Origin of the sequence: Halopseudomonas sp. (assembly GCF_036960865.1) — a bacterium.
Taxonomy (GTDB): Bacteria; Pseudomonadota; Gammaproteobacteria; order Pseudomonadales; family Pseudomonadaceae; genus Halopseudomonas.
The window spans coordinates 115,343-173,013 of the sequence record NZ_JBALWE010000007.1 but is presented as its reverse complement, the minus strand read 5'-3'; the positions used below and the strand labels follow the sequence as shown (position 1 = coordinate 173,013).

The following is a 57,671-nucleotide window of genomic DNA, read 5'->3' as shown; positions in this document are numbered from 1 at the left end:
CAGGTGAATGGAAGGTGTCGGGCTATGCCGTAGCGGCCGTTCATTATAGAGAAGTGACTGCAGAACTCCAATCGGGTTTCCCGGCCGCGCGATTGGGCAATAGCTGGATGGACGCCAGCACAGCCCAAGCAGTCACCATCTGCGTTATCATGATCTTTTGCCGCAGAACCACGGAGTACGTCCGTCGATGACTGAATTCAATCTGCAAACCCGCTTTGAGCCGGCCGGTGATCAACCGGTGGCCATCAAGCAACTGGTCGAGGGGCTCGAGGCCGGCCTGTCGCACCAGACCCTCCTTGGGGTAACCGGCTCGGGCAAGACCTTTACCATTGCCAACGTGATTCAGCAGGTGCAGCGCCCGGCCATCATCATGGCGCCCAACAAGACCTTGGCCGCCCAGCTGTACGGTGAGTTTCGCGAGTTCTTTCCGCACAACTCGGTCGAGTATTTCGTCTCGTATTACGATTACTACCAGCCAGAAGCCTATGTGCCGTCCTCGGATACCTATATAGAGAAGGACGCCTCGATCAACGACCATATCGAGCAAATGCGGCTGTCGGCGACCAAGGCATTGCTGGAACGGCCGGATGCGATCATCGTTGCGACTGTTTCGGCCATCTATGGCTTGGGTGATCCCAAATCGTACCTGCGCATGGTCTTGCACGTGGATCGCGGCGATCATCTGGATCAACGCACCCTATTGCGTCGCCTGGCCGAGCTGCAGTACACCCGCAACGACATGGAGCTGGCGCGCGCCAATTATCGCGTGCGTGGTGATGTTATCGATGTGTTTCCCGCAGAATCCGATCTGGAGGCTATTCGTATCGAGCTGTTCGACGATACCGTCGAAACCATCAGCTTCTTTGATCCGCTTACGGGTGAGGTTTTACGCAAGGTTCCGCGCGTAACTATTTATCCTAAAAGCCATTATGTGACGCCGCGTGAGACTCTGCTTGAGGCCGTAGAGAAGATCAAGGTCGAGCTGGGCGAGCGCCTGGAAGTGCTCAAGGCTGAGAATAAACTGGTCGAGCTTCAGCGCCTGGAGCAGCGCACCCGCTTTGATCTGGAAATGATCATGGAGTTGGGCTACTGCAACGGCATCGAAAACTACTCGCGCTATCTGTCCGGCAGAACGCCAGGCGAGGCGCCGCCCACCCTGTTTGATTATCTGCCGCAGAACGCGCTGCTGATCATCGATGAGTCTCACGTTTCGGTGCCGCAGGTAGGCGCAATGTACAAGGGGGACCGCTCACGCAAGGAGACGCTGGTCAACTACGGCTTCCGGCTGCCGTCTGCGCTGGATAATCGTCCGATGCGGTTTGACGAGTGGGAGGCGGTTTCACCGCAGGCCATTTTCGTTTCCGCTACACCCGGTCCCTACGAGGCAGAGCATGCCGGCCGTGTGGTCGAGCAAGTGGTGCGGCCGACCGGTCTGGTCGATCCCGAGATCGAAGTGCGTCCGGCCACCACTCAGGTGGATGATCTGTTGTCGGAAATTAGCTTGCGGGTGGAGCAGGGCGAGCGTGTGTTGGTCACCACACTGACCAAGCGCATGGCCGAAGACCTGACCGATTACCTCGGCGATCACGGTGTGCGGGTGCGTTACCTGCACTCCGATATTGATACCGTCGAGCGGGTGGAGATCATCAGGGATCTGCGGATAGGTGTTTTTGATGTGCTAGTCGGCATTAACTTATTACGAGAAGGCCTTGATATGCCTGAGGTTTCTCTCGTCGCCATTCTGGATGCCGACAAGGAAGGCTTCCTGCGCTCCGAGCGCTCGCTGATCCAGACCATCGGCCGGGCGGCGCGTAACCTCAATGGTAAGGCCATTCTCTATGCCGACCGCATTACCGGCTCGATGGAGCGCGCCATCGGTGAAACCGAGCGCCGCCGCGAGAAGCAGATTGCCTTCAACCTGGAGCATGGCATTACGCCGAAGGGGGTAACCAAGAGCGTCGCAGATATTCTCGAAGGCGCTGTGGTGCCCGGGAGCCGTTCGAACAAGCGCAAGAAGCAGAAAGCGGCAGAAGACGCTGCCGACTACAAGGCAAGCGAGTTGCGTACGCCGGCTGAGATCGGCAAGCGGATCAAGCAGCTGGAGGAGAAAATGTATCAGTATGCTCGGGATCTTGAGTTTGAATCGGCCGGGCAGCTGCGTGACGAGATACAGCAGTTGCGTGATCAACTGGTCAAGCTTGGTTAACCAGGTGGGCGAGAAATAAGCAGGTGCTGGAAAGGGTTGCCTGTTTATTGAACAGAATCGGGTTTAATCGTATTTTTCAGTCACTTATGCTTGACAAGGTTTTACAGGCTGCGTAAAGTTCGCGGCCATTGCAGGCACATAGCTCAGTTGGTTAGAGCACCACCTTGACATGGTGGGGGTCGTTGGTTCGAATCCAATTGTGCCTACCAAATTTGAACCCGGTCCCTGTGACCGGGTTTTTTATTTATGCGCTGTTCGGGGCGCTTCTGCAGTAGCCTGACGAGGGCTGCCGGCGATCGTGAGTCGGTATGAACTGTGGCGGGCAGTCCGGGCGGCATTTCCATCATGTGGCCTTGCGTAGGGGTCACCACTGAGCAGGAGTGGCACCATGCCTACTATTACTCTCCCTGACGGCAGTCAGCGTTCCTTCGATCATTCCGTTTCCGTTGCAGATGTAGCCCAATCGATTGGCGCTGGCCTGGCGAAAGCCACCATTGCCGGCAAGGTGGACGGCCGTCTGGTTGACGCCAGCGACCTTATCGAGCAGGACGCTTCGCTGCAGATCATCACCGCCAAGGATGAAGAAGGGCTGGAAATCATCCGCCACTCCTGTGCGCATCTGATTGGTCACGCCGTCAAACAGCTGTACCCCACCGCCAAGATGGTGATCGGCCCGGTTATTGACGAAGGCTTCTACTACGACATCTCCTACGAGCGTCCCTTTACGCCGGAGGACATGGCGGCCATCGAGGCACGCATGCGTGAGCTGATCGCCACCGATTACGACGTCATCAAGAAGATGACGCCGCGTGACGAGGTGATCAAGGTGTTCGCCGAGCGTGGCGAGGAATACAAGCTGCGTCTGGTGGAAGACATGCCCGACGAAAAAGCCATGGGCCTGTACTACCACGAAGAATACGTCGACATGTGCCGCGGTCCGCACGTGCCCAATACCCGCTTCCTGAAAGCCTTCAAGCTGACTCGCATTTCCGGCGCCTACTGGCGCGGCGATGCCAAGAACGAGCAGCTGCAGCGTATCTACGGTACTGCCTGGGCCGACAAGAAACAGCTGGCTGCCTATATTCAGCGTATGGAAGAGGCAGAGAAGCGCGATCATCGCAAGATCGGCAAGCGCCTCGATCTGTTCCATACCCAGGAAGAAGCGCCTGGCATGGTGTTCTGGCATCCCAATGGCTGGTCCATTTATCAGGTGCTTGAGCAGTACATGCGCCAGATTCAGCGTGACGCCGGCTATAAAGAGATCAAGACCCCGCAGGTCGTCGATCGGGTACTCTGGGAGCGCTCCGGCCACTGGGAGCATTACTCAGCTGCGATGTTCACTACCGAGTCGGAAAGCCGCGACTACGCCATCAAGCCGATGAACTGCCCCTGTCACATCCAGGTGTTCAATCAGGGCCTGAAGAGCTACCGCGAACTGCCGCTGCGCTTGGCCGAGTTTGGCTCCTGCCACCGCAATGAGCCGTCCGGCTCGCTGCACGGCCTGATGCGCGTGCGTGGCTTTACCCAAGACGACGCGCACATCTTCTGTACCGACGAGCAGGTAAAGAAAGAAGCTGCCGAGTTCATCGCGCTGACCTTGCAGGTATATAAGGACTTTGGTTTTGATGACGTTGAGCTGAAGCTGTCCACTCGTCCGGAAAGTCGCGTTGGTGACGATGCGCTCTGGGACCAGGCCGAGCAGGGGCTCGAAGCGGCGCTGAATGAAGCCGGTCTGAAGTGGGACTTGCAGCCTGGCGAGGGCGCGTTCTACGGCCCCAAGATCGAATTTTCGCTGCGTGACTGCATTGGTCGGGTCTGGCAGTGCGGCACCTTGCAGCTCGATTTCATGCTGCCGGGCCGTCTGGGCGCGCAATACGTAGCTGAAGATGGCGCGCGTAAAACACCGGTCATGCTGCACCGCGCAATTCTGGGTTCGTTTGAACGATTCATCGGAATTCTGATCGAACACTACGCCGGCGACTTCCCGGCTTGGTTGGCACCGACACAGGCTGCCATCCTGAATATTACCGATAATCAGGCGGAATATTGTGCAAATGTTGAGAAAACCCTGAATGAATTGGGTTATCGCGCCGTTGCGGACTTGAGAAACGAGAAGATCGGCTTTAAAATCCGCGAGCATACTTTGCACAAGACCCCCTATCTGCTGGTAATCGGCGATAGAGAAGTTGAATCGCACACAGTGGCCGTGCGTACGCGGGAGGGTAAAGATCTGGGTTCAATGACTGTAACCGAGTTTTCTGAATTCCTGTCCCGCTCTGTATCACTAAGAGGCCGCCCGAATTCGGAGTTATAACGATTAAACGCGAGATGAGACAAGACAAAAGAGCCGCACAGCGCCCGCCGATCAACGAGAACATCACGGCGCGCGAAGTGCGCCTGATTGGCGCCGATGGTGAACAAATCGGTATCGTGTCCATTCAGGAAGCATTGGCTAACGCTGAGGAGGCCAAGCTCGACCTGGTTGAAATCTCCCCTGATGCAGAGCCGCCCGTATGTCGCGTGATGGACTACGGCAAGCACATCTTCGAAAAGAAGAAACAGCAGGCCGCTGCACGCAAGAATCAAAAACAGATTCAAATCAAAGAAATCAAGTTTCGTCCAGGGACGGAAGAAGGGGACTATAAGGTCAAGCTTCGCAACCTTATTCGTTTCCTGTCTGACGGGGACAAGGCCAAGGTATCCTTGCGATTCCGTGGCCGCGAGATGGCTCATCAGGAGCTGGGGATGGAGTTGTTGAAGCGGGTCGAAGCCGACCTCGCCGAATACGGCACTGTCGAACAGCATCCGAAGATGGAAGGTCGTCAGCTGATGATGGTCCTCGCCCCCAAAAAGAAAAAGTAATCTCCAGGGCAACGCCAGGCCTTGCGATTATCTGATGCACTTCACTGTGGAGTAACTGAACATGGCAAAGATGAAGACCAAAAGCGCAGCAGCCAAGCGCTTCAAGAAAACCGGGAACGGCATTAAGCACAAGCATGCTTTCAAGAGCCACATCCTGACCAAGATGAGCACCAAGCGTAAGCGTCAACTGCGTGGCACTCAGCAGCTCAACGCTGCCGATGTTCAAAAAGTTGAACGCATGTTGCGTCTCCGTTAAGTCTAAGGTCGAGGATTAAAGAATGGCTCGTGTTAAGCGTGGTGTAACGGCGCGTAAGCGTCACAAGAAAGTTCTCAAACTGGCTAAAGGCTACTACGGTGCGCGTTCACGCGTATTCCGCGTTGCCAAACAGGCCGTTATCAAAGCTGGTCAGTATGCGTATCGTGACCGCAAGCAGCGCAAGCGTCAGTTCCGCGCGCTGTGGATTGCTCGTATCAACGCTGGCGCTCGTCAGAACGGCATGTCTTACAGCCGTCTGATTGCCGGCCTGAAAAAGTCGTCCATCGAGATCGATCGCAAGGTTCTGGCTGATCTGGCTGTGAACGAAAAAGCGGCGTTTACCGCGATTGTCGAAAAAGCAAAGGCTAGCCTGGCTTAAGCCCTCGTTACGACAATCACCGCGCCGTAAGGCGCGGATGGCAACGTCAATGATAGGGGAAGAGCCTCAACGCTCTTCCCCTATTTTTGTTTCTGGAGTTTGTAAATGGAAAACCTTGACGCCCTGGTCTCCCAAGCCCTTGACGCTATCGAGCAGGCAGCTGATGTCAATGCGCTGGAGCAGATCCGCGTGCAGTATCTAGGCAAGAAGGGCGAGCTGACTCAGGTGATGAAGACCCTGGGCAACATCCCGGCAGAAGAGCGGCCCAAAGTCGGCGCCATGGTCAATGAGGCCAAGGAGCGTGTCTCCAGCGTGCTGAACAGCCGCAAGAGCGAGATGGAATCCGCCGCGCTGAATGCCAAACTGGCAGCCGAGCGGGTAGACGTCACCCTGCCAGGCCGCGGCCAGGTGAGCGGTGGCCTGCATCCGGTCACGCGCACCATGGAACGCATCGAACAGATTTTTGCCCACGTCGGTTATACCGTCGAGGAAGGTCCTGAGGTAGAGGACGATTACCATAACTTTGAAGCCCTCAACATTCCCGGCCATCACCCGGCGCGGGCAATGCATGACACCTTCTATTTCAATGCCAACACTCTGCTGCGCACCCACACCTCTCCAGTTCAGGTGCGTACCATGGAAAGCTCGCAGCCGCCGATCCGGATCATTTGTCCGGGCCGGGTATACCGCTGTGATTCGGATCAGACCCACTCGCCGATGTTCCATCAGGTCGAAGGCCTGCTGATCGACGAAGGTGTGAGCTTTGCCGACCTGAAGGGGACTATCGAGCAGTTTCTGCGCGAGTTCTTCGAGGCTGACCTGGAAGTGCGCTTCCGTCCCTCGTTCTTCCCCTTTACCGAGCCCTCCGCTGAGGTGGATATCCGTCGTACCGTGGTCAAGAACGGTGAAGAGAAGGCCGATTGGCTGGAAGTGCTCGGCTGCGGCATGGTTCACCCGGATGTGCTGCGCATGTCCGGCATTGATCCGGAAAAATACCAGGGGTTTGCGTTTGGTATGGGCGTCGAGCGCCTGACCATGCTGCGCTACGGCGTGGGCGACTTGCGCATTTTCTTCGACAACGATCTGCGTTTTCTTGAGCAGTTTCGCTGAGCGCCGCACCCGCAACCCTTTTGATAGCAGGAATCCATAATGAAATTCAGTGAACAGTGGCTGCGCACCTGGGTGAATCCCGCCGTCTCCCGTGACGAGCTGGTAGCGCGCCTGTCCATGACCGGACTCGAAGTAGATAGCGTTACTCCGGCCGCTGGCGTGTTCAGCGGTGTGGTCGTGGGCGAAATCGTCAGTGCCGAGCAGCACCCTGATGCCGATAAGCTGCGCGTCTGCCAGGTCAGCAACGGCAGCGAACAGTTCCAGGTCGTCTGTGGCGCGCCCAACGCGCGCCCGGGGATCAAGATCCCGTTCGCCATGGTGGGCGCCGAGCTGGGTGAGGACTTCAAAATCAAGAAGGCCAAGCTGCGCGGTGTAGAGTCCTTCGGCATGCTGTGTTCCGCAGCCGAACTGAAACTCTCCGAAGACCACGATGGTCTCTATGAGCTCCCGGCAGATGCGCCTACAGGTCAGGATGTGCGTGAATACCTGGGCCTGGACGACGCCATCATCGAAGTTGACTTGACCCCCAACCGTGGCGACTGCCTCTCCATTGCCGGTCTGGCCCGTGAAGTCGGCGCCAATTACGGTGCAGTGGTTACGCGCGTGCAGGTGGATCCGGTTGCTGCCGTGCATGACGAGGTGCGGCCCGTAGAGCTGCTGGCCCCGCAGGCCTGCCCGCGTTATCTGGGTCGCGTGATTCGCAATGTTGATCTGTCGCGCGCCACGCCGCTGTGGATGGTCGAGCGTCTGCGCCGCAGTGATATTCGCAGTATCGACGCCGTTGTCGATATCACCAACTACGTCATGCTCGAGCTGGGTCAGCCGCTGCACGCCTTCGACCTTGCTGAAATAAAGGGCGGCATTCGCGTACGCTTGGCAGAAGAAGGCGAGAAGCTGGTGCTGCTGGATGGCCAGGAAATCACCCTGCGCGCCGACACCCTGGTGATCGCCGACCACGAGCGCCCTCTGGCCATGGCCGGCATCATGGGCGGTGAGCACAGCGGTGTGAGCACCAGCACCCAGGATCTGTTCCTGGAAAGCGCCTTCTTCGACACCATCGCCATCGCCGGCAAGGCGCGTGGCTACAGTCTGCACACCGATTCATCGCATCGCTTCGAGCGCGGCGTCGATTGGCAGCTGCAGAGCGAAGCCATGGAGCGCGCGACTGCGCTGATCCTTGAGATCGTTGGTGGCGAGCCAGGTCCGGTAATTGAAGCGGCAGAGCAGGGCGAGTTGCCCACGCTGAAGCAGATCATTCTGCGCAGCGAGCGCATCAACCAGATGCTCGGCATGCAGATGAGCGAAGCTGATGTGGTCGGCTATCTGACCGGGTTGGGGCTCACCGTCACCAAGCAGGGCGAAGGTCAGTGGCAAGTTGACGTACCCAGCCATCGCTTCGACATCAGCATTGAAGTCGACCTGATCGAAGAGCTGGCTCGCCTGTATGGCTATAACCGTTTGCCGGTCAGTGCACCAAATGCTGCATTGACGCTGAGCGCGAAGCCGGAAACGCAGGGCGAGCTGCCCATGCTGCGTCGCCTGCTGGTTGCGCGTGGTTACCATGAAGCTATTACTTACAGCTTCATCGAGCCTGGTTTGAGCAAACAGTTTGATCCAGAGATCGAGCCCCTGGCGTTGGCCAACCCCATCTCGACCGATATGGCTGTTATGCGTACCTCGTTGTGGCCCGGCTTGAGCAAGGCGCTGCAGTACAACCAGAACCGTCAGCAGGGCCGCGTGCGTCTGTTTGAAAGTGGTCTGCGTTTTGTACCGCAAGCCGATGGCGAACTGCTGCAGGAGCGCATGCTCTCGGGCATCGCTTGCGCTACGCGCCTGCCGGAAGGCTGGGCCAACGGTGCGGATAAGCTTGATTTCTTCGACGTCAAAGCTGACGTAGAAGCCATTCTGAACAACGGCGGTGCGGGCGAGGCGTTCACCTTTGTACCGGCAGAGCATTCCGCCCTGCATCCCGGGCAGAGCGCGAGCATTCTGCGTGACGGCCAGCAAGTAGGCCTGCTTGGCGCGCTACACCCGCAGCTGGTTGCCGACCTGGACATAAACGGTCCGGTTTTTGTGTTCGAGTTGGCATTGGCGAAAATTTGCCAGGGCAAACTGCCGCGCTTCAGCGAATTGTCCCGCTATCCTGAAGTCAGACGGGATATCGCATTGGTAGTGGATCGCACCGTTCTGGCGGAAGATTTGCTCTCATGCATTCGCCGCGAAGCAGGCGAGCACCTCAAAAACCTCAGGTTGTTTGACGTTTATGAAGGCAAAGGTATTGATCCGCTTAGAAAAAGTATGGCTATCGGCTTGACCTTGCAGAATTCCTCGCGCACTCTTACGGATGAAGAGGTGAATGCTGTCATGGACAGAGTGCTGAAGTCCTTGGAGCAAGGGTTCAACGCCACACTAAGGAAATAGCCGATGGGGGCTCTGACAAAAGCGGAAATGGCTGAGCGGTTGTACGAAGAACTCGGGTTCAACAAGCGCGAAGCCAAAGAGTTGGTCGAACTGTTTTTCGAAGAGATTCGTAATTCACTTGAGACCAACGAGCAGGTCAAGCTGTCCGGATTCGGCAACTTTGATCTGCGCGACAAACGTCAGCGCCCTGGACGCAATCCCAAGACGGGCGAAGAGATACCCATTACCGCTAGGCGTGTAGTGACTTTTCGCCCCGGACAAAAACTCAAGGCCAGAGTAGAAGCCTATGCTGGAACCCAGCCATAACGACGAACTGCCGGCGATCCCCGGCAAACGCTATTTCACCATCGGTGAGGTCAGCGAGCTTTGTGCAGTAAAGCCTCATGTTCTGCGTTATTGGGAGCAGGAATTTCCACAACTTTCACCCGTAAAACGTCGTGGCAATCGTCGTTATTATCAGCGCCAAGATGTGCTGATGATTCGCCAGATTCGCGGCTTGCTGTACGACCAGGGCTTCACCATTGGCGGTGCGCGTCAGCGTCTGTCCGGTGATGATGCCAAGGATGATGTGACCCAGTACAAGCAACTGATTCGTCAGACCATTGCCGAGCTGGAAGAAGTGCTGCAGGTTTTGCGCGTGCGCTGATACTGAAAAAAAACTTTCTCATTTCAGATAGTTAATGTATCATGCGACCCGCTTCGGAAGACAAATCGAAGCATCGTCGGGGCGTAGCGCAGCCTGGTAGCGCACTTGCATGGGGTGCAAGGGGTCGAGTGTTCGAATCACTCCGTCCCGACCATATTATTAGTGATCAAGCCCAATGTTTACGCATTGGGCTTTTTCATTTTCAGGCTCTTTTGGCCTGCTCAGCTTAATTTTCTTCGCGGTGTCTGGTCTGGCGCCCGAAAGCCCAATACGTTGATACTTTTCCGCAGCCGCCGCACATTGGTGGGCTACACTCTCGCTTGTCTTTGTCCAAGAGGAATATTTCATGGCTACCAACCGCTCGCGCCGTTTGCGCAAAAAACTTTGCGTCGATGAATTTCAGGAACTGGGTTTTGAGCTGAACCTGGCATTCAAGGACGGTCTTACCGTCGAAGAGATCGACAGTTTCCTCGAGGACTTTCTGGTTCAGGCAATGGACGCCAATAATCTGGATTATGTTGGCGGCGAAGATTTCGGTCTGGTTTGTCTGGCCGAGCGTGGCTCTGTCAGCGAAGAACAGCGCGCCGCAGTAGAAAGCTGGCTCAAGGGCCGTAGCGAGCTGGCCAAGGTGGAAGTCAGCCCGCTGCAGGATGCCTGGTATCCAGACAAGCCGGTCGCTGCGGCAGTCTGAGTCTGGCGGTGAGCAAGGCGAGGGGTGGATCAAGCATTCCATCTGCGCGGCGCTACCAGTTAGAAGAAAAGGGGACAGGCTGAAAAGCCTGCCCCCTTTTTTGTTTCCCATATCGTTATAACCGTTGTCTCTTGCATCTCTACTGCGACGGCAGTGAGACGAACGTTTTTACGGCTTCTGGCGCTTGGTCTAGATGTTATGCAAGCGGTCACGCATAGCTGCGCTTGCAGCCGGCCCTGGCCGCACAGTACAGCGATCGAGCGGCAGCGATTGCACTTCAGGGGTCGTAGTAAACGACAGCTGCAAACGCTGCCCTGAATCCCGGTCAACCATCTGCACGCTTTCGCCTTCCGGCGCGAGATGCTTATTCCCCCAGCTTACGAATGCCATCAGCACAACCAGGAAATCCTTGACCTTGTCGGTAGGAATATATTCATAGCGTAAGGGACGCTGGCTGTAGGGCACCTTCTGCAACATACCTGCGTCAACCAGCGAGTTCAGGCGGCGTGTGAGCATGCTGGGCGCAATATCCAGGCTGCGGGCGAACTCATCGAAGCGTTTTAACCCCTGTAACGCATCGCGCATCAGCAAGATACTCCACCACTCGCCAACCTGTTCCAGACCTCTGGCAATCGGGCATTCGCTAGGGAGGAGGGTTTTACGTTGCATAGCGTCTCGCTTATTGATGAATACATTGGCTGGCCAACAATGTTACTTTCATTATGATAGTAACGTCTACGCAGTGAGTCCCCACACTGAAGGAGCAGGAACATGGTGAGCAAACGTATCGTTGTGACCGGTCTGGGTGCGGTAACGCCCCTGGGTTCAAAGGTGGAAACAGTATGGCAGCGACTGCTGGCAGGGCAATCAGGGATTCGTGCTTTGCCCGAAGCGCTGATTGGTGATTTGGCCGTGCGTATCGGTGGAGAAGTGCCTGACGCAACGCAGGATACCGAAGCCGGCTTTGATCCGGATTCGCTGTTGCCGCCCAAAGAACAGCGCAAGATGGACCGCTTTATCCTTTTTGCCATAGCCGCTGCTCAGCAGGCGCTAGACCAGGCAGGTTGGAGACCGACCACGCCAGAAGCGCAGGAGCGTACAGCGACCATCATCGGTTCCGGTGTCGGTGGCTTTCCAGCGATGGTCGAGGCGGTACGCACCACCGACAACAAAGGCCCACGCCGACTTTCACCGTTCACCATTCCCTCTTTTCTAGGCAATATGGCGGCCGGGCATGTATCTATTCTGCACGGGTTCAGGGGCCCGCTAGGCACGCCCGTCACGGCTTGTGCGGCGGGCGTACAAGCCATTGGCGACGCCGCCAGACTGATCCGCGCTGGGGAGGCAGATCTAGCCGTGTGTGGTGGCGCGGAAGCCTATATTCACCGCGTTAGTCTGGCAGGCTTCGCTGCAGCGCGCGCTGTCTACCAGCCATGGCAACTCGCCGCAGCTGGCATCCAGGCCGTTTGATCAGGCGCGTGATGGTTTTGTCATGGGCGAGGGCGCCGGACTCCTGGTTATAGAGAGTCTGGAACACGCTCTTGCGCGCGGCGCGACACCGCTGGCCGAATTGGTGGGGTACGGGACCAGTGCTGACGCCTACCACATGACCGCTGGACCGGAAGACGGTAACGGCGCGTTGCGAGCCATGCAGCAAGCATTGCGCCAAGCGGGCATACCACCAGAGCAGGTGCAGTACCTGAACGCCCATGCCACCTCAACACCAGTCGGCGACTTGGGTGAAATCGCCGCAATTAAAACGTTGTTTGGTCACGGCGCTGGGCCCGCCATCAGCTCAACCAAATCGGCGACGGGCCACCTACTGGGCGCAGCCGGGGGGATAGAGGCCATATTTACCGTGCTCGCACTGCGTGACCAGATCGCCCCTGCAACACTGAACCTGACGTCGCCTGATCCTGCAGCGCAGGGGCTCGATTTGATTCGCAATCAGGCTCGCGACATCAGCATGGAGTATGCGTTGTCGAATGGTTTCGGCTTTGGCGGTGTCAACGCCAGTGTGCTGTTCCGGCGCTGGCACTGAACCTTGGCGCCAAGCGATATACAGATCGGGCCTGATGCGGCCATAACAGGCCGCTCAACTAAGCCTTGGATTTCCACCTCGTCAGCTTGGGCAACGCAACTCTTTTGCTTAGCTTGCTGTCACACAAGCAAGCAAACCTGATGTCGCCGCTGTCTATTACTGCGCTTGTATCGAGCCTTGGGCGGCAGCGCTGGGTTGATAGCCCTTAATCCGAAACTGGAGAAGTCCATGCCTACAACCTCCCGCGCGAGCCGCTTTGTTCTTGCACTGCTAGCCGTCTGCCTGTCCTCTATCGCCTGGGCGGATAACAGCTCACCTGAGGGTCTGTGGAAAAGCATCGACGACAACAGCGGCAACCCCCGCGCACTGATTCGCATTGTCGATCAGGGAGGCACGCTGCGCGGCACTATCGAAGAGGTTTTTCCGCAGCCAGGTAAAGAGCAGCACAGCACCTGCAAAAAGTGCGAAGGGGAGAACAAGGACGCGCCCATCATCGGATTGACCATTCTCACTGGCCTGCAAAAAGACGGCGACGAATACACCGGTGGTGAGATTCTCGACCCGGAAAACGGCAAGGTCTATCGCAGCAAGGCACAACTGATCGACGGTGGTGAGAAGCTGCAGGTGCGGGGTTATATCGGTACGCCCATCCTGGGCCGCACGCAAACCTGGATACGGCAGGAGTAGGGTCTAGGTGCGAGCCCCCACTGCTGTGGTTAACCAATATCTATTGGTTCGCAAGCGAGCGTGCCATATGAGTAAAGGCGGTAAAGGCCGCTGACGGATTGCGGCGATTGGGGTAGTAAAGGCACAGGCTACCTCGCGCCGGCGTCCAGTCTTCAAGCACGCGACACAATTGTCCGGTGTCGATCTCATGGGCGACGTCGTGCTCCATCAATAAACCAAGCCCAACCCCGCTTTTCACCGCCGCCTTGGCCAGGCTGGCCTCATCCAGGGTCAGCTGACCGGTAACATCAATCTTGATCTGCTCGCCGTCTCGCTCAAACTGCCAGGGGAAGAGTGCGCCGTTGGGCAGGCGAATGCGCACGCAGTGATGCTGCAACAAATCGGCAGGTGTAGCAGGGCGGCCATGCTTATCGATGTATTCCGGCGAGCCTACCACCGCGTAGCGCTGTGGCCGGCCCAGCGAAATCGCAATCATGTCGCTGGGTACCAGGCTGGCCAGCCGCACGCCAAAATCAAAACCCTCCGCCACGATATCCACCATGCGCCCCTCGGTGACCAGGTCCACGTCCACCTGCGGATGTTGCTTCAAAAACGCCAGCACCAACGGCGTTAGAATTTCCCGTGCCGCGCTGGCGAATGCGTTGATACGCAAGGTGCCGGAAGGTCCGGCGCTATGCGACACCACAGTGTCGATCGCGCCGCGCATATCCTGCAATACCGGCCCCACCTGATCGATGAAGATACGGCCGGCTTCGGTCGGCGATACGCTGCGCGTGGTTCTGCTGAACAGCCGGGTCTGCAGATTGGCCTCCAGCTTGGCGATGGTATTGCTCAGCGCGGTGGTCGACATACCCATGTCCACCGCCGCCGCACGGAAAGACCCCCTGTGCGCAACAGCCATGGCAGCCTCTAGTTCGATCAGTCCAGGGCGGTAGATAGTCATATGATTATCCTGCTTTGCGGGATTTGCCGTTTCGATTTATCCGTATTGAGTGGATTATTGCCTGCCTCTATTGTGGGGACAAGGTCATCGTAAGCAACAGCCGCCCAGCAAGAGAAAAGGTTTCGATGATCCTCCAACGGAGTCCTCTCGTAGGGAGGAGCCTCCATTCGTTCAGATAGGAGATTGGGTAATGACACTTTCACTTCCTGATGCCGTTTCAACCTGCTTTGACATCATCAATGGGGGCGATCCCAAACGCGTTAACGCATGTTTCCGGCCAGATGCCACAGTCACGGATGAAAACCAGCGACACCAGGGCCTCAGCGCCATCGAGTCCTGGCAGCGCGAGACCCGCCAAGCGTTTACCTACAAGGCCGAACCCTTGGCGGCGGCCACAGAAAATGGCGTGCTCAACGTCAGGGCGCGACTGACCGGTGACTTCCCAGGCAGTCCGGTGCAGCTCGACCATGTTTTTGTGCTTGAGCAAGGCATGATTCAGTCACTGGAGATTAAACCCTCATGAACCTCCAATTAAGCGGCAAGCGCGCGCTGGTCACCGGCGGTACCAAGGGGGTGGGCAAGGCAGTGGTCGAGTTGCTTCTCGCAGAAGGGGCAAAGGTCATGACCGCCGCCCGAACGATAACCAAGGAGCTACCCGATTGCCTGTACCTGGCGGCAGACCTCACAACTCAAGAGGGCTGCGAGACGCTGGCAGCAGAAGCCGTCCGCCTGTTGGGCGGGGTAGATGTGATAGTTCACGTGCTGGGCGGCTCGTCCGCGCCTGGTGGCGGCTTTGCCGCACTCAGTGATGCGCACTGGCAGCGCGAGCTGAACCTGAACCTGTTGCCGGCTGTGCGGCTGGATCGCGCCTTGTTGCCGGGTATGCTGCAGCGCGGGTCGGGCGTCATCATTCACGTCACCTCTATTCAAAATAAACTGCCGTTACCTGAAGCCACCACGGCTTACGCCGCCGCCAAGGCGGCGCTGTCTACCTACAGCAAAAGCCTTTCAAAGGAAGTGACGCCGCAGGGCGTACGCGTAATCCGAGTGTCGCCAGGCTGGGTTGAAACCGAGGCCTCGGTCGCGCTGGCAGAACGCTTGGCAGAAGAGGCCGGAACCGACTATGAGGGCGGCAAGAAGATCATCATGGATTCGCTGGGCGGCATTCCGCTTGGGCGTCCGTCGCAGCCGGCAGAAGTCGCCAACCTCATCGCGTTCCTGGTCTCGCCGCGCGCCGCCTCCATCAGCGGAACGGAGTTTGTTGTTGACGGCGGGACCGTGCCGACGGTTTAGCGAGTGGTCATAGCCCTGTGAAGCTCGAAAGGCGCGCAGTACGTCAGACCCTGACTACAAGCCACCGGCGGTTGGTTTCTGTATCATCGGCCGCTGACGAGTTTTGACACTGAGCCGACCTTGACCACACTCAAATACCTCAGCGGCTACGCTCCCAGCCTGCAGCAGCAGGTGCAGGCACTGATTGACCAGGACCGGCTGGGCGCCTGGCTGGAGCAACGTTACCCGCCACAGCCGCAGCATCTGATTCAGTCCGATGCTGCGCTCTATGAGTACACCCAGCGCCTGAAGCAGGAGCACATGCGTAGCAGCGGGCCAATCAGCAAGGTGTATTTCGATACCCGTATGCACGTGATCGACAACGCGCTGGGCCAGCACCAGTTTGTCAGCCGCGTGCAGGGCAGCAAGCTCAAGGCCAAGAACGAGATCAAGGTTTCGGCCATGCTCAAAACCCTGCCTGAGCCGCTGCTGCGCATGGTGGTAGTGCATGAGCTGGCGCACCTGCGCGAGAAAGACCACAACAAGGCCTTCTATCAGCTCTGCCGGCACATGGAGCCCGATTATCACCAGCTGGAACTCGACTTGCGGCTGTTTCTGACGTTGCGCGACTAGGCTTGAAAAGCCATAAAGCTTGGTCATGCTTGACCCTGTAGCGACCACAGGGTTTTTAATGCCATTGTTGGTGACAAGGAGGGGGCGACTGTAACGCCAGCCCGTCCCCCGATCCCACCAGCAACAGCATTGATACTCAGCAGAGCGCACCGTCTTGGCGGAACAAAAGCGCAGAACCAGGGGCTAAACAGACATGACCGAACACAACCACCATCACGCGCATGAGCATAATCATGGCGCGCACGGCCACAGTCACAGCCACGGCAGCGGCAAGACGCTGGTTTTCGCGCTCATCTTCACCACTGCCTTCGCCGTGGTCGAAGTATTCGCCGGGCTCATGGCCAACTCGCTGGCCTTGTTGTCCGATGCCGGCCACATGTTTACCGATTCGCTCTCGCTGGCCGTCGGCGCCTTCTCTGCCTGGCTGGCCAACAAGCCCGCCTCACGCCAGCACTCCTTCGGCCTGCAGCGCGCCGAAGTGCTGGGCGCGCTGTTCAACGTCATCTTCATGTTCCTGGTAATTGCCTATATCGCCTACGAAGCCGTACTGCGCATGCTCGATACGCCGGAAGTCAACGGCGTCACAGTGCTGGTGGTGGGTAGCTTGGGGCTGCTGGTGAATATCATCGTTGCCTGGGTACTGATGCGCGGCGAGCAGAACATGAACGTGCGCGGCGCATTGCTGCACGTGCTGGGCGACTTGCTGGGCTCAGTCGCTGCTGTCGCTGCCGGTGCCATCATCTACTACGGCGGCCCGGCCATCATGGACCCGATCCTCTCGCTGTTTGTCTGCCTGCTCATCCTGGTGTCGGCCATCCGCCTGCTGCGCGCCGTCACCCGCGTACTGATGGAGGGCGTGCCCCAAGGCATAGACCCAGCCGAAGTCAGCCAGGCACTTACACAGATCGACGGCGTACAGGCCGTGCACGACCTGCACATCTGGAGCCTTTCATCCACCAGCCACGCCCTGGCCGCGCACGTAGACATGGAGGCCATCGATCAATGGCAAAGCGTGTTGCCGCAGATTCAGGACGTGTTGCGCGAACGCTTTGGTATAGCACACAGCACCTTGCAGCCGGAGGATGCGGCGATGGTGGCGGGGTGTGAGGTCACGGCAGGGTGTGACTAATGCGGTGCTGATGCACAAGGCCAAGGCACACAAACGTCTGTAATAAAGAATTGGTCATCTGCAGGGAATCGATCTGCTAGCAGGAGCTCTGCCTGCTATTTTAGTTATCCGCTCAATTTGAATTAGCGAAGATCGTTATTTCAACTTGAGCTAACAGCACGCGCTTGGCAAAGCCCCTTGGCGACTATCCCCAACTGACCGACAATATCCGCCGCAAAACCCCAGCGGGGATTTGTGCTACAACAGTCACATTATCTGGCAGGTCAGCAGCGCCGCCAGCGACTTTATCTTCACACTCAGCAATGCCTTTGTTGTTTTGCTTTTGGAGCAGTACATGACGGATCAAACCCTTCTGCGCGCAGCGCTATTTGCCGCAGTGCCAGACGATGGCACCAACATTGGTAATCAATCCCTGCTTGAACGCCTGCGCATCACCGTACCAGAGCTCAGTGAAGAGGATTACCGCGCTGCCCGTGACGGCCTGATTGCTGAAGGCCTGTTAGCCAAGGGGCGTGGGCGCGGTGGCGCAGTGCGGCGCGTAGATGGCGAAGTGAGCACCGCAGCCATACTCGAACGCGCCAACAAGCTGCTGGTGAAGGAAGTATCCGCCGAGTATGCCGCTGGCGAGCTCACCCCCGCAAAGCAGGAGGTCAAAGCCGCCAAGCCTGCTCGCAAAAGCAAAGACAAAGCCGCCGCGCCCGCCAGTACCCTGGAAGAACTGAACAAAACGCTGTGGGCCACCGCAGACAAGCTGCGCGCCAATATGGACGCAGCCGAGTACAAACACATTGTGCTGGGGCTGATCTTTCTCAAATATATTTCAGATAGTTTTGCCGGTCGGCGCGTTGAGCTGGAGCGCAGGCTGACTGATCCAGCAGATGATTATTACCTGGGTGAAGACGAGCCCGAGCTGCTGGCAAGCGAGCTGGAAGAGCGCGATTACTACCGGGAGGTGAACGTCTTCTGGGTGCCGGAAGTAGCCCGCTGGGAGAAGATACGCGCTGCCGCCAAGCAGGTAGATATTGGTAAACGCATCGACGATGCGCTGTCCGCCATTGAAGCGGAAAACCCCAGCCTGAAGAATATTCTCGATAAGCGTTATGGCCGCGCCCAGTTGCCGGACGGCAAGCTCGGTGAGCTGATTGATTTGATCTCCACCATTGGCTTTGGGGGCGACACCGCCAAGGCGCGGGATTTGCTGGGCCAGGTGTATGAATACTTCCTTGGCCAATTCGCCAGTGCCGAAGGCAAGAAGGGCGGGCAGTTCTATACGCCTGCCAGCATCGTCAAAACCCTGGTCGCGGTACTTAATCCGCACCACGGCAAGGTATATGACCCATGCTGTGGTAGTGGTGGCATGTTTGTGCAGTCAGAAAAGTTTATCGAAGCCCACGGTGGCAAGATTGGTGATGTGTCCATTTACGGGCAGGAGTCCAACCCCACCACCTGGCGCCTGGCAGCCATGAACCTGGCGATTCGCGGTATCGACTTCAACCTGGGCAAAGAACCCGCAGACAGCTTTGTGCGCAATCAACATTCAGACCTGCGCGCCGACTTTGTGCTGGCCAACCCACCGTTCAATATCAGCGACTGGTGGCACGGCAGCCTGGAAGGTGACCCCCGCTGGATCTACGGCAGCCCGCCGCAAGGCAACGCCAACTACGCCTGGCTGCAGCACATGCTGTACCACCTCAAGCCCAGCGGCCGCGCCGGTATCGTATTGGCCAACGGCTCCATGAGCTCTAGCCAGAACAGCGAAGGTGACATCCGTAAAGCCATGGTCGAGGCCGACGTGGTGGAAGTGATGGTCGCGTTGCCCGGCCAGTTGTTCTTTAACACCCAGATTCCCGCCTGCCTGTGGTTCCTCACCAAACAAAAAACCGCCCGACCTGGCGAAGTGCTGTTTATCGACGCGCGCAAACTTGGCACCAGCGTCAGCCGCGTACAGATCGAACTGACAGATGCCGATATCGAACGCATCGCCCAGACAGTTGCCAACTGGCGTGGAGAGCCACTGGATGAGGGCGGTGAGATAGCCGAATACCAGGACACCGCTGGCTTCTGCCGCAGCGTCACCCTCGCGGAAATTGCCGAGCACGGCCATGTACTGACACCTGGCCGCTATGTCGGCGCCGAGGAAGTGGAAAACGACGACGAAGCCTTTGCCGGGAAAATGCAGCGCCTGACCCAGCAGCTGGGCGAACAGATGCACAAGGGCGCAGAACTCGATCAGTTGATCCGGCAGAAGCTGGGGGGGCTGGGGTATGAGTTCTGAGTGGGATTGGGTTCGATTAGGTGACTACTGCGAAAAAATTGGTAGCGGGGCTACTCCGAAGGGCGGAAAGGATGCTTATTTGGAGCACGGTCCTTTCTATTTGATTCGAAGCCAGAATGTGTACAACGACGGTTTTTTCCCTTCTGGGTTGGCTTATATCAGTGAAGAACAAGCACAAAAGCTGGATGGTGTTGCCGTGCAAGAAGGGGATGTGCTCCTAAATATCACGGGTGATTCAGTTGCACGGGTTTGTTTGGCGCTGGCTCATTTCCTACCTGCGCGAGTGAATCAACATGTAGCTATTATTAGGCCCCGAAAATCTAAATTCGACAGCCGCTTTCTACGCTACTTTCTAGCCTCGCCATATCATCAAGACTTGATGCTCGGACTAGCCGCCGCAGGCGCGACGCGAAATGCATTAACGAAAGGGATGATTGAGGATTTCAAGGTACCTTGCCCTGCATTAAGCATTCAGACGGCAATTAGCAATGTTCTCTCCGCTCTGGACAACCGCATCACCCTGCTACGCGAAACCAACGCCACCTTGGAAGCCATCGCCCAGGCGCTGTTCAAATCCTGGTTCGTCGATTTCGACCCCGTGCGCGCCAAGGCCGAAGGCCGCCAGCCGGAAGGCATGGATGCCGCCACGGCTGCCTTGTTTCCTGATCGTTTTGAAGAGTCTGAGTTGGGGTTGTTGCCGAAGGGGTGGATGGTTAGGCCGATAGGCGAGCTTGTTGAGGGCATTTACGATGGCCCCCATGCGACACCGTCTGTGTCGGAAGATGGCCCGGTCTTTCTTGGAATAAAAAACCTAACCGGTACCAGTCTCAATCTCGCCGAGGTTCGCCATATTAGCGAGAAGGACTGGAAGCAATGGACTCGTCGTGTTGAGCCTAGACATGGAGACATCGTGTTCAGCTACGAGGCGACACTAGGTTTCTTTGCTTTGATCCCTCCAGATGTTCGTTGTTGTTTGGGAAGGAGGCTTGCTTTGGTGCGTGCGTTTGCAGCCAACGGGGATGGTCTGTTCTGGTTTCATCAGTTTGTATCAGCGCCATTTCAACAGTTGCTTGATAAACACACGATTCATGGCGCGACGGTCAACCGTATTGCTCTTAAGGCTTTTCCAAGCTATCCCGTAATCAAACCACCAGAGCCAATAACGTCCGCGTTCGTTGAGGTCGTAGCCCCGCTCTGGTCATCTATTCATGAGAACCAAGCGCAAGTCCAAACCCTCACCCAGCTCCGCGACACTCTTTTACCCCGCCTGATCTCCGGTCAGCTCCGCCTTCCCGAAGCCAACCAACTCGTTCAAAACAGGGTGACGGTATGACAGACGCCGAGCAACGCATCGCACAATGGGACGCCTACTTGGCCCGCTGGCCGATTGCGGAGCTGGAAGCACTCACCCTCGAAAGTTATAACGGCTTAAACAATGCCGACAGCCTGGCTAAATGGCTGTTGGACAAAACAGCTGATCTGGGGGAGTTTCTTGAGGGACCCACGAGTATGGGGATTCGCCCGAACACGCATCAGCAACCGCGTGAAGCATACAAAGGTCTCGCCGCTGATCAAGAGTACATGTGGCTGACGTTGCTCGGGGTGACTGCTAACGAGGCCTTTGCTGAATTGAAACGCGGGTTGCTGGTGGCAGCTCTTGCAGGCCAAAGTGGTGAGCTGGAGAAGGTCGATGCATTAGCAAAAATACCCTTTGCGCTCGCCTGGAAGGTCGCGTTTCTTTATCAAGACCGCAATCATCCCGTTGTTTTGCCACTGTTCAATTACAAGCACATTGTTTGCGCCGCCGGGGAGGCGGGCCGTAAAAATGTAGCGCCATTGCATGCGAGGTTGATAGCAGGGCGCGGGGATGAAGATCTCTTTGCTTATGCTAAAAGGCTGAGCGATGAAGCCAAACGGCAGTTAGGCCAGCGTGACGCTGATGCAGCACTGATCAAACGCTTTGAAAGCGACCCTCGTTTGAAAGCGGCCTTACAGGACAACACGCAAAAAGCCCTGTTTTGTCGGTTGGCACGCGCGATTCATGGCAAAGGGCTGGATTGGTGGACAGTTAAGCTAAAGCAAGAGGGATCAGTTCGGTTTGGCCGTAAACATGAGCAAGGGCAGGGCCAAACCTCAGTGCTGGGGGAAGTTGACCCTCGCGCCTCAGGAATAATGATTCGCTGGAGTATCGGCCAAGCGCAGCAAGGCCAATGGCTGCCATTGACGGAAGAAAAGGTGAAGCAGGCAGAAAGCGAAGACTTTGCCGCCGGGTTTGTGACGAGCACAGCGGTGCAGCGGGAAGGGCGCTGGCCAACCGACTATTTAGCTGAAGACAGTGATAGCCCGCTAGCCATGGATGACCAACAAGGAAGCGTTATGCACAATGACGATCAGCCACTTAATCAGATTTTGTTTGGCCCGCCGGGCACTGGCAAAACCTATTCCAGCATCAACGCAGCCTTGCGCATTTTAGACCCTACTCTAATGGCTGAGCCTGGCATTAATAAGGAGGCAGGGCGTCAGCGGTTAAAAGCCCGCTTTGACGAACTGGTGCAGCAGGAGCGCATCCGGTTTGTCACCTTTCACCAAAGCTTTAGCTACGAAGATTTTGTTGAAGGCCTGCGCGCCACAACCGATGAAGACACCGGGCAATTGCGTTATGAAGTGGTCGATGGCGTATTTAAGGCGTTGTGTGATGCAGCGGCGGCGAAAGTTACCCATCAGGCAGATGCGCCTAGTGATTTAGATAAGCGCCGGGTATGGAAAATGTCGCTGGGTAATACGCTGGGTGATGATGCCAGCATTTACCAGGAATGCCTGGCTGGCGATTACGTACTTTTGGGGTATGGCGCTGGGATAGATTTTGCGGGATGTACTGACCGCAAGGCCGTTCAAGAGCGGTTTGCGCAAAATGGCGTATTGCCTGACAACCCGTCTATCGATTATGGAATTACCAGTGTGACTACCTTTGTCTGCAAGATGCAGAAAGGGGATCTGATTGTTGTCTCGGACGGTAACTTCAAATTCCGCGCGATCGGTGAGGTGACTGGCGACTATCAATACAAACAGCACGCCGATTTTGAAAATGCCTACGCGCAGATGCGCCCCGTGAAATGGCTACGCCAGTACGAACCCTCGCTACCGCACACTGAGTTGCTTAACGCTCAGTTTAGCCAAATGACGCTGTATCAATTGCGTCCGCCGACTCTGGATCGAGAAAAGTTAAAAGGTTTGCTCGACGCTGCTGGGCCAGAGAGTGGAACTCTATTTCAGGTCGGCCAGCGCTTTGGCCAGGGTTACATCGTCCGTTCGGTGGGTGCGGAGGTAGTTGAGCTCGATAAGCCTAGGGGTGGTGTACTTCCTCTGCCGCTTTCTATCATTCAACAGTTACTGGCTTACACGCAGGCGGGGCAGATCGACGTGGACGATATCCGCCAAGGCCGTGTGTTTGAAAAGGTAGCTGAAGCCGAGCTAGAAAAATACATTGTTAACGGCTACCAAAGTTTGCTGGCTTCCTTGGTCGAGCAATTACTATTGCCTGCGGACAAGCCGCTTACAAATGATGCGCGTGTATTGATCATCGACGAGATCAACCGCGGTAACGTGTCCCGTATCTTTGGCGAGCTGATCACGCTAATCGAGCCGTCCAAGCGTGCCGGCGCTGACGAGGCGCTATCGGTGGTCTTGCCCTATTCCAAACAGCGTTTCAGCGTACCGAGCAACGTGTACCTTATAGGCACCATGAACACGGCAGACCGCTCGTTGTCTGGCTTGGATATCGCCTTGCGCCGTCGCTTCACCTTTACCGAAATGCCACCTAAACCAGAGTTTCTGGATAGCGTGAGTGTAGAAGGTGTGAATGTTGGCCAGTTATTGCGCGTCATGAATCAACGTATTGAAGTGCTATTGGATCGGGACCATTGCCTGGGCCATGCCTATTTCATGTCCCTTAAAGATGGCGACAGCCTGGACGATCTGGAGCGGATTTTTTGGAATCAGATACTGCCGCTTTTGCAGGAGTACTTTTTTGAGGATTGGCAGCGCATTCAATGGATTCTCAACGATCACCGTAAAGCGGCTCAGGATCGGTTTGTGAGTAAGGCTGATCTTTCTCTGGAAGACTTGTTTGGCGTGGAGCAGGGAATTCCTCAGCATGATTTGCCCTGGCAATTGAATGAGGATGCTTTCAGCCGGGCTGAGGCATACCTGGGGATTATCGACCATCGTGCATTGGCGCAACCCGCTTCAACCGTCGCAGAATCTGCGTGGGGTGGTTATAGCGTTCGAGTGCTTAGTACGGGCAGCATTGAAGCGCTGCGCGACGGCCAGATTGTCTCTCCTGTGAAACCAGTCCTCCGCCAACTGGCTGAAAAACTTGAGGTGCCAATACACGGCAGCACGGGTACGGAACTGAACACCCGATCTCTAGGGCGCAAGGTAATTGATGCCATCAACAAAAAGAGCGCTGAGTGAGTGAGCTGATCACCATCCGCGAATACGCCCGGTTAACCACTGAGGCGGTCGCGGGCTCTCTGGATTTGGCGCAGGTTCCAGTTAGCGCTTTTGATTGGCTGTGCGAATTAAGTGCCAGCTTTAGCAAGAACGGCGCGCGCCTGTTGCAGCTAGATGGGCGCCGGTCATTGAGGTGGGACAGCTATGTGGGGGTAATAGAAACCCCGTGCGGTACCCGGCTGGAAATACTGCCCAAACATGTGGAAGAGGGTGATTGCGTGCAGCAAAGCCGTGCGCTGCTGCGTAAGCTGATTCAGTCTGCACTGACGCTCAAACCTCGCCAGACCAACGTTACGGGATTGGAGCTTTTTGATGCACCGCTGACAGAGTGGGTGATGCAGCAATTTTTAGCCGAGTTGGATCACTTGATCAAACGCGGCATACGCTTTGATTACCGTCGGGTTGAGGAGGAACAGCGTTTTCTTCGCGGGCAACTAAATGTGGTGGCGCAAATGCGCCAGCCGCCTGGCCGCCAGCATCACTTTCAAATTCGCCATGATGTGTTTGTGCCCGACCGGGCTGAAAATCGGTTGCTCAACCTTGCATTGGAGCAGGTGGCGAAAGCCACGCGAGATTCAAACAACTGGCGCTTGGCCAATGAGCTGCGCTCGTTGTTGGCAGAGATTCCCGCCAGCCGTCAGGTAAAAGCGGATCTGCGGGCTTGGAGCGGTGAGCGCTTAATGGCGCACTACCAAGCAGTCAAACCCTGGTGCGAGCTGGTGTTGAATCAGCAGATGCCTATTGCCGTATCAGGGCAGTGGCAGGGCGTAAGCCTGCTGTTCCCGATGGAAAGGCTTTTCGAAAAATATGTAGAGGCCTGGCTGCGGCGCAGCTTACAGCCTGCTGCGCAGTTGAAGCCACAGGCGGCGAGTGAATATTTGTGCAGCCATAACCAGGGCCGCATCTTTCAACTGCAACCTGATTTATTGGTGCGGCAAGATGGCGCGAGCTGGGTACTAGATGCCAAGTGGAAGCGCTTGAAGGCCGATGACCGGGAAAACAAGTACGGTATGAGCCAAGCCGACTTTTATCAGCTTTATGCCTATGGCCGGAATTATCTGGGTGGTGAAGGCGAGCTGGTGCTTATCTATCCGCGCTGGGCGCAATTTTCTGCCCCACTGGCACCTTTTGATTTTGATAAGAACCTGCGGCTCTGGGCGTTACCCTTTGATCTTGATGAAGACCTGCTGTTGGGAGCAGAGCTTTTGTCGTTACCGCTAAGCAGTGAAGCAAAGTACAGGTTGGATGCTCCGAAGGAGAACTTGGCATGAGCCGCTATCAACCGCCAGTCAACCTCACGGCGCCCATGCTGGATTGGGTGGCGCAGATCAGTGAGCTGGTTGGTCGCTTGAGCGAGCTGGGTGATTCACATTTGACCCCGCGGCTGCGCCGGGGCAATCGTATCCGCACCATTCAGGCCTCACTGGCGATTGAAAACAATACGCTGAGTGTCGATCAGGTAACTGCAGTGCTGGAAGGTAAGCGCGTTCTAGGTTTGCCTCGCGAGATTCAAGAGGTACGCAATGCCTTTGCGACCTACGAGGCTATGCAAACCTGGAATATGGCTTCAAGACGAGACTTGCTTGCGGCTCACGCCCTGCTGATGCACGGGCTGCTGGATGACGCGGGGCGATTCCGGTCTGGCGGAGTAGGGATTTATCGGGGCGAGCAGTTGCTGCATATGGCGCCGCCGCCAAGCCGGGTCTCTGCCTTAATGGACGATCTGTTGGCATGGCTGGCAAGGACCGACCTGCACCCGCTGATAGCCAGTTGTGTGTTTCATTATGAATTCGAGTTTATCCATCCTTTTGCTGATGGCAATGGCCGCATGGGTCGCCTGTGGCAAACCATGATCCTTAGCGGCTGGCGCCCGGTACTGGCCTATTTACCGGTTGAAACAGTGATCCGCGATCAACAAGAGGCCTACTATGCGGCGCTGGCGGCAGCGGATACCCAGTCAGAGACTACGGTGTTTATCGAGTTTATGCTGGCCGCGCTGTACCAGGCGCTGCAGGAAGCTGTGTCTAGCGTACAAGTAGTCGAACAAGTAAGCGATCAAGTAGCGCGTTTACTGCAGGTAATTGATGCCGGTGAATCGCTAAAAGCGAGTGAGCTCATGCAGCGATTGGCGCTAGCCCACAGGCCGACGTTCAGCAATAACTATCTCAAGCCAGCATTGGCAGCGGGGGTGATTGAAATGACCGATCCAGACTCCCCGCGCAGCCCTAGACAGCGATATCGCAGGCGGCCATAGTGCAGTTTCTGCCAGGAAAGGCGAACGTTTGATGACTGAAGATAAATTGGAACAACAAGCCCTGGAAACACTGGGCGAACTTGGCTACAAACATCGGTACGGCCCGGACATTGCCCATGATGGCCCCAGCCCCGAGCGGGAAAGCTACCGTGACGTGGTGCTAGGTATGCGTTTACGTGAAGCTGTAGCGAGGCTGAATCCCGGCATGCCTGCCGCTGTACGTGAAGATGCCGTGCGCCAGGTATTGAACCTGGGCTTACCCGTGCAGTTGTCTGCTAACCGGCATTTTCATCGGTTGCTGGTGGGCGGTGTGCCGGTGCAATACCAGAAGGACGGCGAAACCCGCGGCGACTTCGTACGCTTGGTGGACTGGGTCAGCCCTGCCGCCAATGAGTATCTGGCGGTTAATCAGTTCACCATTCTGGGGCCGAAGAACAACCGCCGGCCCGACATCATTTTGTTCGTCAATGGCTTGCCGCTGGTGCTGCTTGAGCTGAAGAACCCCGCTGATCTCAACGCTGATTTGTGGAAGGCCTACGAGCAAATTCAGACGTACAAAGAACAGATTCCTGATCTGTTTCAGTACAACGAAATATTGATCATCACCGACGGTACCGAAGCGCGCATGGGGTCGCTGTCTGCGAATGCCGAGCGTTTCTCACGCTGGCGCACCATTGATGGCGTCAGCCTTGATCCGCTGGGCACCTTCAGTGAGATGGAAACGCTTATGCGAGGTGTGCTCGACCCGCAAATGCTGCTGGATTACCTGCGTTATTTTGTGCTGTTTGAAGAGGACGGCGCGCTGATCAAAAAGATTGCCGGGTACCATCAGTTTCACGCGGTGCGCTCAGCTATCGAACAGGTGGTCACTGCCTCCCAACCCGGCGGCACGCAAAAGGGCGGGGTGGTGTGGCACACCCAAGGCTCGGGTAAGAGCATCACCATGACCTGCTTTGCCGCCAGAATCATGCAAGAAACGGCAATGGAGAACCCGACCATTGTGGTGATTACCGATCGTAATGACCTCGATGGCCAATTGTTCGGGGTGTTTTCCCTGTCTCAAGATTTGCTGCGCGAGCAACCCGTGCAGATCAGCACGCGTGGCGATCTGCGCGAGAAACTGAATAACCGCCCCAGTGGCGGTATTGTTTTTGCGACTATTCAGAAATTCTCCCCCGGCGTGGATGAAGACAGCTTTCCGGTGCTATCGAACCGCCACAACATAGTGGTTATTGCGGACGAGGCGCACCGCACTCAGTACGGCTTTAGCTCGGAACTGAAGGCGCCAGAACCGCTTAAGGCCGCTGAAGACAAAGCCGTGTATCAAGTGGGTTACGCACAGCACCTTCGCGATGCTTTGCCCAACGCGACCTTCGTGGCCTTTACCGGTACGCCGGTCTCGGGCGAGGACCGCGACACACGTGCGGTATTCGGTGACTACATCCACGTCTACGATATGAAGCAGGCCCAGGAAGATGGCGCAACGGTTGCTATTTACTATGAATCGCGCCTGGCCAAATTGTCGCTCAATGACGCGGCATTGCCGCTGATCGACGAGCAGGTTGATGAGCTGGCCGAAGACGAGGAAGAAGATCAGCAGGCGCGTTTGAAAAGTCGGTGGGCGGCACTGGAAAAGGTGGTGGGTGCCAAGCCGCGCATTCATAGTGTGGCGGCTGACCTGGTTGCTCATTTCGAGGAGCGCAATCAGGCTCAGGATGGCAAAGCCATGGTGGTTGCCATGAGCCGTGAGATCTGTGTGCACCTCTATGACGCGATTATCGCGCTGCGCCCGGACTGGCACGACGAAGATCCAGAAAAGGGTGCGATCAAGATTGTGATGACCGGCAGCGCGTCGGATAAAGCGCTGCTGCGCCCGCATATTTACCCCGGCAAGGTAAAAAAGCGCCTCGAGAAACGCTTCAAAGATCCCCAAGACCCGTTACAGATGGTGATCGTGCGAGATATGTGGCTGACCGGTTTTGATGCGCCCTGCGTACATACGCTGTATATCGATAAGCCAATGAAAGGCCACAACCTGATGCAGGCCATCGCTCGGGTTAACCGGGTGTTCAAGGACAAACAAGGTGGCTTGGTAGTTGATTACATTGGCATCGCCAACGAACTGAAAGCCGCGCTCAATGAATATACCGCCAGCAAAGGCCGTGGTCGTCCAACGGTGGATGCGCATGAAGCCTACGCCGTGCTAGAAGAAAAACTCGATATTCTGCGCGCTATGCTGCACGGCTTTGATTACAGCAACTATCTGACTGGTGGTCACAAGCTGATGGCCGGCGCAGCCAACCACGTGCTCGGTGAAAAAGACGGCAAGAAGCGCTTTGCCGACAATGCGCTCGCCATGAGCAAAGCCTTTACCCTCTGCTGTACGCTGGAAGAGGCCAAAGCCGTGCGGGATGAAGTGGCTTTTTTGCAGGCCGTGAAAGTCATGCTGATCAAGCGTGACGTCAGCCAGAAAAAGAAAACCGATGAAGAGCGAGAACTGGCGATTCGTCAGATCATCGGCAACTCGGTAGTCTCCGGCGGCGTAGTTGATGTATTTGAGGCCGTAGGGCTGGATAAGCCCAATATCGGCCTGCTTGATGAAGCCTTTTTGGAGGACGTGCGCAACCTGCCCGAGAAGAATCTGGCAGTCGAGCTGCTGGAGCGTTTGCTGGAAGGAGAGATCAAGAGCCGTTTCAGCAGCAACCTGGCGCAGGAAAAGAAGTTCTCCGAACTGTTGGGTAACGTGATTACCCGCTACCAGAACCGCTCTATCGAAACCGCCCAGGTTATAGAAGAGCTGATTGAAATGGCCAAAAAATTTGCCGAAGCCAGCAGGCGAGGCGAAGGCTTGGGTCTGAATGAAGATGAGCTGGCGTTCTACGACGCCCTGGCCAATAACGAGGCCTCAGTACGCGAGCTCGGCGATAAGATCCTTGCCAAGATCGCCCACGAACTCACCGAGAGCCTGCGCAAGAACGTCACAGTGGACTGGAATAACCGCGAAAGCGTGAGGGCCAAACTGCGTCTGATGGTCAAGCGGATACTGCGCAAATACAAATACCCACCGGATCAGCAAGAGCAGGCTGCGCAGTTGGTGTTGGCGCAGGCGGAGACCTTGTGTGGGGAGTGGGTTGTCTAGGGGGCTGATGAACTCACGAAGTTTCATTTTTCTCTAAGTGCATACAAGGAAGCAGGGCGAGACCAATAGATTAAAAGATCGGGTATTTTAGTTCTTTAACTACCTTTGCTGGCGATCAATTGCAAGGGCGGGCAAAAAAACTATCTGCTCAGGTCATAGGGAAGATGCATGATTTCGTTAAAGCGCGATGTGAAAAGTTTCGAGAGAGCAAAAAGAAAAGTATCTAGTTACTTTTCAGCGTTGAAATATCGGTTGATGGAGAAGCACGTTTCAGAAGTTGAACTGTATGCCCTTGGCTATATGTTTTTTCTCCCTGGTATTGCCTCTGTCTTGCTGTTATTTGTGTTATCTCCTGATTATTCAAAAATCGCCGTTTGCTCTCTTGCGGTGATTGTGTTGGTGGTATGGTCTGCCGCGTTCCTCATGGAAGTGGCGGCTAAATTTTCACAGATCACCACAAACAGGTATTTTCTAAGCGCGCTCGCTTTGGTGTCGATACCGGTATTGAAAATTTCTTCCATTTGGATAGGTCGATTTGTAAATAACACTACAGGGCTCGACCCTAGCGAGCTGCCCGATGCCACCTCTGCGCTATTAGCGTTATTTGTACCTCTGACGTGGCTGTACGTGTTTTTTGCATTGTTGACAATTGTTGCACTGGCAATGCTGACAGTTGGAGCTTTGTGGTCGGCAGTGACTCATTCTCCTGCTCAAGGCCGTCAGTTTTTTGCACGACTGGTTGTTACTTTATTCGTGGTTACCTATGGATTTATATTTACCGACTTTCTAGCGAATGGTTTGATAAAGCTAGGCGAGTTTATCATCGTAGGTGCTGAATACTTCAAAGATGCACGCTGTGAGAATATGAGCGAGCACGAGTTTGTTGCCCGCTTGGAATCCGGCGTGTCAGTCTTTAACAGTGAAACCAATGAGTTTAGATTCACGACGTGTCAGGAGTAGTCTAAAACTCACCTGTGTGAGTCGGGTAGAATCTCTGCGCGACATCATCAATCAAGCGAGGTCGTAATACTTTTACGAGTTCTGCCCGCATTATCTCGGGATAGGTTAAAACCCAAAGGTCCGTTTCAAGCTGGCTAACAGGCTCGCCTTGCCGCACTGAGGCAGGATTGCTTAGAAGCGACCATCCGCAAAGATGGGTATGAGTTAATTGTTGGCTCGCCGAGCGCCGCCTACTCCGCTCACTTAATTCAACTGAGCGGGGCAATTGGGCTAGGATAAAAATAAAAACTATGGTCGTTGACCGTCAGTGCCTAGTCCTTGGCTGCCCCCGCACCGTACGAGTGATACCTCGCCATTTCCTTCATGGATCGGCGTTTTATCTTCCATACACTTGTTTGGCTCGCAGGCCAGAGCACCCCGCTGCTGCGCTGTATTGGCATGCTTTACAGGCTATGCCCTGTCACAAAGAGACAACAATTCTGTACGACACCTGATCCTGTATGTCGATATGCTGTTTTGGGTTTGTCGAATAGGCCCGGCGGGTGGATACAGCTCGCGTCTACTAATAACAATGCACTGAGAAGGGGTTTGTCCATGAGAGCCAGTATTGGCGGAGAAGGGGGTGGCCAGGGCCACCTGGTTGGTTACGGCTCCAAGGCGTACCGCAATTATGTACTCTTCGCGTTAACCCTGATTTATATCCTGAATTTCGTCGACCGCGCGTTGCTCGCGGTCGTCGGTCCCGATCTGGTGCCGGATCTCGGCATTACTGACACGCAATTTGGTCTTCTTACCGGCTTCGGTTTTGCCTTGCTCTACACCGCCGTAGGCATCCCGCTGGCGCGCTTTGCCGATGTGGCCAACCGTGTGTGGATCATGACCGTCTGTGTGGCCCTGTGGTCGATTATGACGGCGCTCTGCGGCTTGGCCACGGAAGTCACTATTGGCTCGATTACCATAGGCGCGTTCTGGATTCTGCTGATGTGCCGGGTGGGTGTGGGTATTGGCGAGGCGGGCTGTACGCCGCCGGCCAACTCCCTGATTGCGGATTACTTCATTCCGCGTGAACGCTCCCAGGCACTGGGCTTCTACGCGATGGGCGTTACGCTCGGTACCATGGTTGCCAATATCGTCGGCGGCTGGGTTACCGATATGTTTGACTGGCGCACCGCGTTTTTTGTTGTCGGTTTGCCGGGTCTGCTGGTCGCATTGATTTTCAAGCTTACTGTCAAGGAGCCGCCGCGCGGCTACACCGATCCGCAGCAGGCCGAGGTAAAAGAGCGGGCCAGTCTGGGCGAGGCTATCCATGAACTGATGGGCAAGCCTGCTTTCTGGCTGATGACCGCCGGCGCCACCATTGCCGCGTTCTGCGGTTATGGTATCTCGTCGTTTCAGTCGCTGTTTCTGGTTCGCACCTATGAAATCACCGCCGGTCAGGCTGCCATCTGGATCAACACGCCGGTAGCGCTATCTGCAGCGATTGGCACCTTTGCCACCGGTTGGCTGGCGACCCGTATTTACAAGAAGCACCCGGGTGCTATCGCCTGGGTCCCAGCAGTAGGTCTGGCGTTATCGGTGCCGTTTTACATTTTTTCCTTCACTACCAACAACCTGCTTTACGCTGCAATCGGCCTGGTGATCGGCGGCTTCGTGAAGTACGGCTATCTGGCTGCGCAGTACACAATTGGCCAGGGTGTGGTGAGCATGCGGGTGCGCGCCATGGCCACGGCCGTGATGCTGCTGCTGGTCAACCTGATTGGCTATGGCTTTGGCCCGCTGTTCATTGGCGCTGTCTCCGATATCTTCTTCAAGTCTGGCATCGCCGAGCTTGGGGTCGCAGCGGGCGAACTGGCGCGCAATCAGTGTCACCCCGCCGTGGTCGGCCAGCTGAGCGAGAATCTGCAGGAAGTCTGTGGGCAGGTTTATGCGCAAAGCCTGCAAACATCCATGGTCATCATGGCCTGCTTGTATATTTCCAGCGCACTGTGCTTTCTGTTGACCTGGCGCCGGCTGGGCAAGGACATGGTGGACCGGCAGGATAAATAGCCGGTCTCGCCATACTTGGCTACGAGAGGGCGCATAGCGCCCTTTTTTTTGCTTATGGCAGGGGATAGCCATCACCTGGCCGATTTTTCGAACCGCTGGTTAAAGCGCTGCGCACCTTACTGGCGAATGGCGTTGCCGTAGTTGCGCTGCTGATTTCGCTGCGGGGCCTGTTGATACGGCGGTGGCTTGGCGTTGCGCAGCATGAGGTCTAGGTTCCTGTTGCGCATCGCTCGCTCGTGGTCACGCTGCTCCTTGTATTGCTGTTGTTGAGCGCGGTAGTTGGGCCTTTGATATTGGTTATTTTGCTGCTGACCGGGGCGCTGCGACCAGCGATCACGCCGCTGGCCGTAGTTGTCGTGCCTGTGGTAGCGGGGTTGCTGCCCATACGCTGGGTAGCGATATGGCTGCGTCCACTGCTGAGAGTGCCTGGGCTGCTGATGTTGCAGGCCGGGGTAATAATCGTATTGCCGCACCTGGCCCTGTTGGCCGTAGGTGATCGATTGCCCATAGGTTTGCCGGTTTGGCTGTACGATGATCACTCGCGGTTGCGTCTGGTATATCTGAGCATGCCGCGGAGGCGCCGGGTTGTAAGGGTCTGCATAGAGGTGAGTGGCAGGGCCACCGAAGAGCAGGGTTGCAATGCCCACAAGGGTTACACCAAGACGTATATTCATTCGCTTGTCTCGCTTAGCTATACCGCATTCATACCGGCGTCGGATGCATCCTGCAGCGCGGGGGTTACTCATACGACAGCAAAATGACGGTAAAAACTGCGTTTTAAATGTAACTTTGCGTGCATCTACCCGGCCACGCCCTTGGCTTGCGGGAATGCGCGTTACCTGGCCAGTCATGTGCATGTTGAATGGCAGGGCGACAGTATCGGGGTGCTATCGCTGATTGCGGGGGTCAGGCACTACCCGCTCTAACCGTGCGCAAGCCCACTCCACAAAAGCTCGTACCCGTGGCGCAAGCTGTAACGAGTGCGGATACACCAGTTGAATCGGCAGATCCACCGGTTCAAAGGCCGTCAGTACGCGAGTGAGGCGCCCGTCGGCCAATTCATCCGCCACCTGATAATGCATAAACCGCGCGACACCCACGCCTTGCGTACATGCCTGGCTGGCCGCGCGTATGTGATTGCAGGTCAGCCGCGGCGTTACGGTCTGGGCTTGTTGCTTGTCGTTCTCGCGGAAGTACCACTGGTTGCCCTGGGAGGAGATAGCGATGCAGCTGTGGTGTTGCAGGGCCTTGGGGTGATCGAGGGTGGCGGCGTTTTCCAGATAGTCGGGGCTTGCGCAGGCGACCAGCCGGGTGGTGCCGATCTGGCGGGCGACCAGTGTGGAGTCCGGCAGGTGGCCGATGCGCAGGGCAAGGTCGAGGCGCTCATCCACCAAGGGTACCAGGTGATCATTGAGCAGCAGCTCGATGCGCAATTCACTGTGTGCTTGCAGAAACTCATTCACCAGCGGCGCCAGATAGCGCTGGCCAAACTCTACGGGTGCGGTCAGGCGCAGCAGGCCGCGTATGCAGCCGTCCTGTGTGCCCAGGCGCTGTTCCATGTCATCCATCTCTGCCAGCAGGCGGCGACTCCAGGCCAGGTACTCGTTGCCTTCGTCGGTGAGCGCCATACTGCGTGTGCTGCGATTAAGCAGCCGTACCCCAAGATGGCGTTCCAACGCCGCCAGTGAGCGCACCAGTGAGGCAACGGATTGGCCAGTCGCCTCGGCGGCGGCGCTTAAGCTGCCGTTGTCGACGATGCGCACGAAGTTGGCCATTGCCTTGAGTCTATCCATTGCCACCGTCCATTTGTGCGTTTTGTGCATAGGTGTTGTCAGGCCTGCACCATAGGTCTGACGCCGGGCTAGGCGGACACTATGGCTACCGACGACCACGGGAGTGTTCACCATGAATCATGCAATCAACCCGGCGCGTATTCAGGCCTATGACCATATCGGAATTCGAGTCAGTGATAAAAGCCGCGCCATGGCTTTTTATCAGGCGCTGGGTTTCGTAGAGAGCGCCAGCTTTGCGCAGTTCGAGGCCAACGAGATGATCACCGCCGCGGGCGTGCGCATCAACCTGATCTTCAACGGCACACGCAGGGCCAACAATGTGCTGCTGGATGAGCCAGTGAAACTGCCCGGCATTACCCACCCAGCCTTCATTGTTGATGACCTGCAAGCACTGCAAGCCTGGCTGGCAGAGCAGGACATCGCCATTACTGAAGGCCCGCATCACATCGGCCCTCGGCGTATCGCGCTGTTTATCCGTGACCCGGACGGGAACGTTCTTGAGTTCAACCAATTGGTAAAGGGAGACGCACAATGAAACTGTACGATCTGGAGCCGTCGGGCAACTGCTACAAGGTGCGGTTGTTGGCTGCGCTGAGCAATATTGAGCTTGATTTGGTCGCGGTCGATTTTGCCAACGGTGAACACAAGCAGCCGCCGCTGTCGGACCTCAACCCGCTGTGCCAGCTACCGATATTGCACGATGGTGATCTGGTGCTGCGTGATTCGCAGGCCATTCTGGTCTATCTGGCTGGCCAGTATGGCGGCTTGGCCTGGTGGCCGGCGCATGCGCAGGGCCAGGCGGAGATCATGCAGTGGTTGTCGTTTGCCGGTAACGAGGTGGAGCACAGCCTGTGTGCAGCTCGGCTGGTTAGCCGGTTCGGCAATGATCTGGATAAATCGGCAGCCCTGGCCAGAGCCGCGGTGATACTGCCGATCCTGGACGCGCACCTTGCGCAGCATGAATGGTTGGCAATGGGGCGGCCGACCATTGCCGAGTGCGCGGTCTACCCTTATGTGGCATTGGCCCCGGAGGGTGATGTGGATCTTGCGCCCTATCACAACATCCTGAGTTGGCTGGCAAGGGTAGAGGCACTGCCGGGGTATCTGGCCAAACCTTGAGCGCTGCTGCCAGTGCGGTTGGCAGCGGCGTGGGGGTATGATTGCGTTTTGGTTGGCATGGCGCCAGGCGCAACCTGCTGTCAGTGCGCTGCCGCAAGTAAAGAGGGTCTCTAGCCCCGTAACAGGCGCGTGATAAAGTGCCACAGCATGGACTTGGCGGACTAAACACAGGGATGAACATGAAAAAGCATCTGTTACGCGCACTCGTTATTGGTTTAACGCTTTTTGTTGGGGCAATTACCCTGGCGGTTGCTTTTGGCGGCCCTTCAGCACCGGCTGTTATGTCTTCGGTAAACGACCCCTTCAGGGCGGTGGATTATTCCGGATTGCCCAAGCTTGAATACTATCCCGCACGCGATGGCGAGAGCCTGGCGTTTCGGCGCTATAGCGCCGCACAAGGTGAGTCCAGCGGCAGTGCCGTATTGTTGCACGGCTCCTCGGCTGACAGCCGCAGCATGCACGTGCTGGCCGAAGCACTCTCGGTGGCAGGGCTGGAGGTGCATTCCCTCGATGTGCGCGGGCATGGCAGTTCGGGTGAAAAGGGCGATATCGCCTATGTGGGGCAACTCGAGCACGACCTGCAGGACTTTGTTGCCGCAGTGAAACCCGCCGAGCCGGTAACGCTGATTGGCTTTTCATCCGGTGGCGGATTTGCCCTGCGCGTGGCCGGTAGCGAGCGCGCGGATCTGTTTGACCGTTACGTGCTGCTTGCTCCGTTCATCAGCCAGGATGCGCCGACCTATCGCGCTAACAGCGGCGGCTGGGTCAAAGTGGGCGTGCCACGTTACGTGGCACTGTCGATTTTGAATCAGCTGGGGATTCACCGGTTCAATCACCTGCCCGTTATCAGCTATGCATTGAGCGATGATGCGCGGCAACTCTTGACCCCGGAATACTCTTTCAATCTGGCGCAGAATTATCGTCCGCAGGCCGATTACAGCGAGGCCGTACGCCACCTACGCCAGCCAACCCGAGTGCTCGTGGGTGAGCAGGATGAAATGTTCCAAGCGCAGCGCTTTGATGAGGTGTTCCGCGCGGCTAATCAGCCAGTGCCGGTGACCATCGTGGATGGCGTTAACCACATAGGGCTGACATTGAAGCCCACGGCCATCAGCGCGGTAGTCGATGCGCTGGCGCAGGGTGAATGACCAACTGGCCGCGCCCGGGCGGCTGACATCGCGGGCAGCCGCTGGCTTACCTTTGCAAGATAAAACCAACTAATCGCGCCTGTGCGCAATCCTGGAGCTACAACTGGCCATGGCACTGCAAACCTGGTTGATCTACCTGCTGGCGGTCATTGGCCTGTCTCTGTCTCCGGGGCCAAACGGCTTGTTGGCGTTGTCGCATGGCGCGCTCTATGGCTGGCGCAAGACGCTCTACACGATTCTGGGCGGCTGCCTGGGTTTCGTTGTAATCATCGCGTTGTCGATGTTTGGCATAGGGGCGCTACTCAAGGCGTCGCTGTTTTGGCTGACCACGCTGAAATGGCTGGGCGGCGCCTATCTGGTGTGGCTGGGCATTCAGCTCTGGCGCTCGCCTCCCATAGGGGTAACCAGCCAGGCAGCGGCGGCACCAAGGTCTGCGCCGTTGCTATTTCGCCAGGGCGCGCTGGCTGCGGTCAGCAACCCCAAGGTAATTTTGTTCTTTGTCGCGTTTCTGCCTCAGTTTATTGATCCGGCCCGTAGTCTGCTTGTGCAGTTTGCCGTGCTGGCGGGTACCTTCGCGGTGGTTGAATTAAGCGTAGAGCTGCTGGTCGCCAGCCTGGCCAGCCGTATCAGCTTGTGGCTAGCCAGGGTGGGGCGGCGCTTCAATCAGGGTTGCGGGGCTATTTTCATCGCCATCGGGGTAGCGCTGCCGTTGCGTGGTTAGCGCATTGCCGGTTCAAGCCTCTGGCAGTTTGGCGATCACCTTGATCTCAAAATCAAACCCGGCCAGCCAGGTTACGCCCACACAGGTGATGTTGGGGTAGGGCGCTTCGCCCCAGTGATTTTTTACCACCGTGGGCCAGACGCTTTCAAAGCGCGAGTGCGGATCGACAATAAACACGGTGACGTCTACCACATCGGCAAAGCTGCTGCCGGCGGCGTCCAGAATGCCGTTGAGGTTCTTGAAGGCCAGGGCTACCTGGTCCAGCAGCTCCGGCTCGGGGCTACCATCTGCTCTGCTGCCCACCTGCCCGGAGACGAACAGAAAACCGTTAGAGCGGATGGCCGGTGAGTAATGGTGTTGCTCGTACAGGGCGTGGCGCCCGGCGGGGAAGACTACGTCGCGCTTGCTCATGACTACCTCTTCGTTGGTTTGCTCAGGGCTGCGTGAGCCCGAAGAGGAAACTCTAGGCGCTTGTGCGCAGACGATAAACGCGCAACAGTAATCAGCACTGTTTGTGATTCCCAAACAATCCAAGGCAATAAGGGCGTTAATGGACCGGTTTGATGCGATGCAGGCGTTTGCCCGAGTGGTAGAGGCAGGCAGCTTTACCAAGGCAGCGGAAACTCTGCATATGAGCAAAACGACCGTCACCCAGCTGATACAGCAGTTGGAAGCGCGGCTGCGGGTAAAACTGCTCAACCGCACTACGCGCAAGGTCAATGTGACCGCCGACGGCGCGCTCTACTACGAGCGGGTGATACGCCTGCTGGCGGAGATGCACGACGCGGAGGCCAGCTTGTCGGGCGCCGCGGTAGTCCCGCGAGGGCGGCTACGGGTCGACGTACCCAGCCCGCTGGCGCGATTACTGTTGGTCCCCGCGCTGCCCTCGTTCTATGCGCGCTACCCGGACATTCAGATCGATATGGGTGTAAGTGATCGTATTGTCGACATCATTGATGAGAACGTCGATTGCGTAGTGCGCGGCGGTGAGCTGACGGATATGTCGTTGATGGCGCGCCGCGTGGGCGATCTGCAACTAGGGGTGTTTGCCGCCCCGGCCTACCTTGAACGTCTTGGTTGGCCTGCTCACCCTTTGGAGTTGGAGAACTCGGCGCACCGTACTGTCGGTTTTCTCTGGGCGCGCACCGGGCGAGCGGTACCCTATGCCATGTACAAAGAGGGGGAGCGCTTGCAAATAAAAGGGCAGTACCAATTGGCCGTGGACGATGGCAACGCTTATCTGGCAGCGGGTTTGGCCGGGCTCGGTATTCTCTGGTTGCCCAAATACATGTCTGCAACCCACGAGGCAAGCGGAGAGCTGGTGCAATTATTCGAGGATTGGATGCTGGAGTCGATGCCGCTTTATGTGGCCTATCCACCTAACCGGCATATCAGCCTGAAGCTGCGCGTGTTTATTTATTGGGTGGCAGACCTCATGGCGAGGCACGCGCCAGTATCGCACCCTGACTGAGCTTCGACTACGACTCACACATGTGCTGGAATCAGCAGCCCCTTGCGTCGGTAGGCTTCTATATCAATCCCGAAGGCGCCGCTGCTGTGCACCTCCTTGACGCGCAAAGGCTTGCCGTTGGCATCAACGGTGGTGGTGGCCAGGTCGATTACGCGCTCTTTACAGAGCTGCTTGTTGGCATTCAGCACCCGCATGATTTTCGGCTTCAGCTTGCTGGTGGTGGAGCAACCGATGATGATGCCGACCTCACCGTTGCTCAGCTCGACAATCTCGCCCGCTGGGTAAATGCCGATCAGGCGCACAAAATGGCCTACGATCTCTTCATCAAAATGACTGTTTACCGATTCAAGCAGGATTCTGAGCGATTCAAGGCTCGATTTGCCCTTGCTGTAAATACGGTCGCTGTTGATGGCATCGTAGGCATCGACCACGGCAATGATTTTGGCGAAGTAGGGGATACGCGCGGCATCCAGCCCGCGCGGGTAGCCCTTGCCATCCAGCCTCTCGTGGTGGGAGTAGGCGACATCTACGGTGGCCGGTGTGACCTGCTGATTGCTCATCAGCAGCCGGCGGCCTTCGTTGGCGTGGCTCTGCATAATGCGCAGCTCGTCTGCAGTAAGGGCGCCGGGTTTGTTCAATATTTCATTCGGCACCTTGATCTTGCCAACATCGTGCAGCATGCCGCAAACGCCGATCTGCTCAAGCTGGTACTCAGCCAGGCCGATCTCTCTACCCAAGGCAATGGCGAGGATGGATACTCGCAGCGAGTGTTCAGCGGTGTAGTGGTCACTATTTTTGATGCGGGCCAGCCAAAGCATGGCAGCCGGGTTACGCAATATGCTCTGTACGCACTCCTTGACCACGGTCTTGACCGCCGCAACGTCCAGTTCCTGGCCCAGACGCACTGCCTCCAGAATGCGCAGTGATTCGTCATGGGCCTTGTGCCAGACTGGCGAGGCCTGCTGCATTTCCTGATTGAACTCGACCTTGGCCACAATGGGTTCTAACCCGGGCGCTTCAGCATGGTTCTCGATCACCTGCTGTTTCACGCCCACACTGCGACGGGAATCCACCCAAACGTGCTTGCATATCTGTTGCAGCAGTCGGACTTCCTGCTGCTGGCGAATGCGGAAGCCTTGAAACACAAAGCTGGTCTCGGTCCAGGGGCGATCCAGCTCGCTCACGTACATGCCGATGGTGAGCTGGGCAACATCGATTTTCATGCGGTCCGTTCTGCTGTTGTCTGGCATGGGTAATCTCAATCAGGGGCAGCGGCGCTTTTTTATTATTTATAAACCATAACCTGTCGTTTTGCTTGTGGCTTTGGCGGCCAACCCGCAACCTGTGGTCAACCGATTCAACTGCTTGGGCAAGGCTGGCGCGGAACATCTATTTGTTTCTGGCCGTCCCAGCTAACGCCACTTCGCAAGGAGACTGCAAGGATGTCTGACCCCTACCACCTGCACCGTTTCATCGACGCCCAGGCCACCACCTTCGCCACCGCGTTGACCGAACTGCATGCTGGCCGCAAGACTTCGCACTGGATGTGGTTTGTCTTTCCTCAACTGGCTGGGCTTGGACACAGCGAGCTGGCCCGGCGCTACGCTATCGCCAACCTGGACGAGGCACGCGCCTATCTGGCGCACCCCGTGTTGGGGCCGCGCCTGCATACTTGCGCGCAGGCGTTGCTGGCTTGGCGCGAGTGCTCGGCAAGGCACATCCTGGGGACGCCGGATGATCTCAAGCTGCGCTCCAGCATGACGTTGTTTGCACTGGCTGCGCCGGGCGAGCGCTTTTTTACCCAGGTGTTGCAGGCCTTTTATGCCGGGCAGGCAGATCAGCGAACGCTCGACTTGCTGGGCGCGGCGCGGTTGCCTGAGCCAGCGGAGGATGCACTGGCGCTGGCGGCGCGTCAGACCCTGGCGCACTACGAGCAGAACGCCGAGGGTTTTCGCGAAGGTACGCAAGATCACGACGTAAGCCAAAATATAGAAGCCCTGCTGCGGCATATACAGGCGCCCGGGCCCTGGCACATTCTGGATGTGGGCTGCGGCCCTGGTCGCGACCTGCGCACGTTCACCGCGCTGGGCCATGTGGCGGTCGGGCTGGATGGCTGCGAACGCTTTGTGCAGATGGCGCGCGCCGATAGCGGCTGTGAGGTCTGGCAGCAGGATTTTCTGGCGCTGGATTTACCGGCGCAGCGCTTCGACGGAGTCTTTGCCAACGCGACGCTGTTCCATATACCCAGCCGCGCATTGCCCGCTGCCTTGCGTCAGTTGCACCACTGCCTGAAGCCGGGCGGTGTGATGCTCAGCTCTAACCCGCGCGGTGAGGACCAGGAAGGCTGGAATGGTGACCGCTATGGCGCCTACTATCGGCTGGAAACCTGGCGAACATTGATGCAGAGCGCAGGCTTCGACGAGCTTGAACACTATTATCGTCCGGCAGGACTTCCGCGTGAGCATCAGCCCTGGCTGGCCAGCGTTTGGCGCCGCCGCGCAAGAGATTGAGTTGCCTGTATTTGCAAATACAATAATCAGAGAGTAGTGTTTGTAGATACATGATAGACGGACATTCTGCCCATGCTCACTTTAACTGCCGCCGCACCAGAAAAAACCACCTCTGCCACAGGGCTGCGCGCTGCTGTCGCCATCCTTGATAAGTGGGGTGCGACGGGTGAGCAGGGCGAGGCGATATTGCGCGTCTCGCACAGCACCTATGCCCGCGCCAAGCGCAAGGATGGGCTTGCCGCCATCAACCTGGATCGCGATCAACTGACCCGCGTCAGCTTTGTGTTGAACATACACGCGGCGCTGCGCACCGTGTTCGATAATCCCGAGAATCTGTACGGCTTCATGCGTATGCCCAACCACAACCCTTTCTTTCTCGGCCGTTCGCCGCTCGAGGTGATGGGTAGTGGTGACATAGTCGCGGTATATGAAACCTTCCGACGCATTGATGTGCTGCGGGGCAGCCAGTGGTAAGTGCACAAAACTTGCCGGCGTTGCCCGCGGCGGACATACGCGGTTACCGGCTGATCAACTCCAAATACCCGCCCATTGCGATTTTTGATGATGTCGCCAGCGCCGACGAGTTTGAGGCGCTTTATGCCCTGCAGGCGCTGACCAATCCAAGGCTGGCCAATCAGGCCGGGCGCCTGGAGATGATCCCGCGGCAGGACATTCCCTTCGGCATTCCCGGCTGCTCTTATGCGGCTGCGCCCTTTACCCATGTGAATCCCGATGGTTCGCGCTTCAGCGATGGCTCATTTGGCGTTCTGTACCTGGCCGATAACATGGATACCGCGCTGGCCGAAGTGCGGTATCACCAGCAGGCCTATTGGGGCAGGGTGCCGGATTTGCGCTATGAGCGTTTTGTGTTCCGTGGCCTGACCACGCGTTTCAATGAGGCCGGAGCGCTGGATGCGCTGACGATTGCGCGCAGCGATCCGATCTACGCACCTGATGATTACAGTGCGTCACGGGCCTTGGGGCGTGCCTCGCTAAAGGCCGCCGCAACCGGGCTGCGGTATCACTCGGTACGCCAGCCGGAGGCTGTGTGCTGGGGGCTGTTTACGCCCAGACAGGTCAGCTCGGTGGTGCAGACGGCGCATTACGAGATGATCTGGAACGGCGAGATCGCGGCGGTGCACAAGTTGTCGACTCAGATTGGCTAAGTGATCCGCCGCAGCCAAGATGGGGAGGGCAAGTACCCGACTGGCTAACGATTTGTTCCTGCCCCAAGTAAAACAACCCGGCTGTTTGCCGGGCTGTTTTATCTGGGCGAAGGCTTATTCCTCGGCGTTGGCTCGATCGCGCGATAGCTTTTTCGCCGTCTCCAAATGGCTTTCTAGCTTGGTCAAGGCTTTCTCCGCCAGCGCGCTGACCTCTTGATCGCGGCTTTGCTGCGCATCCTTGAATAGTTCGATGCTTTGCTGGTGTTCAGTGATCTGACTATTCAGGTAAGCCGCGTCAAAGGACTCACCATCACGGCGCTCGAGTATCCATTGTTTGCCCTGGTCAATCAGGCTGGAGTCGGTGGCAATCTCGATATTCAGGTTCTTGGCCAGCGCAGTGAGTTGCTCGTTCAAAGCGGTGTGATCATCAAGCAGTTGCTGAGCAAAGGTACGAATCTCTGGCGAGCCCTCTTGCAGTGCCGCTTTTGCGCTTTCGATTGCGGCCAGGTTATTGGCGGTGGCTTTTTCGAAGAACGCTTCGAGTTCATCGCCCTGCAGGTAGTCAGAGCGCTCGGCATCGACACCGGGCAGGTCGCTCGATTGCGCTTCAGGTTGCATTTGCTGGTTGCCGTCACTGAGCGCGTGGGGTTGCTCGTCAGTGGCTGCGTGGCTATTCAGCGATGCCAGGCCACACAGCACTGCGGCGGCAGTTGCGTAGGCTATAGGGATTCTTTTCATGCTGTAGTCCTCCGTTTGGCGCGTTCAACTGAGGCGCCTTTGCACTCGGCTCAACCGATTACCGGCCGCGCTCTTGTGTAATTACGGTGCGTTAGTGCCACCAGAGCCTGGACGCGGCCCAGCATTGGATCCGGCTGTATTGCCAGGCTGGGTACCATTGCCCATGCCGGGTGTGCCCGGTGTCGTGCCGGGTGCGGTACCTGGTCCCGTGCCTGGCGTGGCGCCTGGGCGGGTGCCGGTGGCCCCAGTGGGGCCTCGGTCACGCTGATCGCGGCTCTCGGCTTCGATGGCGTCCAGTCGCTTCTGGCGCGCGTTATCCATCGCATCACTGGTTTCACTTTCTACGACATTTGTCCGGTTTTCAGCGGCGGCTTGTGTGCCTGACATGCTATTGCCTGCAGGCTCGTTGTCGTATTGGGTCGCAGCAGCCGGCAAGCTGCTTGCGAGGGCGGCTGAAAATAGCGCTGAACTGAGTAGCTTTAGCTTCGGGTCCATCACATTCTCCTGAGGCGTCGGGTGTGCAGGGCTTGGCCTTGCTTAACGGTAGAGCCGTTACTCCCGGTAGTAGTTCAAGGTTTGTTATTTCGGATGAACCTCTTGGCTACTGCGCTTTCACACTATCAGGGCCTGCGTTTTCTGAACCAACCCTCTACGGCCCGAATAGGAGATGAGTTATGTCTAGCGATCAAAAACATCCAGGTGAGAATGATCTCCCGCACAAGCCGCGTCCTGACGAGGAAGTGCCGCACACTAAGTGGGAAGGTGAGGTGACCGGCGAAGAGTTGAATAAGGTGGATGCGGGCGAAATCGCGAAGCAGGTGAAGGAAGAGAAGTAACCGGCGCTGTATTCACTGCGTTTATGGGCAAGTAATTCTGTCTGTTGCGCGGCAAGTGCTTTGCTTGCATTGGCTACCGGTGCTGATTAGGTTCTTGTTGTAGCTAGTTAACACAACAACAAGACAGGATTGGACCACGATGCTCAATGCAGTCGGTTTTGCCGCGCGACACGCCCGTATTGTCTGTGCACCGGAGCAGACAGGTGCCCCCAGTTATCCACCCTCAGCCACTATCAGGCTGGCTGATTTACGTTATATGCAGGGCTTTCCGCCAGCGGCGGACAAGCAAATCACCCGCGCCGAGTATTTAATCGATTACCCCAAGGTACGCTGGGCATTTCAACACATGCGCGAGTTGATCCCTTCGCGGCAGATCGACCGTGGCCCGGGTGCCGCATCCGCGCTGGCAGCAGGCAATAACCGCGAAGCCGAAATCAACGCTCTGCACATCAGCATGGAAGACGGCGAATCCATCAGCTTCAGCGAATTTCTGGAGCGCTCCTACGCCGATGCGCTGTTGATCATTCACCAGGGCCAAGTGATCTATCAGGCTTACCCCAATATGGACGATGCACTTAGCCCGCACATGCTGTGGTCGGTGACCAAATCGTTTACGGGTCTGATTGCCAATATGCTGATGCACGAAGGCGTACTCGATGGCCAGTCGCTGGTGACCGAACATGTTCCCGAACTGGCCGGTTCCGGCTGGGCTGGCGCCACCGTGCAACAGGTGCTGGATATGACCGCTGATGTGAAGTATTCGGAGGTCTACGCCGACGGTACCTCGGATGTTATTCACTACGGACTGTCTGCGGGTATCACCCAATCCTCCGAGTGGAAAGGCGCCGCTAGCCTCTATGAATACCTGCCGTCGATCGGCGCCGACCGGCCGCATGGCGAGCACTTTGCCTATCGCACGGTGCACAGTGAGGTGCTCGGCTGGGTCATCCGCCGGGTCAGCGGCAAGGACCTGGCGCAGCAGATCACCGAGCGTATCTGGCGCAAGCTGGGCGCTGAACAGGACGCTTACATCCTGCTCGATGGCAAGGGTACTGAATGGGCCGGGGCGGGGTTGAATGCCACGCTGCGGGACCTTGGACGCTTTGCCGAGATGCTGCGCCAGGGTGGTTACTACAACGGACAGCAGATAGTGCCGCAAGAGATCATCGCCGAGATACAGCGCGGCGGCGACCGTAACGCCTTTGCGCGCTTTGGCCGCAAAGGGATGGAGGGATACTCGTACCACGATCACTGGTGGGTGTCGCACAACAGCGATGGCGTGTTTGAGGCCATGGGCGTGCACGGCCAGCTGATCCATGTGAACCCGACAGCGCAACTGAGCGTAGTGCGTTTGGGCTCTCACCCGGTGGCGTCGAATGACTTTACCTACGCGATGACGCGGCGGGTGATGGAGGCGCTAGCCGTCTTGTTGCGCGGCTGAGAACAAGCGGGCACGGCTGTCGCGCGGTGCCTGAGAGTGTTCAAAGGCTGCCGAAAACCTTTTTTGCCAGGCTGGTAGCGGCTTCTGTGGGGTTATTCCGAATCTCTGCTTCCTGCTCAGCCATCATCTCGAACAGGCCGTCCAGGGTGCGTTCGGTCACATAGCCTTCGATATTCGCATCCTTGGCGTCGACCACGCCGAAGTTGGAGGCCTGTGAAGCAAAGGCGTTATATTGCTGGGCCAGCCCTACCTGATCGGTTGCATCCTTGACCACGGGTAAGAAAAGCGCGCGAATCTGATCGCGGCTACTGGTTTCCAGATAGCGGGTGGCTGAGTCCGCTGGGCCGGTCAGGATAGACTTGGCATCTTGCACGCTCATCTTGCTGATGGCACCTACCAGCAGACTCTGCGCCTGCGGCACCGCTGCTTCGGCAGCCTTGTTCATGCTGTCTTCCAATTGGGTAATCTGGCTACCCATCCCCATCATTTTCATGGTGCGCGACGCCTTGCCCAGGTTGCCGGGCAACTCGATGCGTACATCCGGGTTGTTACTGAAACCACCAGGCGCACTTAACTCCTGTACCGCGACCTCGGCACCCTGGGTCAGTGCATCCTTGAGGCCGGCGCTGGCGTCCTGCTGGGTGAGCTCAGACAGCGACAGGGCGCTGACGGAGGTCGACAACAGAGCGGTAAAAAGTGCAGCGAAAAGCGTTGAACGGGGCATGACAAGCCTCTGTTATTTGCTTGGGTACAGACCTAAAGCTTAGCCCATCGGCTACACTGGGAGGGCACTTTTCCGCTATTCCCTGGAGGACCACCTATGCTTCGCCCCGTCACTGCCTGGTTGATTTTGTTGTGCGGCCTATTCTGCATGGCCGGGGGCGCCTGGCTGGGGCTGCTGGGTGGCAGCTGGTTCTACCTGCTGGTGGGGCTGCTGATGAGCGTGGCAGCCTGCTTGCTGCTCGCACGTCACGCTATTGGCCTGATGGTTTACGCCGTGGCCCTGCTGGGGACCTTGGGCTGGGCCGTGTGGGAGGTCGGATTCGATTGGTGGGCATTGGCGCCGCGCGGCGGCTTGTTGTTTGTTCTGGGTCTGTTGCTGGTATTGCCGGCCGCGCGTCGCGATCTGCGCTCTACCACTAGCCAGATCGCCTATACCGGCCTGCTGAGCATGGCGCTGCTGGTGTCTGCCGGGGTGGCAGGTTATGCATGGTTGCAACCGCAGGGGATTGACGGCGCCTTCAGTGAGGAGCGCATGGCCTCGGCCAGCAGTGAGCAGGTAGCGGCCGCCGCCGTGCCGGACGGCGAATGGCACGCGTACGGCCGCACCGCGGCTGGCCAGCGTTTCTCGCCGCTGACGCAGATAACCGCCAGTAACGTCGGAGAGTTGGAGGAGGTGTGGCGGTACCACACTGGGCAGATTCGCGATGCCGACGACCCCGGCGAAACCACCTACGAAGTAACACCGCTGGTGGTAGACGACCGCATGTACCTGTGCACACCCTTTGGCACTGTAATCACCCTCAACCCGACCACCGGCGAAGAGCTCTGGCGCTTTGATCCGCAGTTGCGCCAGCCGCCAACGGTTACTACACAGCATATGACCTGCCGCGGCGTGTCTTACCACGATGCTGGTGAGCAAGCGGCTGAATCGGTGGTCTCTGTTGCGACCATGAGCAACGCCGAGCGACTGCAGGCAAGTAGTCGTGAAATAACCACCAAAGCAGCCGGGGTGGCGCAGAATGTGGCTGCGGGGCAGGCCGCACCGAGTGACCCGAACCCACAGGTGCGACGGGACACCGGTTACGCCAATGCCCGTGGTGTGTGCCAAAAGCGGTTGTTTATACCGACCTCCGATGGCCGTCTGATTGCCATCAGCGCAGAAGATGGCAGCATCTGCCCGGGTTTTGGCGGCGATGACGGTACGGTAAATCTGTGGGCGAACATGCCCAACGTGACGCCGGGCTCCTACTATTCCACTTCGCCGCCGGTAGTGACCGACAAGGTCATCATTGTCGGCGGCGCGGTGAACGATAACGCATCGACCACCTCGCCTTCGGGCGTGATCCGCGCCTTTGATATCTTCACCGGCGATTTGGTATGGAATTTCGACAGCAAGAAACCCGATGCCACAGCACCCATCGGCGAGGGTGAAACCTATTCGGAGAACGCCCCTAACTCCTGGAGTGTGTCGAGCTACGATCCCGAGCTGGATATTGTTTACCTGCCGATGGGCAACCAGTCACCGGATCAGTTCGGCGGCAATCGCAGCGCCGCAGTAGAAAAATACTCCTCATCCATCTTGGCCCTGCACGCCAGTACGGGGGAGGTGGCCTGGGTGTTTCAGACCGTTCACCACGATCTGTGGGACTACGACGTACCTTCGCAGCCCAGTCTGATCGACCTGACCATTCAGGGGCAGCGTGTTCCCGCTTTGGTGGCGCCGACCAAACAAGGCGAGATCTATGTGCTCAATCGCGTTACCGGTGAGCCGGTCTTGCCTGTGACGGAAGAGCCAGTACCCCAGGGCGCCGCTGAAGGCGACTTTACCGCGCCCACGCAGCCCGTCTCAGCGATTTCATTCAATCCGCCGACGCTCACCGGCAAGGATATGTGGGGGGCGACTCTGCTTGATCAGCTTGCCTGCCGCATTCAGTTTCAGCAGTTGAAATACGGCGGGCGCTATACCGCACCTTCGGAACAGGGCACCTTGGTCTACCCCGGTAACTTCGGTACTTTTAACTGGGGCGCCGTTGCGGTAGATCCGGATCGCCAGATCCTGTTTGGCATGCCGGTATACCTGGCGTTTACCTCCAAGCTGGTACCAAGGCCGGACGGTACCAGCCGCACGGTCACGAGCGAGGGTGAACCTATCATCAACGAAAACTTTGGTGCGCCTTACGCCACCAGCATGGCGCCCTTCATGTCGCCCGTAGGCCTGCCGTGTCAGCAGCCAGCCTGGGGCTATGTGGCCGGGGTGGACCTGACAACCGGTGAAACCCGCTACCAGCGCGTGAATGGCACAGTGCGTGATCTGGCCCCGGTTCCGCTGCCGTTCAAGATGGGCGTGCCAGGTATTGGCGGGCCCATCGTTACTCGCGGCGGTGTGGCTTTCCTCAGCGGCACCATGGATTACTACGTACGTGGCTACGATCTGCGCACCGGTGATGAGCTCTGGCGCAGCCGCTTGCCGGCGGGCGGGCAAGCTACACCTTCCACTTATCTGGGCACAGATGGCCGCCAGTTTCTGGTAGTGGTAGCGGGCGGGCACGGTTCTACCGGAACCAAAGCCGGGGATGCGATTATCGCCTACGCCTTGCCTAAGTAACGGCGCACTGCCAATGGCCGAGTCACGGGAGCGTCACCAAACGGCCATTGGCCAGTAACAGCGACTGGCTAATGTATTTTGACCATTTAGTCAAAATACAGGACGTTTGCCATGCTGGATTTGCCGCGCAAGGGGTTGTTGGGGGTCATGCTGTCGCTGTCGTTGGTCGCTTGTAACAGTGACAGCGATAATGATGACAACGATCAGGTTGAAGAGGGCGAAGGGCTAGAGCTCAATATCGCGCATATCAACGATCACCACTCGCAACTGGAGCCGTTCAGCGACACCGGCATACAGGTTGATGGTGAAGAGGTGCGCGTGGAGCTAGGCGGCTTCTCGCGCGTCACATCGTTGTTCCATCAGGCTGAAGAAGAGCTGCCTAACCTCATCAAGCTACATGCCGGTGACGCTATTACCGGCACCCTGTATTACACCTTTTATCAGGGTGAAGCCGACGCAGACATGATGAATACGGTCTGTTTCGACGCCTTTGCTCTGGGTAATCACGAGTTCGACAACAGCGACGCCGGGTTGAAGACCTTTCTTGATTATCTGGCAACCGACGCATGCCAGACGCCAGTGCTGGCAGCCAACGTGAAGCCCGCACTAGGCACGCCGCTGGCAGACACCGCAGTGGATGACTACATCAAGCCCTATACCATCAAGGAAGTGGATGGTCGGAAAGTCGGCATTATTGGTATCGATATCAAGGGCAAAACACAGAACTCCTCCCGGCCGCTGGAAACCACCGTATTTGAGGACGAGGTAACTGCTGCGCAAGTGGCGATCGACGAGCTGACAGAGCAGGGCGTAGATCACATCATTTTGCTGACCCACCAGGGCTATGAGAATGATCAGACCATGGCGGCAGCCTTGTCGGGCGTTGACGTTATCATCGGCGGCGACTCGCACTCACTGCTGGGTGATTTCACGGCCATCGGCTACAGCGCTTCTGGCCCTTACCCTACAAAAACCACCAACCTGGACGGTGATACCGTGTGTATCGGTCAGGCTTGGGAATACGCCAAGGCCATGGGCCTGATGCGCATCAACTTTGATACCAGCGGCCGAGTAGACAGCTGCGAAGGGCAGGCTGCGCTGGTGATTGGCGACAGCTTCAAGAAAGACGACGGCTCCGGCAACTTCGTAGCGGTTAACGCGGCAGAGCAGGCGGAACTGCTGGCAATGATCGAGGCGATGCCGGAACTGCAGGTGGCTGAGCAGGATGCTGATGCCGAGGCAGTGCTGGCGACTTATAAAGACCGCATTGATGAGAAGAAGGCCGAGGTCATCGGTTTTGCCAATGAAGCCTTCTGCCTGGTGCGGGTGCCTGGCGAAAGCACCAACCGCAGCGCCGGCGTCGCGGGCTGTGAAGCGGCCAACACACTGGCGAAGGGGAGTGACGCGGCGCAGTTGGTGGCGGAAGCCTTTCTGGATGCCAGTCTGCGTGCAGACTTTGCCCTGCAGAACGCCGGCGGCGTGCGGATTCCAGTGCCGGCCAGGGATATCACCTACAACACCGCGTTCACCCTGTTGCCTTTTACCAATGTACTGGTAGAGCTGGACATCACCGGACAGGAGGTGGTGCAGGCACTCGAAGACGCCGTCAGCAACCATCTGGATGATGGCCAGTCGACTGGCTCGCAGCCTTACGCTGCCGGCCTGCGCTGGGATCTGGATATGTCACAACCCGAAGGTACGCGCTTCAGTAATGTTGAGGTCAAGGGTGCCGGCGGCAACTGGGTGGCGATCAATCCGACGCAGACCTACGTGATGGTAACCAACGACTTCATCGCGGAAGGGCGTGATGGTTATACCGCTTTAGGAAGCGTTACCGACGACGGACGCTCGACTAATACCTTCCTGCTCTACACCCAGAGCCTGGTCGACTATCTGCTCAAGACCGGCATGGTCAGCCCGCCGCTACGCGCCGATTACTCGCACCAACAGGTGATCAAGGCCAATGGCAGCACCCTGGCTGACTGAGCCTGCCGATTGCATGAGGCTTTAGTCTAACGGCATAAAGCTTCCAGCAATAAAAACCCGTATAAGTGCTTTTTAATCATGCGCTTATATGGGTTTTTTAATGCCTAAAGATAAGTTTAACGGACGCCTTGGCGTGGCGCACTCTACCAAAGTCTTAGTCTCCTACCACCGGGCCCGGTGCTACCTTGGTGGGTGTAATAACAACAAAAATTGGAGACAGTTATGTCCTTGTCAAAAGAAGACGCAGCACGCGGCTACTGGCGGGAAAACCTGCGGTTCATGATGATCTTGCTGGTCATCTGGTTCGCGGTATCCTTTGGTGCCGGCATCCTGTTCGTCGATCAACTCAACACCATCCAGTTTTTCGGCTTCCCGCTGGGATTCTGGTTTGCCCAGCAGGGCTCCATCTATGCCTTCGTGGTGCTCATCTTCGTGTACGTCTGGAAGATGAACAAGCTCGATCGCAAATACGACTTCCACGAAGAATAAGAACAGGAGTCCTGCAATGGATACGCAAACCTTGATTTACCTCTTTGTAGGGGCGACGTTCGCGCTCTACATCGGGATCGCGCTCTGGTCTCGCGCCGGTAGTACCAGCGAATACTACGTAGCAAGCAAAGGTGTACACCCCATCGCCAACGGTATGGCTACCGGCGCGGACTGGATGTCTGCCGCATCCTTCATCTCCATGGCCGGGATTATCGCCTTTGCCGGGTACGACGGTAGCGTCTATCTGATGGGCTGGACCGGTGGCTACGTGCTATTGGCCATGTGTCTGGCGCCTTACTTGCGCAAGTTCGGCAAGTTCACCGTGCCGGATTTCGTCGGCGAGCGTTACTACTCCCAGACTGCCCGGGTGGTAGCCGTGATCTGCGTGATCTTCATTTCCTTTACCTACGTAGCAGGCCAGATGCGCGGCGTGGGTATCGTGTTCTCACGCTACCTTGAAGTCGATATTGCCACCGGCGTCATCATCGGTATGGCGATCGTGTTCTTCTACGCGGTATTGGGCGGCATGAAGGGCATTACCTACACCCAGGTGGCGCAGTACTGCGTGATGATCTTCGCCTACATGGTGCCGGCCATCTATATCTCCATTCTGATTACCGGCAACCCAATACCGCAGTTTGGTTTCGGCAGTGATGTGACGGGAACAGGGCAATCGGTGATTGAGCGGCTTGACGGTATCGGTACCGAGCTGGGCTTTGGGGCTTATACCGATGGCTCGAAATCGACCATTGATGTGTTCTTTATCACCATGGCGCTAATGGTCGGTACCGCAGGCCTGCCCCACGTAATTGTGCGCTTTTTCACCACCCCAACTGTACGTGACGCAAGGAAATCAGCAGGTTATGCGCTGCTCTTTATCGCGATTCTCTACACCACTGCGCCGGCCGTTGCTGCGTTCGCACGTACCAATTTGCTGAACACCGTGGTGGATGCGCAGTACGAAGAAGTACCCACCTGGCTGCAAACCTGGGAGAACGCCGGCCTGATCGCTTGGCAGGACAAAAACAACGACGGTGTGATTCAGTATGGACCGGGTGCGCCCTTTGTCGGTAATCCGAGTTTCACCGGTGAGCGCGGTGCCAGCGGTGAGCGCCTGCTCAGCAACGCACCGACCGACGCCGCGACCGAGCTGTATGTCGACCGCGACATCATGGTACTGGCGAACCCGGAAATTGCCGGACTGCCAGGCTGGGTAATTGCGTTGATTGCCGCCGGTGGCCTGGCTGCTGCGCTGTCTACGGCCGCAGGTTTGCTGCTGGTGATCTCCACCTCCATCTCGCATGACCTGCTGAAGAGCAACATCGCACCCAACATCAGCGAGAAAGGCGAACTGCTGGCGGCGCGGGTAGCAGCCGGTGTGGCAATCGCGATTGCCGGCCTGTTTGGTATTTACCCCCCGGGGTTCGTGGCGCAGGTAGTGGCTTTCGCCTTCGGTCTGGCGGCAGCGTCGTTCTTCCCGGTCATCGTCATGGGGATTTTCTCCAAGAAGATGAACAAGGAAGGCGCCATCGCCGGCATGCTGGTAGGCCTGACCTTTACCTTCGGCTATATCGTGTTCTTCAAGTTCATCAGCCCTGAATTGAACACGGCCGAACACTGGTGGTTTGGTGTCTCGCCCGAGGGTATTGGTACGCTGGGCATGATCTTCAACTTCATTGCCTCGGTCGCGGTATCGTCCTTTACCAAGGCACCGCCGGAGCACATCCAGCATATGATTGAAGACATCCGCGTACCCCGTGGTGCCGGAGCCGCTGTCGACCATTAAGCAGCAAGGTTGTCAGCAACGTAACGAAAAACGCCCCGACTGGTTCGGGGCGTTTTTTTGCGGCGTCCTTGCCGTTGCGATCGGTCAGAAACGATAGGTCAACTGGGCGGACACGCCGTGAGCGCTGTTCTGATACTCAGCATTGTAGGTAGGCGCCTCGTCATAATTGACCTCACCCTTGCTTTCGTACAGATAAGAGTAGGCCATATCGAGCGTCACATCCTGATTGATGTCCCAACCGGCGCCAAGCGAGAAGATCTTGCGATCCGAAACCGGGATGCGGGCCGTGCGGTCGTTGTCATCGGTCGGTGATGGGTCAACGGTAAAGCCAGTACGCAGAACCAGGCTGGGGTTGACCTGGTAGGCCGCACCCACCGCGAACGACCAGATATCCTTCCATTTCAGCTCCTCGGTAACCGTGCCGAGCTGGCTGGCATACAACGCGGGCACGCCGCTGTTTTCAACGGTAATCTCCTGCAACTGACTCCAGCGCGTCCAAGTGGCACCGGCGTAGAGCGTCCACAGGTCATTCAACTGATAAGTGACCGAGGTATCCACTGACTCTGGTGAGGTAAAGTCGAGGCTGGCGTCGTAGTTGCCGTTCAGACTGGGAACCCCTGGTATCGGAATTACCGGTGCATTAGTGACGCGCGTGCGGCCCTCAAGCTTGTAATCGACCTTGGAGTGATAGGTCAGCCCCCAGGCCAACGCATCGGTAACATCCACCAGTACGCCAGCGTTGAAACCATAGCCGACGTCATCACCCTTGATGTTGACGTCGGTGTCGGCGCCTACGCCGGGGGCCAGTGCATTGGGTACTGCGCTGGTGAGCTTGCCGTCGATCCGGTTGATGGTTGGACCAAAGCCGACGGACAACCGATCATTTACCCGATAGCTGAGGGTGGGTTGCAGCGTAACCACCTGAACCTTGCTGTACACCCCGTGATATCGCCCCTGGAAACTGTCTTCATAGTCACTGATTACGCCGAAGGGCGCATAAACACCCACGCCGAAATGCCAGTCGTCATTCAACGGTGTCACGTAGTAACCAAATGGCACTGCTGAGAGGGGCACCATGTCGCCATCATTGCTGCCGGGGAAAGTACCGCGGGCGTCGCTGATGTCGGTTTTAGCCTTGATCACCGCCAGGCCGCCACTGACCTCGGCACGATCGAGCTTGGACATGCCCGCGGGATTGCCAAACAGGGTGCTGGCGTCTTCGGCGGACGACGAGCGACCGGCAAAACCGGTACCCATTCCGCTGGCACTTTGTTCGTTAATGGAAAGCCCGTTGGCGAGGACGGGATGGGCCAGGGCGCTAATCGCGACGGCGAGCGATCCCTTGATCCAGGTGGCTTTTTTCATCAGGCGATACTCCAGCGCGTTGCGTTGTCATTGGAAGGGCGCGCAAATTAACAGCCATTGTCTTTTCGTGCCAGACTTGACTAGCAAGAAAACCACACAAAGGCAGTTAAAATCGGACTTATCAGGTTAGTTTGCAGACAAAAGACGAAGTTCAATCAAAAACTGCCAACTCGCGCCTGGCGCAGCCTGCGCCATTGACTCAAGCGGCTTTTTAGATCACTCAATCTGAGCAGGCCCTGGCTGCGTGCGCGAGCCATCAAGATCAGCATGATTTCAGCGGTCGCCAGGGCGTCCGCTGCGGCGTTGTGCCGTTGACTGTTGTGCAGATGAAAGTAACGCTGCCAATCGTCCAGCGTGCCTTGCGGTAAATTCGCTTCAGGAAAAAGCATAGGAGCCAGCTCTGCAGCATCAATGAACTTGTGCCGCAGCCGGTAGCCCAGATCCAGACGTAACCCGCGCAGCAGCATACGCTGGTCAAAGGCCGCGTGGAAGGCAACGAACACGCACTCGCCGGCGAAATCCATGAAGTCCAGCAGCGCGTCGGCGGCGTCTACTCCACGGGCGATTTCACTGGGCGCGATGCCATGGATCAGAATGGACTCGGTGACCTTGTGGTCTTCGCGATATAGCGTGCATTCATACTGGCTGCCCAGATCGATGCAATCATCGCTGATCACCACAGCGCCGACCGAAAGAATCCGGTCACGGTGCACGTTCAGACCAGTGGTTTCCAGGTCCACCACCACCAGCCTCGTGTCACCCAACAGGGTGGCGTCAAGCCGTTGCGGCTTGGGTAGTTGCGCACAGCGCTGCTGCTGGTTCTCGCTCAGAGCCTGCAACGGGCGCCTGGTCAACCACCCAAGGGGGCTCACAGGTTATACCTCAGTGCCAGGCTGGCCTGCAGGCGTTTGGCCTGGCGAAAGGATTCGCGCAGGATGCGTCGATCCAGGTGATTCAACTGGTCAGGATCAATACGATTACTCAACGTCTTGCCACTGGCGTCCTGCTGTTGGTGTTGCTGCATACGTACCAGCTGAATGAATTGATAGGCCTCGACATAGGCATCGGCGTCGAGCGGCTCGATTACGCCTGCATCGCGCAACATCTGCAGGCGCGTCAGTGTATTGCTGGCAGTTATGCCGTTGGCCAGTGCCAGCAAGCGCGCTCCATCAACAAAGGGCCCGAGCCCTTGTACTTTGAGGTCGAGCGTATCCTTGTCAGTGCCGCTGCGGGCCAGAATGAACTCGCGCAGCCGGCCGATTGGCGGGCGATGAAGCAGGGCGTTCTGTGCCATTTGCTGTTGAAATAGCGTGTTGCTGGCGATGCGCTTGAGTACCGCCTGGAACATCTGCTCCGCTGCATCGGCTTTGCCCCAAACTACCCGAAAATCAAAATAGATCGAGGAAGCCAGAAGGTTCTGCGGCGTGGTGCTGTTAACCATGCGCGAAAAGCGCTCGGCCCACTCACTGGCCGACAAACACAGCTGCGGGTTGCCCGCCATGATGTTGCCCTTGCACAGGGTAAAGCCACACTCCGCCAGGGCCTGGTTGATCCGGCGAGCCAGTGGCAGCAATCGCTCGCGCACCTGCTCGGCCTGCGACGGGGAGTCAGCAGAGAAAAGAATGCCGTTATCCTGGTCGGTATGCAGGGTTTGTTCCTGCCGGCCTTCACTACCAAAACACAGCCAACTGAATTCAATACCTGGATCATCCTGTTGCAGGCAGATCTCGATTACGCGTCTGACGCTGTGATCGTTCAGCAGCGTAATGATGCGCGTAACCTGGGTCGAGGATGCGCCGTGCGCCAACATGCTGTCGACCAACCGGCGGATGTCGCTGCGCAGCGCGATCAGGCTCTCAAGGCGCGGTGCTTCGCGAAGGGTGCGCGCCATATGTACCAGATCCACCCGCTGTAGTGAGAACAGGTCACGCTCGGAAACCACACCGGTAAGTCGACCGTTATCTACCAGGCAGATATGCGCAATGTGCTCGCTGGTCATGGCAATGGCCGCATCGAAAGCACTGGCAGAGGAGGGCAGGTGGCTGGGGTCGGGCGTCATCACGGTACAGATGGGCTGCTCCAGGTCGCCGCCAGCCTCGGCAATCAGACCGCGCAGGTCACGCAGGGTGAAAATGCCCAACGGCGCCTGTTGCGCATCAGTGATCACAATGCTGCCAACACTGGCCTGGTGCATCAGTTTCACCGCTGCGCGGATCGGCGTCTCAGCCGAACAACTAACTGGCGCACGCCCAGTTAGCTCGCCCAGTGCGCTGTCCAGCGAGTAGTGCGAGCCCAGACTGTCGCTGGCTTGCTGTTGTGCCTGCTGATTGACCTGGTCCAGCAGGCTGCTGACCCCGCGCAAGGCAAAGTCGCGAAAGGGTAACGAGCGCCGGAACAGGCTGACAAAATCATCGCGGCTGATGGTCAGGCAGAAGGTGTCTTCGCCCGCGAGATGGACGGTGCGGGTGGCGCGCTCGCCTATCAGCGCCGCCAGTGGAAAGCATTCCCCCGTGCTGATTTCAAAGGTGGTGTCCGGTGTGGGCTGCCCGGCAATCAGGCGCTCGCCACGGATCAACCCCTGTTTGACGATAAAGAATTGCCGCGCAGGGCCATCCTGCGGATGCAGTATTTGTTCACCCGCGGCATAAAAGCGCAGTTGGGCATGCTCCACCAGCCAGGCCAGGTGCGCGTGCTCCATCAGATTGAACGGAGGGTAAGCAAGCAGAAAGCTGATGGTGCCGTGTACGTTCTGCATCACGGCAGTCTTGCCGGCCGCCGCAAAACGGTCTTCTCGGGTCATTGTCGGCCAACCTTGTTATCTGACATCAGTCTGCCTCGATGGAAATTCCCTGCCCATGCTACCTAAGTCTGGGTATGGCTAGGCAGGTCTGATTGTGCGATTGTGCGGGGCAAAGCGGTATGCGGCGCTGTTTCATCTGCCGGGTCGTTTTGCTATTGTGGCGGCTGAATTATCGCGTTCGGACAGCTTTTTGATTTAGCCGTTCAAAGCACGACTCCCGACGCCTACTATTATAGAAAAGGCAATGAGCTAGGATGCCGCCATCGCAACAATGCGGTGGAATAATAACGTACGGTTTTCTGCGCAAGGGGTGGGACTTGATCAAGGTACTGGTGGTTGATGACCATGACCTGGTTCGCATGGGCATCAGTCGGATGCTGGGTGATGTGCCCGGCCTTACCGTGGTTGGCGAAGCAGACAGTGGCGAAACAGCCGTCACACAAGCCCGCGCGCTGCGTCCGGACGTAGTTCTTATGGATGTGCGCATGCCCGGCATCGGCGGCCTCGAAGCG

At 57.2% G+C, this 57,671-nt stretch carries 50 protein-coding genes, 2 tRNA genes and 2 pseudogenes (1 of these 54 cut by a window edge); 42 read left to right on the top strand and 12 right to left on the bottom strand.

The window, feature by feature from the left end:
- Window positions 1-187: 187 nt before the first annotated feature.
- The 12 genes from uvrB to V7747_RS11705 all read left to right on the top strand — a co-directional run bounded on the left by uvrB (window position 188) and on the right by V7747_RS11705 (window position 10,571).
- Entirely contained in the window at window positions 188-2,206 is a 2,019-nt protein-coding gene (gene uvrB, locus V7747_RS11760; protein WP_335616216.1) for an excinuclease ABC subunit UvrB, read from the top strand.
- A gap of 132 nt (window positions 2,207-2,338) precedes the next feature.
- Window positions 2,339-2,415 (top strand) — tRNA-Val (locus tag V7747_RS11755).
- A gap of 179 nt (window positions 2,416-2,594) precedes the next feature.
- A complete protein-coding gene (thrS, locus tag V7747_RS11750; protein WP_335616215.1) occupies window positions 2,595-4,520 on the top strand; it encodes a threonine--tRNA ligase in 1,926 nt (641 codons plus the stop codon).
- A complete protein-coding gene (infC, locus tag V7747_RS11745; protein ID WP_335616308.1) occupies window positions 4,517-5,068 on the top strand; it encodes a translation initiation factor IF-3 in 552 nt (183 codons plus the stop codon). The genes thrS and infC overlap by 4 nt, the downstream gene beginning before the upstream one ends.
- A gap of 61 nt (window positions 5,069-5,129) precedes the next feature.
- Complete coding sequence (gene rpmI / locus V7747_RS11740) at window positions 5,130-5,324, top strand: 50S ribosomal protein L35 (RefSeq protein ID WP_092283775.1); 195 nt, start codon at window positions 5,130-5,132, stop codon at window positions 5,322-5,324.
- A gap of 22 nt (window positions 5,325-5,346) precedes the next feature.
- The gene (gene rplT / locus V7747_RS11735; protein ID WP_335616214.1) at window positions 5,347-5,703 is read left to right on the top strand and encodes a 50S ribosomal protein L20; all 357 of its coding nucleotides are present in this window, start codon (window positions 5,347-5,349) and stop codon (window positions 5,701-5,703) included.
- Window positions 5,704-5,808: 105 nt separating this feature from the next.
- On the top strand, window positions 5,809-6,813 hold the full coding sequence (pheS, locus tag V7747_RS11730; protein ID WP_335616213.1) for a phenylalanine--tRNA ligase subunit alpha: 1,005 nt from the start codon (window positions 5,809-5,811) through the stop codon (window positions 6,811-6,813).
- 39 nt (window positions 6,814-6,852) lie between these two features.
- Entirely contained in the window at window positions 6,853-9,234 is a 2,382-nt protein-coding gene (pheT, locus tag V7747_RS11725) for a phenylalanine--tRNA ligase subunit beta (protein ID WP_335616212.1), read from the top strand.
- Window positions 9,235-9,237: 3 nt separating this feature from the next.
- Window positions 9,238-9,540 (top strand): integration host factor subunit alpha, encoded by a 303-nt coding sequence (ihfA, locus tag V7747_RS11720; RefSeq protein WP_092283767.1) that lies wholly within the window; start codon window positions 9,238-9,240, stop codon window positions 9,538-9,540.
- Complete coding sequence (locus V7747_RS11715) at window positions 9,521-9,880, top strand: MerR family transcriptional regulator (protein ID WP_092283765.1); 360 nt, start codon at window positions 9,521-9,523, stop codon at window positions 9,878-9,880. The genes ihfA and V7747_RS11715 overlap by 20 nt, the downstream gene beginning before the upstream one ends.
- A 77-nt stretch (window positions 9,881-9,957) precedes the next feature.
- A tRNA-Pro gene (locus tag V7747_RS11710) sits at window positions 9,958-10,034 on the top strand.
- 192 nt (window positions 10,035-10,226) lie between these two features.
- The gene (locus tag V7747_RS11705; protein WP_335616211.1) at window positions 10,227-10,571 is read left to right on the top strand and encodes a YggL family protein; all 345 of its coding nucleotides are present in this window, start codon (window positions 10,227-10,229) and stop codon (window positions 10,569-10,571) included.
- Window positions 10,572-10,760: 189 nt separating this feature from the next.
- Here V7747_RS11705 and V7747_RS11700 read toward each other — a convergent pair whose 3' ends face one another.
- Window positions 10,761-11,240 carry a winged helix-turn-helix transcriptional regulator gene (locus V7747_RS11700; RefSeq protein ID WP_335616210.1) on the bottom strand — a complete coding sequence of 160 codons (480 nt, stop codon included), beginning with the start codon at window positions 11,238-11,240 and terminating at the stop codon, window positions 10,761-10,763.
- 105 nt (window positions 11,241-11,345) lie between these two features.
- On the opposite strand from V7747_RS11700, the pseudogene fabF reads away from it, so the two are divergent.
- Window positions 11,346-12,612: pseudogene (gene fabF, locus V7747_RS11695) on the top strand (beta-ketoacyl-ACP synthase II).
- 228 nt (window positions 12,613-12,840) lie between these two features.
- The gene (locus V7747_RS11690; protein ID WP_335616209.1) at window positions 12,841-13,299 is read left to right on the top strand and encodes a DUF2147 domain-containing protein; all 459 of its coding nucleotides are present in this window, start codon (window positions 12,841-12,843) and stop codon (window positions 13,297-13,299) included.
- Between the two features lie 40 nt (window positions 13,300-13,339).
- Here the strand turns inward: V7747_RS11690 and V7747_RS11685 are convergent, their stop codons facing one another.
- Window positions 13,340-14,242 (bottom strand): LysR family transcriptional regulator, encoded by a 903-nt coding sequence (locus tag V7747_RS11685; RefSeq protein ID WP_335616208.1) that lies wholly within the window; start codon window positions 14,240-14,242, stop codon window positions 13,340-13,342.
- 190 nt (window positions 14,243-14,432) lie between these two features.
- On the opposite strand from V7747_RS11685, the gene V7747_RS11680 reads away from it, so the two are divergent.
- The 12 genes from V7747_RS11680 to V7747_RS11625 all read left to right on the top strand — a co-directional run bounded on the left by V7747_RS11680 (window position 14,433) and on the right by V7747_RS11625 (window position 32,462).
- Window positions 14,433-14,765, top strand: coding sequence for a nuclear transport factor 2 family protein (locus V7747_RS11680; protein ID WP_335616207.1), 333 nt, complete (start codon window positions 14,433-14,435; stop codon window positions 14,763-14,765).
- A complete protein-coding gene (locus tag V7747_RS11675; RefSeq protein WP_335616206.1) occupies window positions 14,762-15,535 on the top strand; it encodes an SDR family oxidoreductase in 774 nt (257 codons plus the stop codon). The genes V7747_RS11680 and V7747_RS11675 overlap by 4 nt, the downstream gene beginning before the upstream one ends.
- 120 nt (window positions 15,536-15,655) lie before the next feature.
- Window positions 15,656-16,147, top strand: coding sequence for a M48 metallopeptidase family protein (locus tag V7747_RS11670; protein WP_335616205.1), 492 nt, complete (start codon window positions 15,656-15,658; stop codon window positions 16,145-16,147).
- Window positions 16,148-16,340: 193 nt separating this feature from the next.
- Window positions 16,341-17,276 carry a cation diffusion facilitator family transporter gene (locus tag V7747_RS11665; RefSeq protein WP_335616204.1) on the top strand — a complete coding sequence of 312 codons (936 nt, stop codon included), beginning with the start codon at window positions 16,341-16,343 and terminating at the stop codon, window positions 17,274-17,276.
- A gap of 334 nt (window positions 17,277-17,610) precedes the next feature.
- Entirely contained in the window at window positions 17,611-19,551 is a 1,941-nt protein-coding gene (locus V7747_RS11660) for a class I SAM-dependent DNA methyltransferase (RefSeq protein ID WP_335616203.1), read from the top strand.
- Window positions 19,541-20,884, top strand: coding sequence for a restriction endonuclease subunit S (locus V7747_RS11655; RefSeq protein WP_335616202.1), 1,344 nt, complete (start codon window positions 19,541-19,543; stop codon window positions 20,882-20,884). The genes V7747_RS11660 and V7747_RS11655 overlap by 11 nt, the downstream gene beginning before the upstream one ends.
- Window positions 20,885-21,927: 1,043 nt before the next feature.
- Window positions 21,928-24,024, top strand: coding sequence for an AAA family ATPase (locus V7747_RS11650; RefSeq protein ID WP_335616307.1), 2,097 nt, complete (start codon window positions 21,928-21,930; stop codon window positions 24,022-24,024).
- Window positions 24,021-25,334: an McrC family protein gene (locus V7747_RS11645; protein WP_335616201.1), complete on the top strand. Its 1,314-nt coding sequence runs from the start codon at window positions 24,021-24,023 to the stop codon at window positions 25,332-25,334. Before V7747_RS11650 ends, V7747_RS11645 begins: the two co-directional genes overlap by 4 nt.
- Window positions 25,331-26,317 carry a Fic family protein gene (locus V7747_RS11640; protein WP_335616200.1) on the top strand — a complete coding sequence of 329 codons (987 nt, stop codon included), beginning with the start codon at window positions 25,331-25,333 and terminating at the stop codon, window positions 26,315-26,317. Before V7747_RS11645 ends, V7747_RS11640 begins: the two co-directional genes overlap by 4 nt.
- Window positions 26,318-26,348: 31 nt before the next feature.
- Window positions 26,349-29,456 (top strand): type I restriction endonuclease subunit R, encoded by a 3,108-nt coding sequence (locus tag V7747_RS11635; protein WP_335616199.1) that lies wholly within the window; start codon window positions 26,349-26,351, stop codon window positions 29,454-29,456.
- 168 nt (window positions 29,457-29,624) lie between these two features.
- On the top strand, window positions 29,625-30,416 hold the full coding sequence (locus V7747_RS11630) for a hypothetical protein (protein ID WP_335616198.1): 792 nt from the start codon (window positions 29,625-29,627) through the stop codon (window positions 30,414-30,416).
- 594 nt (window positions 30,417-31,010) lie between these two features.
- Window positions 31,011-32,462: a spinster family MFS transporter gene (locus tag V7747_RS11625; protein WP_335616197.1), complete on the top strand. Its 1,452-nt coding sequence runs from the start codon at window positions 31,011-31,013 to the stop codon at window positions 32,460-32,462.
- A 116-nt stretch (window positions 32,463-32,578) separates the two neighbouring features.
- On the opposite strand, the gene V7747_RS11620 is transcribed toward V7747_RS11625, so the two are convergent.
- Together V7747_RS11620 and V7747_RS11615 are read right to left on the bottom strand one after the other, a co-directional pair.
- Window positions 32,579-33,136 carry a hypothetical protein gene (locus V7747_RS11620; protein WP_335616196.1) on the bottom strand — a complete coding sequence of 186 codons (558 nt, stop codon included), beginning with the start codon at window positions 33,134-33,136 and terminating at the stop codon, window positions 32,579-32,581.
- A gap of 213 nt (window positions 33,137-33,349) precedes the next feature.
- On the bottom strand, window positions 33,350-34,255 hold the full coding sequence (locus V7747_RS11615) for a LysR family transcriptional regulator (protein ID WP_335616195.1): 906 nt from the start codon (window positions 34,253-34,255) through the stop codon (window positions 33,350-33,352).
- 112 nt (window positions 34,256-34,367) lie between these two features.
- On the opposite strand from V7747_RS11615, the gene V7747_RS11610 reads away from it, so the two are divergent.
- From V7747_RS11610 to V7747_RS11595, 4 genes are all read left to right on the top strand, one after another.
- Window positions 34,368-34,790 carry a VOC family protein gene (locus V7747_RS11610; protein WP_335616194.1) on the top strand — a complete coding sequence of 141 codons (423 nt, stop codon included), beginning with the start codon at window positions 34,368-34,370 and terminating at the stop codon, window positions 34,788-34,790.
- Window positions 34,787-35,374 (top strand): glutathione S-transferase family protein, encoded by a 588-nt coding sequence (locus V7747_RS11605; protein ID WP_335616193.1) that lies wholly within the window; start codon window positions 34,787-34,789, stop codon window positions 35,372-35,374. Before V7747_RS11610 ends, V7747_RS11605 begins: the two co-directional genes overlap by 4 nt.
- A 281-nt stretch (window positions 35,375-35,655) precedes the next feature.
- Window positions 35,656-36,522, top strand: coding sequence for an alpha/beta hydrolase (locus V7747_RS11600; protein WP_335616192.1), 867 nt, complete (start codon window positions 35,656-35,658; stop codon window positions 36,520-36,522).
- Window positions 36,523-36,631: 109 nt separating this feature from the next.
- Window positions 36,632-37,243: a LysE family translocator gene (locus V7747_RS11595; protein ID WP_335616191.1), complete on the top strand. Its 612-nt coding sequence runs from the start codon at window positions 36,632-36,634 to the stop codon at window positions 37,241-37,243.
- 12 nt (window positions 37,244-37,255) lie between these two features.
- On the opposite strand, the gene V7747_RS11590 is transcribed toward V7747_RS11595, so the two are convergent.
- Complete coding sequence (locus tag V7747_RS11590) at window positions 37,256-37,654, bottom strand: RidA family protein (RefSeq protein ID WP_335616190.1); 399 nt, start codon at window positions 37,652-37,654, stop codon at window positions 37,256-37,258.
- A 139-nt stretch (window positions 37,655-37,793) separates the two neighbouring features.
- Between V7747_RS11590 and V7747_RS11585 the strand changes: the two genes are divergently transcribed.
- Window positions 37,794-38,714, top strand: a complete 921-nt coding sequence (locus V7747_RS11585; protein WP_335616189.1) for a LysR family transcriptional regulator — start codon at window positions 37,794-37,796, stop codon at window positions 38,712-38,714.
- 14 nt (window positions 38,715-38,728) lie between these two features.
- Here the strand turns inward: V7747_RS11585 and V7747_RS11580 are convergent, their stop codons facing one another.
- Window positions 38,729-39,937: an HD-GYP domain-containing protein gene (locus V7747_RS11580; protein WP_335616188.1), complete on the bottom strand. Its 1,209-nt coding sequence runs from the start codon at window positions 39,935-39,937 to the stop codon at window positions 38,729-38,731.
- Between the two features lie 219 nt (window positions 39,938-40,156).
- On the opposite strand from V7747_RS11580, the pseudogene V7747_RS11575 reads away from it, so the two are divergent.
- The 4 genes and pseudogenes from V7747_RS11575 to V7747_RS11560 all read left to right on the top strand — a co-directional run.
- Window positions 40,157-40,561, top strand: a pseudogene (locus tag V7747_RS11575) (DUF1810 domain-containing protein); the annotation flags it as partial.
- Window positions 40,562-40,609: 48 nt separating this feature from the next.
- Window positions 40,610-41,224: a class I SAM-dependent methyltransferase gene (locus V7747_RS11570; protein WP_335616306.1), complete on the top strand. Its 615-nt coding sequence runs from the start codon at window positions 40,610-40,612 to the stop codon at window positions 41,222-41,224.
- A gap of 72 nt (window positions 41,225-41,296) precedes the next feature.
- Window positions 41,297-41,698, top strand: coding sequence for an antitoxin Xre/MbcA/ParS toxin-binding domain-containing protein (locus tag V7747_RS11565; protein WP_092288339.1), 402 nt, complete (start codon window positions 41,297-41,299; stop codon window positions 41,696-41,698).
- On the top strand, window positions 41,692-42,390 hold the full coding sequence (locus V7747_RS11560; RefSeq protein ID WP_335616187.1) for an RES family NAD+ phosphorylase: 699 nt from the start codon (window positions 41,692-41,694) through the stop codon (window positions 42,388-42,390). The genes V7747_RS11565 and V7747_RS11560 overlap by 7 nt, the downstream gene beginning before the upstream one ends.
- 114 nt (window positions 42,391-42,504) lie before the next feature.
- Here the strand turns inward: V7747_RS11560 and V7747_RS11555 are convergent, their stop codons facing one another.
- Window positions 42,505-43,128: a DUF4142 domain-containing protein gene (locus V7747_RS11555; RefSeq protein WP_335616186.1), complete on the bottom strand. Its 624-nt coding sequence runs from the start codon at window positions 43,126-43,128 to the stop codon at window positions 42,505-42,507.
- Window positions 43,129-43,209: 81 nt separating this feature from the next.
- Entirely contained in the window at window positions 43,210-43,515 is a 306-nt protein-coding gene (locus V7747_RS11550) for a hypothetical protein (protein WP_335616185.1), read from the bottom strand.
- A 287-nt stretch (window positions 43,516-43,802) separates the two neighbouring features.
- Here V7747_RS11550 and V7747_RS11545 point away from each other — a divergent pair, with 287 nt between their 5' ends.
- Both V7747_RS11545 and V7747_RS11540 read left to right on the top strand, forming a co-directional pair.
- Window positions 43,803-43,964 carry a hypothetical protein gene (locus V7747_RS11545; RefSeq protein ID WP_335616184.1) on the top strand — a complete coding sequence of 54 codons (162 nt, stop codon included), beginning with the start codon at window positions 43,803-43,805 and terminating at the stop codon, window positions 43,962-43,964.
- Between the two features lie 139 nt (window positions 43,965-44,103).
- Complete coding sequence (locus V7747_RS11540; protein WP_335616183.1) at window positions 44,104-45,405, top strand: serine hydrolase domain-containing protein; 1,302 nt, start codon at window positions 44,104-44,106, stop codon at window positions 45,403-45,405.
- Between the two features lie 40 nt (window positions 45,406-45,445).
- On the opposite strand, the gene V7747_RS11535 is transcribed toward V7747_RS11540, so the two are convergent.
- Complete coding sequence (locus V7747_RS11535) at window positions 45,446-46,129, bottom strand: DUF4197 domain-containing protein (RefSeq protein WP_335616182.1); 684 nt, start codon at window positions 46,127-46,129, stop codon at window positions 45,446-45,448.
- Window positions 46,130-46,225: 96 nt separating this feature from the next.
- On the opposite strand from V7747_RS11535, the gene V7747_RS11530 reads away from it, so the two are divergent.
- The 4 genes from V7747_RS11530 to V7747_RS11515 all read left to right on the top strand — a co-directional run bounded on the left by V7747_RS11530 (window position 46,226) and on the right by V7747_RS11515 (window position 52,994).
- Entirely contained in the window at window positions 46,226-48,733 is a 2,508-nt protein-coding gene (locus tag V7747_RS11530; protein WP_335616181.1) for a membrane-bound PQQ-dependent dehydrogenase, glucose/quinate/shikimate family, read from the top strand.
- Window positions 48,734-48,844: 111 nt separating this feature from the next.
- Complete coding sequence (locus V7747_RS11525; RefSeq protein WP_335616180.1) at window positions 48,845-50,719, top strand: bifunctional metallophosphatase/5'-nucleotidase; 1,875 nt, start codon at window positions 48,845-48,847, stop codon at window positions 50,717-50,719.
- A 222-nt stretch (window positions 50,720-50,941) separates the two neighbouring features.
- Window positions 50,942-51,208: a DUF4212 domain-containing protein gene (locus V7747_RS11520; RefSeq protein ID WP_335616179.1), complete on the top strand. Its 267-nt coding sequence runs from the start codon at window positions 50,942-50,944 to the stop codon at window positions 51,206-51,208.
- Between the two features lie 16 nt (window positions 51,209-51,224).
- Window positions 51,225-52,994 carry a sodium:solute symporter family protein gene (locus tag V7747_RS11515; RefSeq protein ID WP_335616178.1) on the top strand — a complete coding sequence of 590 codons (1,770 nt, stop codon included), beginning with the start codon at window positions 51,225-51,227 and terminating at the stop codon, window positions 52,992-52,994.
- A gap of 84 nt (window positions 52,995-53,078) precedes the next feature.
- Here the strand turns inward: V7747_RS11515 and V7747_RS11510 are convergent, their stop codons facing one another.
- The 3 genes from V7747_RS11510 to V7747_RS11500 form a co-directional block, all read right to left on the bottom strand.
- Entirely contained in the window at window positions 53,079-54,359 is a 1,281-nt protein-coding gene (locus V7747_RS11510; protein WP_335616177.1) for an OmpP1/FadL family transporter, read from the bottom strand.
- Between the two features lie 155 nt (window positions 54,360-54,514).
- Window positions 54,515-55,231 (bottom strand): 3'-5' exonuclease, encoded by a 717-nt coding sequence (locus tag V7747_RS11505; protein ID WP_335616176.1) that lies wholly within the window; start codon window positions 55,229-55,231, stop codon window positions 54,515-54,517.
- Window positions 55,228-57,159: a putative nucleotidyltransferase substrate binding domain-containing protein gene (locus tag V7747_RS11500; protein ID WP_335616175.1), complete on the bottom strand. Its 1,932-nt coding sequence runs from the start codon at window positions 57,157-57,159 to the stop codon at window positions 55,228-55,230. The genes V7747_RS11505 and V7747_RS11500 overlap by 4 nt, the downstream gene beginning before the upstream one ends.
- A 317-nt stretch (window positions 57,160-57,476) precedes the next feature.
- On the opposite strand from V7747_RS11500, the gene uvrY reads away from it, so the two are divergent.
- On the top strand, window positions 57,477-57,671 hold the beginning of the coding sequence (uvrY, locus tag V7747_RS11495) for a UvrY/SirA/GacA family response regulator transcription factor (RefSeq protein ID WP_092283689.1). 450 nt of this gene lie beyond the right edge of the window; the window shows 195 of its 645 coding nt (coding positions 1-195); the start codon lies at window positions 57,477-57,479; its stop codon lies beyond the right edge, outside the window.

Bases quoted from the DNA above. Each gene is read 5' to 3' on its own strand.
- V7747_RS11550 (WP_335616185.1), bottom strand. From the start codon at position 43,515: ATGTCAGGCACACAAGCCGCCGCTGAAAACCGGACAAATGTCGTAGAA.
- V7747_RS11635 (WP_335616199.1), top strand. From the start codon at position 26,349: ATGACTGAAGATAAATTGGAACAACAAGCCCTGGAAACACTGGGCGAA.
- V7747_RS11680 (WP_335616207.1), top strand. From the start codon at position 14,433: ATGACACTTTCACTTCCTGATGCCGTTTCAACCTGCTTTGACATCATC.
- ihfA (WP_092283767.1), top strand. From the start codon at position 9,238: ATGGGGGCTCTGACAAAAGCGGAAATGGCTGAGCGGTTGTACGAAGAA.
- V7747_RS11705 (WP_335616211.1), top strand. From the start codon at position 10,227: ATGGCTACCAACCGCTCGCGCCGTTTGCGCAAAAAACTTTGCGTCGAT.
- V7747_RS11620 (WP_335616196.1), bottom strand. From the start codon at position 33,136: ATGAATATACGTCTTGGTGTAACCCTTGTGGGCATTGCAACCCTGCTC.
- V7747_RS11700 (WP_335616210.1), bottom strand. From the start codon at position 11,240: ATGCAACGTAAAACCCTCCTCCCTAGCGAATGCCCGATTGCCAGAGGT.
- V7747_RS11625 (WP_335616197.1), top strand. From the start codon at position 31,011: ATGAGAGCCAGTATTGGCGGAGAAGGGGGTGGCCAGGGCCACCTGGTT.
- V7747_RS11640 (WP_335616200.1), top strand. From the start codon at position 25,331: ATGAGCCGCTATCAACCGCCAGTCAACCTCACGGCGCCCATGCTGGAT.
- V7747_RS11685 (WP_335616208.1), bottom strand. From the start codon at position 14,242: ATGACTATCTACCGCCCTGGACTGATCGAACTAGAGGCTGCCATGGCT.
- V7747_RS11615 (WP_335616195.1), bottom strand. From the start codon at position 34,255: ATGGATAGACTCAAGGCAATGGCCAACTTCGTGCGCATCGTCGACAAC.
- V7747_RS11690 (WP_335616209.1), top strand. From the start codon at position 12,841: ATGCCTACAACCTCCCGCGCGAGCCGCTTTGTTCTTGCACTGCTAGCC.
- V7747_RS11715 (WP_092283765.1), top strand. From the start codon at position 9,521: ATGCTGGAACCCAGCCATAACGACGAACTGCCGGCGATCCCCGGCAAA.
- V7747_RS11665 (WP_335616204.1), top strand. From the start codon at position 16,341: ATGACCGAACACAACCACCATCACGCGCATGAGCATAATCATGGCGCG.
- V7747_RS11650 (WP_335616307.1), top strand. From the start codon at position 21,928: ATGCACAATGACGATCAGCCACTTAATCAGATTTTGTTTGGCCCGCCG.
- V7747_RS11580 (WP_335616188.1), bottom strand. From the start codon at position 39,937: ATGAAAATCGATGTTGCCCAGCTCACCATCGGCATGTACGTGAGCGAG.
- V7747_RS11660 (WP_335616203.1), top strand. From the start codon at position 17,611: ATGACGGATCAAACCCTTCTGCGCGCAGCGCTATTTGCCGCAGTGCCA.
- V7747_RS11630 (WP_335616198.1), top strand. From the start codon at position 29,625: ATGATTTCGTTAAAGCGCGATGTGAAAAGTTTCGAGAGAGCAAAAAGA.
- V7747_RS11545 (WP_335616184.1), top strand. From the start codon at position 43,803: ATGTCTAGCGATCAAAAACATCCAGGTGAGAATGATCTCCCGCACAAG.
- V7747_RS11510 (WP_335616177.1), bottom strand. From the start codon at position 54,359: ATGAAAAAAGCCACCTGGATCAAGGGATCGCTCGCCGTCGCGATTAGC.
- V7747_RS11595 (WP_335616191.1), top strand. From the start codon at position 36,632: ATGGCACTGCAAACCTGGTTGATCTACCTGCTGGCGGTCATTGGCCTG.
- V7747_RS11530 (WP_335616181.1), top strand. From the start codon at position 46,226: ATGCTTCGCCCCGTCACTGCCTGGTTGATTTTGTTGTGCGGCCTATTC.
- V7747_RS11500 (WP_335616175.1), bottom strand. From the start codon at position 57,159: ATGACCCGAGAAGACCGTTTTGCGGCGGCCGGCAAGACTGCCGTGATG.
- V7747_RS11605 (WP_335616193.1), top strand. From the start codon at position 34,787: ATGAAACTGTACGATCTGGAGCCGTCGGGCAACTGCTACAAGGTGCGG.
- V7747_RS11675 (WP_335616206.1), top strand. From the start codon at position 14,762: ATGAACCTCCAATTAAGCGGCAAGCGCGCGCTGGTCACCGGCGGTACC.
- thrS (WP_335616215.1), top strand. From the start codon at position 2,595: ATGCCTACTATTACTCTCCCTGACGGCAGTCAGCGTTCCTTCGATCAT.
- uvrB (WP_335616216.1), top strand. From the start codon at position 188: ATGACTGAATTCAATCTGCAAACCCGCTTTGAGCCGGCCGGTGATCAA.
- rpmI (WP_092283775.1), top strand. From the start codon at position 5,130: ATGGCAAAGATGAAGACCAAAAGCGCAGCAGCCAAGCGCTTCAAGAAA.
- V7747_RS11535 (WP_335616182.1), bottom strand. From the start codon at position 46,129: ATGCCCCGTTCAACGCTTTTCGCTGCACTTTTTACCGCTCTGTTGTCG.
- V7747_RS11515 (WP_335616178.1), top strand. From the start codon at position 51,225: ATGGATACGCAAACCTTGATTTACCTCTTTGTAGGGGCGACGTTCGCG.
- V7747_RS11555 (WP_335616186.1), bottom strand. From the start codon at position 43,128: ATGAAAAGAATCCCTATAGCCTACGCAACTGCCGCCGCAGTGCTGTGT.
- pheT (WP_335616212.1), top strand. From the start codon at position 6,853: ATGAAATTCAGTGAACAGTGGCTGCGCACCTGGGTGAATCCCGCCGTC.
- V7747_RS11655 (WP_335616202.1), top strand. From the start codon at position 19,541: ATGAGTTCTGAGTGGGATTGGGTTCGATTAGGTGACTACTGCGAAAAA.
- V7747_RS11520 (WP_335616179.1), top strand. From the start codon at position 50,942: ATGTCCTTGTCAAAAGAAGACGCAGCACGCGGCTACTGGCGGGAAAAC.
- rplT (WP_335616214.1), top strand. From the start codon at position 5,347: ATGGCTCGTGTTAAGCGTGGTGTAACGGCGCGTAAGCGTCACAAGAAA.
- V7747_RS11600 (WP_335616192.1), top strand. From the start codon at position 35,656: ATGTCTTCGGTAAACGACCCCTTCAGGGCGGTGGATTATTCCGGATTG.
- V7747_RS11525 (WP_335616180.1), top strand. From the start codon at position 48,845: ATGCTGGATTTGCCGCGCAAGGGGTTGTTGGGGGTCATGCTGTCGCTG.
- pheS (WP_335616213.1), top strand. From the start codon at position 5,809: ATGGAAAACCTTGACGCCCTGGTCTCCCAAGCCCTTGACGCTATCGAG.
- V7747_RS11540 (WP_335616183.1), top strand. From the start codon at position 44,104: ATGCTCAATGCAGTCGGTTTTGCCGCGCGACACGCCCGTATTGTCTGT.
- V7747_RS11585 (WP_335616189.1), top strand. From the start codon at position 37,794: ATGGACCGGTTTGATGCGATGCAGGCGTTTGCCCGAGTGGTAGAGGCA.
- V7747_RS11610 (WP_335616194.1), top strand. From the start codon at position 34,368: ATGAATCATGCAATCAACCCGGCGCGTATTCAGGCCTATGACCATATC.
- V7747_RS11565 (WP_092288339.1), top strand. From the start codon at position 41,297: ATGCTCACTTTAACTGCCGCCGCACCAGAAAAAACCACCTCTGCCACA.
- V7747_RS11590 (WP_335616190.1), bottom strand. From the start codon at position 37,654: ATGAGCAAGCGCGACGTAGTCTTCCCCGCCGGGCGCCACGCCCTGTAC.